The following is a 54,592-nucleotide window of genomic DNA, read 5'->3' on the forward strand; positions in this document are numbered from 1 at the left end:
CCGCGTCGGCGAACCAGCCGTCGAACTGGGTGTGCCAGTCGGCGGCCAGGTCAGCCTCGGTCAGGCCCAGGTCCGCGGCGTACTCGTTACGCATCGCGGCCGGGGCGGGTGTGTCGCCCGTCACGTCCCCACTCCTTCTCGGGGGCCCCGCCAGCACCCTCCAGCGCTGACCAGCCCGCCCTGCCCAGTCTCACCGAGCCGGACGGAGAATGCGCGTCCGGGGATGTCGCGTGCAGCACAGTCGCAGCGGGTCGCGTATCCCTTACTCAGCAGGCAGTATGTTGCGAACACATCCCTGAGGGTCGCCTAAGGCGCTCGGCCGATCCGGGCCGGATGAGCGATCGGGCGCACCGACCAGATCCAGGAGAGCGACATGGCCGATTTCAAACCCGGGCTGGAGGGCGTCGTCGCCTTCGAGACCGAGATCGCCGAACCTGACCGTGAGGGCGGCGCGCTGCGCTATCGCGGAGTCGACATCGAGGATCTGATCGGCCAGGTGTCGTTCGGCAACGTGTGGGCACTGCTCGTCGACGGCCGGTTCGGGCCGGGCCTGCCGCCGGCGGAGCCGTTCCCGGTGCCGGTGCACTCCGGTGACATCCGCGTCGACGTGCAGTCCGCGGTCGCCATGCTGGCCCCGTACTGGGGTCTCAACCAACTGCTGGACATCTCCGACGAGCAGGCCCGTGAGGATCTCGCCCGGGTCTCGGTGACCGCGCTCTCCTTCGTCGCCCAGTCCGCCCGCGGCCTCGGCCTGCCGGCGGTGCCGCAGAAGGAGATCGACAAGGCGCAGACCATCGTCGAGCGGTTCATGAAGCGCTGGCGCGGCGAGCCGGACCCGCGGCACGTCAAGGCAGTCGACGCGTACTTCATCTCGGCCGCCGAGCACGGCCTCAACGCGTCCACCTTCACCGCTCGCATCGTCGCCTCCACCGGGGCGGACGCGGCTGCCTGCATCTCGTCGGGCATCGGCGCCCTGTCCGGCCCGTTGCACGGCGGCGCCCCGTCGCGGGTGCTCAGCATGCTGGAGGCGGTGGAGCGCAGCGGCGACGCGGAGGGCTACGTCAAGGGCGTCCTCGACCGCGGTGAGCGGTTGATGGGCTTCGGCCACCGCGTCTACCGCGCCGAGGACCCGCGCGCCCGAGTGCTCCGGCGTACGGCCAAGGAGTTGGGCGCCCCGCGCTTCGAGATCGCCGAGGCGCTGGAGAAGGCCGCCCTCGCCGAGCTTCAGGCCCGCCGCCCGGACCGGGTGCTGGCCACCAATGTCGAGTTCTGGTCGGCTGTGGTGCTGGACTTCGCCGAGGTGCCGGCGCACATGTTCACCTCGATGTTCACCTGCGCCCGGATGGGCGGCTGGAGCGCGCACATCCTGGAGCAGAAGCGCCTGCAGCGGCTGGTCCGCCCGTCCGCCCGCTACATGGGCCCGGAGACCCGCAAGCCGTCCGACGTCGAGGGCTGGGCGGCCATCCCGCACGGCGTCTGAGCTGGTCGACAAGGGCCCTTTCTCGACGCGCGGTGTCGAGGAAGGGCCCTTGTCCATGCGGTGGGTCGCGCAATGGTCGTTGTCGTCGGTCACCGGCGCCGACTGTGGCGAAGGACTCAGACCGACCGCCGGGACCCCGCCCATCGTCGTCCGGTCCGGGTGCGAGGATGAGGGCCGGCAGTGTCGCCGGGCCCGCCCTCGCCCTTGCGGAAGGATCTTCAAGACCGTGGCTGACGCACCGATCATCCGGATTCCCGATGACATCAAGCCCGCCGACGGACGCTTCGGCTGCGGCCCGTCCAAGGTCCGCCCGGAGGCGGTGTCCGCCCTCGCCGAGGTCGCGACCACCTATCTCGGCACCTCGCACCGGCAGAAGACGGTCCGCGACCAGGTCGCCCGGTTGCGCTCCGGCATCGCCGAGTTCTTCTCGCTGCCCGAGGGCTACGAGGTGATCATCGGCAACGGCGGCACCACCGCGTTCTGGGAGGTCGCCACCTTCGGCCTGATTCGCGACCGGGCCCAGTTCGCCAGCTTCGGCGAGTTCGGCGCCAAGTTCGCCAAGTCGGTCAAGGACGCCCCGTTCCTGGGTGAGCCGACCGTCCGCAAGTCCGACGCGGGCACCGCGCCGACCCTGGTCGCCGAGTCCGGCGTGGATGCGTACGCGACGCCGCAGAACGAGACCTCGACCGGTGTGGCCGTCCCGATCAGCCGGGTGGCCGGTGCCGACGAGGGCTCGCTGCTGCTTGTCGACGCGACCTCCGGCGCGGGTGGCCTGGAGGTCAACGTCGGTGAGACCGACGTCTACTACTTCGCCCCGCAGAAGTGCTTCGGCTCCGACGGCGGTCTGTGGCTGGCCCTGATGTCCCCGGCCGCACTGGAGCGGGCCGCCGAGATCAAGGGGTCCGGGCGCTACATCCCCGCCTTCCTCGACCTGGTCACCGCCATCGACAACTCGCGGCTGGAGCAGACCTACAACACCCCGGCGCTGGCCACCATCTTCCTGGCCGCCGAGCAGACCGACTGGATGAACGCGCAGGGCGGCCTGTCCTGGGCGGCGAAGCGCACCGCCGAGAGCGCCGCAGCGGTCTACGGCTGGGCCGAGCGGTCCAGCGTGGCCACCCCGTTCGTCACCGACCCGGCGCTGCGCTCCAACGTGGTCGCCACCATCGACTTCGCCGACGGGGTGGATGCCACGGCGATCGCCAAGGCGCTGCGCGCCAACGGCATCGTGGACACGGAGCCCTACCGCAAGCTCGGTCGCAACCAGCTGCGGGTGGCGCTGTTCCCGGCCGTCGAGCCGGCCGATGTCGAGGCGCTCACCGCGTCCATCGACTACGTGGTCGAGCGACTCTGACGTTCGTCACGGTCGGTGTCCGTTGGGGCCTCCACGGACACCGACCGTGATCATCGCCGCAGCTCAGTCACGACATGCGGGGTGTCGCTTCCCCCACCCCGAGACAGATGCGCGTACGGTGGTCCGAGACGCCTGGGTGGCCGACTCGTGGTGTGCGGCCAGCGAAGCGGGACGGAGGCAACGTTATGCGCCCAGTACGCTTCGTCGCCCTCTCCGAGGACGGCCAGGCTCTGGTGCTCGCCGACGAGGTCGGGCGCCTTCTCGCCCTGCCCATCGACGAACGCATCGCCGGCGTGATGCACCCCGAGCCGGGTGCCCCGCCGCTCGCGGTGGCACCGAGCACCGTCGACCCGGTTCCCTCACTGTCCCCTCGGGACATCCAGGCCCGCATCCGTTCGGGTGAGTCCGCGGAGGACGTCGCCCGGATCGCCGGTGTGCCGGTCGACCGGGTGCTGCGCTATGCCGGCCCGGTGTTGCAGGAGCGGGCGATGCTCGCCCAGCACGCCCGGCGCACCCGCCTCAAGGGCGCGGAGAAGCCCACCCCGCTCGCCGAGGTGGTCAACGGCCGGCTGAGCCAGCACGGCATCGACACCGAGAAGATCTCCTGGGACGCGTACCGGCGCGACGACGGCACCTGGCGGATCATCGCCACCTGGCCGTCGGGCAAGGCCACCGCGCAGGCCATCTGGGACATGGACAAGGCCCGGCAGGTGGTCACGCCGCACGACGACATGGCGCAGTACCTGTGCGCCGAGCGGCCCACGCCGATCCTCGGTCAGGAGCCGGCACCGGAGCGCGGCGGGCACGCCCTGCCGGGCCCGTCGCGCGGTGAGCCGAGTCGTGGCGGGCACGGTCTGCCGGCGGCGTCCGAGCACCCGCGCCCTGGCCGTGATCCGATCCGGGCCGGCCGTGACGCCCTGCTGGCCTCCCTGGACCGCCCGCTCGGCGGTTCGTCGGGTCGCGGGCTGGAGCCGCGTACCCCGGCTGCCCTGGCCGGGTCGGACGCGCCCCGGCAGCGGCCGGTCGGTGGCGGCGCTGCCGCGCTGCTCGGCGGTGGCCAGGGCTCGGCCTTCGACGACGATTCGGACGCGCCCAAGGAGGTGCCGGCCGTGCCGTCGCTGGCGGTGCTGCGGCCCCGCCGCACGGGCGCCGCGGCGGCCACCGGCGGCGAGTCCACCGACGCCAACGGCAAGCCACGCAAGCGGCTGCCGAGCTGGGACGACGTGCTCTTCGGCAGCGGCCCGGCCGCCCGCGAATCTTCCTGACGCCTCGTGTTGACGGGTGACCTTGCGTCACCCGTCAACACGCGCGTTCGAACCTCAGCCCCCGAGCGACACGCTCGCGCCCCGCGATCTTGCACTTTCTGTCGGGACTCATCGGGCAATCCGCCTATCTCGGCCACCGGAACTGCAAGATCGGCGCGGGGTAGCGCCCGGCTACGCACCCTCGTTGAGGGTCCTTCGTGCGGTTCGGCTGAGGGCGGCGACTCCGCGTACCGCTTCGGCGACGGCGCGGAAGTCCTTCTTGAGGATCGCACCGTGGTTGCTGGCGACCTTCGCTCCGATCGTGATGTGCGGGTTGCGGGCGGTCACCGCGTCGAGGCTGGCGCGGATCTGCTCCTGCTCGTCCCCGCGACTGCCGAGGGACGTTCCCGAGGCGACGACGTACCGCACCGGGACGCTGATGGCGTCCAGCACCGGGCCCAGTTCGCGCTCCCGGGAGAGTTCGCCCAGTTCGATGTTGCTGTCCGCCATCTGGTTCGCGTTCATCCGTGGGGTCAGGCCGGTCGGGCGGAGCAGCGGCATGAACAGGTTCATCCGTCGGAACATCCTGCGGATCCGTTGCGCCATGGCCTCGTCGAGCCAGTCGTGCGGGAACGCACCGTCGACCAGGACCGCGCCCAGGGCACGCTCCGGGTTCCGGTTGGCCCAGTGCGCCCCGACCACCGCTCCGTAGGACCAGCCAACCAGCACCGCCTGGGCCACCCCCCGGGCGGCGAGCACGGCGTCGACGTCCCGGACGGCAGCTTCGAACGAGTAGTCGGTTGAGCGCTCCGACTTCCTGCCGCGGGCCCGCTCGTCGTAGGTGATGTGCCGGAACTCGGCGCCCAGTTCGGCGATGACCCGCCGCCAGTAGCCCTGGGTGGCGCACTGACCGTTGAGGTAGACCACCGGGAGGCCGGGGCCACCGCTGTCGGTGACGGCCAGGGCCGTGTCGTCGACCGACACCATTCCGGTCCACGGGGAGCTGGTAGCTGGGTTCATGTCGTACTCCTGTCGGGTGGTCGTGGTGGGGTTCAGAGGCTTCGGGCGGTGATGTCGCCCTGGGAGGTGGTGGCGCGGATGTCGAGCGTCGTGGCGCCGTGGTTCTTGAGGGCGTTGCTGACCCGACCGTGGCCGGTGCCGGCGTCGAGTACGGCGGAGACGCCGGCGGCGGCAGCGACCGAGATGTCGCCGGACTGGGTGCTGAGCACGACCGCGCCGCTCACGGCCTCGGCGATCCGGATGTCGCCCCGAGCGGTGCTGATCTCCGCGGGGCCGTTGAGCCGGCCGATCTCGACGTCGCCGTCGATCGCGGTGAGCCGCAGGCTCGCGACCTCGTCGATCTTGATCTGGCGGTACGCCCCGTCGAAGGCGATGTCGCCGAGACGCCCGACGCCGCGAAGTTCGGCACTGGCGGTCCTGGCCTTGATCGTGGAGCCGGCGGGGAGCTGAACGGTCACCTCGAGCGACCCGGCCGGGCCGACGAGCGGGTTGCCGGAGGCTGGGGCCGTGATCCGCAGGACGCCGTCGGTGTAGGCGACAGTGGTCTGCTCGGCGGCCCTGGTGTCGCGCCTCTTCGAGGCGTCGGTGGGCAGAACCTCGACGACGGTGTCGGCGCGGTCTGCGGCGATCAACTGGATCCGTCCGGCGGGGATGTCGAGGACGGCCGAGATGGGGGCGGGGGTGTCGAACGTCTGCATCGTGTTCTCCTGCGTTCGCAGCTCTTTCTGACACAGGAAACGCTACGTTGCTTTCCGAAGACTGGCAACTAAGCCGTTGCTATGGGATTACATAACAGCAGTTCACAGCACATAAACTGTTGCAACGATGCTAGATTTAACGCAACAACGAAGCCGCACCCGTTGCAACAGCCGGAGGGTGAACGCTATGGTGGGGCAGTCAGCGGACGCGCCGAGGAATCACCGGGGAGATCGTGATGCCGGGAGGCAGACTCAGTCAGCAGGAGCGCCAGCAGATCGCGCTGGGGCTGATCGACAGCCTCCCCTACGCGGAGATCGCCCGGCGCCTCGACCGTCCCACGTCCACAGTCACCCGCGAGGTGATGCGCAACGGCGGCCCCACCGCCTACCGCGCCGAGCTGGCCCACCGCGCCACCGAACGTCGCGCCCAGCGGCGCAGGGCAGTCACCTCACCGGGGGCCACCGCGCTACCTCAGGAGCATGGACGTGACGCCCGGGCCCTGGCGGAGTACGGGGAGACGTTCACCACGGTCCTCATGGCTTCCGGCCTGCCCAAGATGGCGGCTCGGGTCCTGACCCACCTGTTCATCACCGACTCGGCCAGCCTCACCGCATCACAGCTCGCCCAACGCCTCCAGGTCAGCCCGGCGTCCATCTCCAAGGCGATCACCTTCCTGGAGGGTCAGAGCCTCGTCCGCCGCGAACGCGACGAACGCCGCCGGGACCGCTACGTGGTCGACGACGAGCTGTTCTATCAGGCGACGATCGCCAGCGCCCGGGCCAACGACCAGCTCGTCGCAACTGCGCGCCAGGGCGTCGCCATCCTCGGCCCGCAGACCCCCGCCGCCGCCCGACTGGAGAACATCGCCCGTTTCCTCGACTTCATCAGTGAGAGCGTCGTCCGCGCCGCCGAGCAGGGCCGCGCGGTGCTGCACACCGGATCCCAACCCGCTGCCCAGGCCACCGGGACGTGACCGACGGGCGGGCGGGTCAGCGGTGCCGCTGCCGCTGCCCGCAGCGGGCCGCCGGAAGAGCCAGACCGGCAGCGTGCAGCACGCCCTCCACCCGGACCCGCTCGATCTCCTGGTCGACGCCCTCCAGCTCGGCGAGGTGCTCGGCGATGCCGAGGGCGCGGCAGGCGAGACGAAGCCGGTCGTCGTACGCCCGGAGCAGCGCGCTGTCCCAGACCATCGAGCGACCGCTGCCGCCGACCCGTTGACCGCCGAGACGACGCAGGTCGGCGGCGATCTGCTCAAGTGGCCGGCGGTCGACGCTGTCGAACTCGCTGAGGTCGATGTCGCGGGTCAGCGCGTCGGCCTCGATGGCGCGGTCGAGGGTGGCGATCGTGCGCCTCTCCCGGCGACGGTCACGCCACTCGGACCAGCCGCAGACCACCCGGTCGAGGATCTCGTCGTAGCAGAAGATCAGGGCGAACGCCGCCGGCAGCGTGGCCACGGCGAGGAACGCCAGGGCCAGCATCAGCGCGTGTCCGATCCCCACGCATCGACGCTAAGCCCCACCGTGCCACCCCGCCAGCGGTTTGGCCGCATCCACGTCATCCGCGCAACCGGACGCGGCCGGAGCCGGTGGTAAACCTCAGCAGTCGGTGGAGGTGACGTAGAAGCGGGGCATCGGCAGCACCCGGAAACGCAGCCGGGCACCGGAGTGGCGCAGCTGCCAGGTGAGGGCGATCACCGCGGCGGCCAGCGAGATGAGCCCACCCATCCAGATGCTGGCACCGGCACCGTAGTGCTCCGCGACCCAGCCGATCAGCGGCGCGCCGACCGGGTTGGTGCCCAGGAACACCAGCACCCACAGCGCCATCACCCGACCCCGGAAGGCCGCGTCCACGCCCAACTGGACCCGCTGGTTGGCCGCCTGGGCGAAGAAGACCATGAAGAAACCGGTCGGCACCAGCAGGGCCACGACCAGCCAGTACGTCGAGGCGAGGCCGACCAGGGTGCCGAAGCTGGCGCAGGCGATCGCCGCGCCGAGCACCAGCCAGACGGACGGCCGGCTGCGCCGACCGGTGCCGCTGAGCGCGCCGCCGAGCGCGCCCACGGCCAGCGCCGTGCTGAACAGGCCGAAGGAGGCGGCACCGGTGTGGAAGACCGTCTTCGCCAGCGCGGCGAGGGTGAGCTGGAAGTTGAACAGCGACATGCCGATCACCGACATGACAGCCATCGGCAGCAGCAGGTCGGGGCGACGGAACACGTACCGCAGCCCATCGACGACCCGTGCGGACGCCCGCTCGTCGCGCGGCAGCAGGGCCTCGCGATGCAGGTCGGCCGTCCGCATCCGGACCACGTTGACCAGGGGCGCGACCGAACTGAGGGCGGTGAACAGGAAGACCGGGCCCACGTCGAACGCGGCGATCGCCAGGCCGGCGACGGCCGGGCCGACGATCCGCGCGGAGTTGAACACGGCGGCGTTCAGCGACAGCGCGTTGGGCAGCAGCGGCGTGCCGACGAGTTCGGAGACGAACGCCTGCCGGACCGGGGTCTCCACGGCGTTGGCCGTGCCGAGCAGCGCGGCGAAGGCGAAGACGTGCCAGAGCTGCACCAGGTCGGTGAGGACCAGCACCGCCATGCCGAGCGCCAGCACACTCCAGAACGCGTTGGCGACGAAGAGCAGCACCCGCTTGTCGTACCGGTCGGCGAGCCGGCCGGAGAACAGGGTGAGCAGGAGCACCGGGGTGAACTGGCAGGCGGTGACAACGCCGAGCGCGGTCGCCGAGTTGTCGGAGAGGTCGAGGACGAGCCAGTCCTGGGCGATGAACATCATCCAGACACCGATCAGTTTGATCAGTTGCCCGGATGCGAAGAGCCGGTAGTTGCGGACCTGTAGGGACTGGAACATCGTGCTCAGCTTCGCCTGCACTCTTGGTGCGCCTCCTCGGACGTACGCGTCATCGACAGGTGACGGCACGGACCCGGTGGCGCGGGCGCGGCTCAGGCGCGAGCGAGCTGCTGAAGAATCTGGGCGGCCCTCTGCAGGGTCTCCCGTTCGTCCTCGTCGAGCGCGGCCAGCCGGTGGGCCAGCCATTCGTCGCGGGCCCGCTCGAACTGGTCGAGCACGGCCTGCGCTCCTTCGGTCGCCGCGAGGATGACCTGCCGCCCGTCGGTCGGATGGGGTGTCCGCCGCACCAGGCCGCGGTCCTCCAGCTTCCCGACGATCTTGGTCATCGTCGGCGGCTGCACCCGTTCCACGTCGGCCAGCTCACGGGGTGTCATCGCGCCCGCCAGCCGCAGGCTGGTGAGCGCGGAGACCTGGGTGACCGTGAGGTCGCCGACCGGTCGGGCCTGTCGGACCCGCCGGTTGAGTCGGGTGATCGCATCACGCAGCTGGGGAGCCAGCTGCGCCGGTGGCACGCGTTCCGCCGTCACCGTCCGCTCCGTCACAGTAGTTAGCTTAACTAATGAGCATGGCTAACGACATCCGTTATGACCAGGCTCACGAGGGGGATTCGAATGGTACGGGCGGGGAATCCCGATCGACTCCCCGCCCGAACGTGCCTCAGAGCACCAGGGACTCGATCGGCCCACGCAGGAAGTACAGCACGAAGAGCGCGGCCACCCCGTACAGCAACGGGTGCACCTCCCGGGCCTTGCCCCGCGCCAGCTTGACCACCACGAAGGTGATCAGACCAGCGCCGATCCCGTTGGAGATCGAGTAGGTGAACGGCATCAACACGATGGTGAGGAAGGCCGGAATGGCGATCTCGTAGTCGGACCAGTCGATCGTCCGCACCGCGGTCATCATCAGGAACCCGACCACCACCAGGGCCGTCGACGCCGCCTCGAACGGCACGATCACCACCAGCGGCGCCAGGAACATCGCGAGCAGGAAGAGCGCGCCGGTGACCAGGTTGGCCACACCGGTCCGGGCACCCTCCGCGACACCGGCGGCGCTCTCGATGTACGACGTGTTGCTGGAGGTGCTGGCCGCACCGCCGGCCGCCGCCGCGATCGAGTCGACCAGCAGGATCTCCTTGGCCTTCGGCGGGGTGCCCTGCTCGTCGAGCAGGCCACCCTCCTGGCCGACCGCGACCATCGTGCCCATGGTGTCGAAGAAGTCCGTGATCAACAGCGTGAAGATGAACATCAGTACGACCAGCCAGCCGGCCCGGCCCCACGAGTCCAACACGTTGAACTTGCCGAGCAGCGACAGATCCGGCAGGTCGACCACCGACTTCGGCAACTCCGGCACGTTCAGCGACCAGCCCTTCGGGTTGGGCTGACCGTTGACGAACGACGGGCCGATGTTGCCGATCGCCTCCACGATCACCGCCAGCACCGTCGAGGCGAGGATGCCGATCAGGATCGCGCCCTTCACCCGACGGACCACCAGCACCAGCGTGATCAGCAGGCCCACCACGAAGACCAGCATCGGCCAGCTCACCAGCTTGCCGCCGATGCCCAGGCCGACCGGAACGGTGGTGTTGGCATCGTCCGGGATGCGTCGGACGAAGCCGGCGTCCACCAGGCCGATGATGGTCAGGAACAGACCGATGCCGACCCCGATCGCACTCTTCATCTGGGTCGGCACCGAGCGGAAGACAGCGGTGCGCAGACCGGTCAGCACCAGCACCGCGATGATCAGACCCTCGATCACCACCAGGCCCATCGCGTCGGCCCAGGTCATCTCGGGGGCGATCTCGTACGCCACCAGGGCGTTGACGCCCAGACCGGCGGCGAGCGCCAGCGGGAACCGGCCGACCACACCCATCAGGATGGTCATCAGACCGGCGACGAGCGCGGTCGCGGCAGCCAGCGCGGGAATCGGGAGGCTCTTGTTGTCACCGTCGACCGCACCGCCGAGGATCAGCGGGTTGAGCACCACGATGTACGCCATCGTGAAGAAGGTCGCCAGGCCACCGCGTACCTCACGGCTCAACGTCGAGCCACGGGCAGAGATCTCGAAGAACCGGTCGAAACCGTTACGCGGGTGAGCGGGGTTGGGAGGTGTGCCGTTCTCGGGCGGCGCTACTGCCATCGGGTCCTCGCAGGTGATCTTCCAGTTGTCGCGCGCATCGTCCCAGATCGTCGATGGGCAGGGGAAGTAGATCCCGTACGCTTGCCGAATGCCGAACGAGCAGCCACCGCGGCCCGCACCACTGGATCCGCCGATGGTGCCGTTCGCCCTCGCCGGGTTGATCGCGTGGGCGGTGGCCGGGCTGGTCCTGCTGATCTTCTTCCGGGGCTGGCTGACCGACCACGGTCACCAGAACTGGCTCTGGACCTGCCTCGCCGGTTTCCTGTGGGGTTTCCCGGGCCTCGCCGTGATGATGCGGCACGACGCCAACCGACGACGTCGCCGCGCGAGGTGAGCCGGCCGCCGCGCCGGAGCACTCCGGCGCGGACGATCAGGAGTGCCCGTACGGCTCCGCCGGCTCAGCGGTCTCCACCGAGCCCGGCGCCCGGCTGACCGACATGGCCTCCACCGCGCTGTCGTCGTAGACAGTGGGCAGCTCGTCGACAGCGGTCTCGGCCGCCTCGATCAGCGTCTCGGAGTGGGCGCCGCAACCGTGGTCGGCGCTCACCACCCGGCCGTCGTCGGGGGCGTAGAAGTTGCCGCACGCCCCGAACGCCTGCCGCATCGCACCGGCCAGCGGCAGGTAGAAACCGCAGGTGCCGCAGCGGGCGGCGGCCGGTGCGGCGGACGAGATGGCGGCGGCGGGGCCGTGGTCACCGTCGTACCAGCGCTGCGCCGTGTCGATGCGACCCTCCCGGGAGAGCACGCGGGCGCGCCCGAGGCCCAACTCCCAAGCCGTCTCCTCGACCGCCGGGTCGTCCGAGAGCAGGTAACCGGGGACCAGTCGATCGTCGTCGGGCGAGGTCGGGAGCAGGTCACCCGGACCCAGGTCGCCCGGCTTGAGCCGCTCCTGCCAGGGCAGCCAGCCGGGCGCGAGCAGCGCGTCCGGGCCGGGCAGCAGAACCGTCTCGCAGATGGTCACCGTCTTGCTGCGCGGCACCCGGGTGACGGTGACCGCCCAGCGCCAGCCGTTGTAGCCGGCGAGGCGACATTCGAAGTAGTGGGTGACCAGCCGATCACCCTCGGCAACGACCTGCAGGTGGTCGCCGACATCGTCGGAGCCCACCTCGGTGATGCCGGCGCGGGCCACCTCGACGGCGGCGGCGCAGACCTGGTCGAGACGGGCGGCACGGGTGGAGGCGGGCCTGGTCACCCGACCATTGTTCCCCATGCGCCCCGCAGGGGTGACAGGGACTCCCGGGGAACCTTTCCCAGCGGTGGTGCGGCGTACCCGGATCAGATGGGCGAGGATGGTGCACATGCCGTCGTACTCCCGCTCCGGGCGATCCGTCCTCGGCCGGACCGTCGGCACGGGCATTCGCGCTGTTCGTCTGTTGTTGCGGGGTTCGATGGGTAGCGGCCGCTGGGTGACCCGCCGGGCCGGTCGGGCCCGCGCCCGGGGCGCCGGCGGCGAGGTCGGCATGGTTCGCCTGTTCGACCTGCACGCGCTCTCCTGCGCCGGTGACACCCTGATCGCCATCGGTCTGGCCGGCACGATCTTCTTCAACGTGCCACTCGGCGAGGCTCGTAGCAAGGTCGCGCTCTACCTGCTGGTGACCATGGTGCCGTTCGCGATGCTCGCTCCGGTGGTGGGCCCGCTGCTGGATCACTTCCGGCACGGCCGGCGGTACGCCCTGGCGGCGACGATGCTCGGCCGCGCCTTCCTGGCCTGGTTGATCTCCGACTACATCCACGGCTTCGGGCTCTATCCGGCCGCGTTCGGGGTGCTCGCGCTCTCCCGGGCGTACGGCGTGGCTCGATCCGCGGCGGTGCCCCGGTTGCTGCCGGAGGGCCTGGGTCTGTCCCAGGTGGGTGCCCGGGCCAGCGTCTACGGCACTGTCGCGGGTGCGCTGGTGGCGCCGATCGGGTTGGCCGCGTTCTGGTTCGGGCCGCAGTGGCCGCTGCGGGTCGCTTCGGTGATCTTCCTGGTCGGCATGGTGATCTCCCTGCGGCTGCCGCCGAAGGCGGACTCGGAGCCACCGGAGCGGGTCCCCCGACCACTGCGCGCGCTGGGCCGCCGCCGTGGTGACCGGCCGCTGGGGCGGGGCCGACCGTCCGGCCGGCTGGTGATCGCCACCCTGATCGGCGCGGCGACGCTACGCGCGCTCTACGGCTTCCTGCTGCTCTTCCTCGCCTTCGCGATCAAGAAGGGCGACCTGACCACGGTGGTGTTCGGCCGGGATCTGGGCGCCGAATGGGCGTTGGGCGTGGTCGGCGGCGCGCTCGCGGTCGGCACCTTCCTGGCCACCGCCATCGGCACCCGACTGCGCATCCACCGACCGACCGCCATCCAGTCCAGCAGCATGATCATCGTGGCCGGGGTGGCGGTGCTCGCCGTCATCCAGTTCTCGCTGCTGATGGTCGCCCTGCTCTGCCTTGTCGCCGCGCTGGCCAGCGGGATAGCGAAGCTGGCGGTGGACGCCTCGATCCAGGAGCGCATCCCGGAACGGTTGCGGGCCAGCTCCTTCGCCCACTCCGAGACGGTGCTGATGCTCGCCTTCGTCGCCGGCGGCGGGCTCGGGCTGGTGCCGTTCGACGGCCGGATGGGCATCGCCGTGGCCGCCGGGGTCGGCGTACTGGCCGCGATCCGGGGTGTGCTGACCGCCGCCCGGCTGCGCGGTGAAAAGCTGGCCGGCCGACCGCTCGGTGACGACGAGCTGACCGACGACGAGCCGGCGGACGAGCCCGGGGACCCCACGCCGACCTCACCGGCACCGGCCCGGACCAGCTCACCGGAGTACGACGACCCGAGCCTCGCCCCGCCGGGCTACCACATCTACCGCCCGTCGTCGGCCGTTGGCGGCCCGGGTGGCGGGGCCGACGACGAGACCCGCCGCGAGTCTCCCGGCTCACTCTCGTGACCGGCCTGCTGGTGGTGACGGCGGTTCCCGCCGAGGCGGACGCGATCCGCGCCGGGCTGACCGACCCCGGCGTGACCGTCACCCCGATCGGTGTGGGCCCGGCCCTCGCCGGTGCCGCCACCGCACGGCTGCTGGCGCTGGAAGAGGCCACCGGCCGCCCGTACCGTGCGGTGGTCAGCGCCGGCGTGGCCGGCGGCTTCACCGGGCGGGCCGAGGTCGGCGACACGGTGCTCGGCACCGCCAGCATCGCCGCCGACCTGGGTGCCGAGTCGCCCGACGGCTTCATCCCGGTCGACGAGCTGGGTATGCCGCCCGCGCTGCTGGGTGCGGGCAGCAGGGTGTCGGCGGACCCGGGCCTGCTGGCGGCGTTGCGAGCCGCCCTCCCGACGGCCACGGCCGGCCCGGTGCTCACGGTCAGCACCGTCACCGGCACCACGTCCGGCACCGACGAGCTGCGCCGCAGGCATCCGGAAGCGGTCGCGGAAGCCATGGAGGGGTACGGCGTGGCGGTCGCGGCGGCGCAGGCCGGGGTGCCCTTCGCCGAACTGCGCACGATCTCCAACCCGATCGGCCCCCGCGACCGGGACGCCTGGCGGCTGCGCGAAGCCCTGGCCGCCCTGACCGCAGCAGCCCCAGCACTGCGCTGACCCGGCACTGCGCTGACCCGGCCGACGGTCACCAGAAGCGGCGCTTGCCCGGCTGACCCAGGCGCAGTGCGGCGGTGCGGCGTGCCTCGATCTCGAAGCCGCACGCCAGCAGCAGGTCGGTGCCAGCTTGGTCGGCGACAGCGACCGCGTCGTCGATGCCCGCCTCGCGCATCCCGGTCACCAGCGCGGTGACCAGCCGTCGCCCGACCCCCAACCGCCGATACCGGGGGTCGACAAGCACGCCGTCGAGCGCCATCTCCCGCTCCGGCATGTCCGGATGCCACTCGCCGAATTGGAGGAACGGGCTGCGCTCATGGGCCCGCAGCTCACCAATGAGCTTGCCGTCGGGAAGCTCGGCGACGTAGCGCCAGCAGGTGGCCGGCAGGTCGCTGGCCAGCACCCGACGCACCTGCGTAGTCCTTCGGACCTCGGCACCCCACCGTCGGTTGTCGCGATAACGACGGTTCAGCTCGTACGCGGCCGGCGGCAGCGGGAGCGGATACCGCTCGGGCGGCAACCGGTACCACTCCGCCCACCAGGCGCCGGGCCAGTCCCGAGGCTCGTGGACCGGCCAGACGTCCAGGTGAGCCGGGTATCGACGGCCCGCCTCGTCCCGCATGTCGTCGTGCGGAACCGGCGTGGGTTCGGCGACGCCGGAGACGGCGGGTGGGACGCCGACGGCCAGCCTCCCGCCGGCCGCCCGGACGAGGCGTTCCACGGTCCGGAATCGGGGGTTGAGCGCCCGCCCCGACTCGATGCGGGCCAGCGTCGGCTGCGGCACCCCGGATCTCTCGGCCAACTGCCGCTGACTCAGATCGGCCCGCCGACGCAGAGCGCGGAGCGCCGGACCGAGATCGGCCCCGCTGCTCCCGTCCGTGTGGTCACTCGCCTCGGTCACAGACCGATGTTCCCCGCTGGTCAGCGCACTATCAACACCCCAGCCAGAGCTGTGGATAAAGCTGTGGACAACCGCTCGGGTCGGTGGATGACCTACTCCGCAAACCCCCTATGGAGCTGAATCGTCTGCGACATCATCACGGCCTACGCCAACCAACAGCGTTCGGCAGGCGCGGGCTCGCATCACAGCTCCGCACCACCGCGACCCGCACGACCCCGCACCACCGCGACCCGCACCACCGCGACCCGCACCACGACCTCGCATCGCTGCGGCCCCTGAGCCCAGCGCGATTCGTTTGCGGCATCAGCTCCAAAGGGAGTCCGAGGCAGGTGTCCGACCCCGGCGCTGAGGGGGCCGGCACCCACGCTGCCGCCGGGGACCGGCCACCGGCCACGCCGATACCGCCAGCCACGCCGATGCCGCCAGCCACGCCGATGCCGCCAGCCACGCCGATGCCGCCAGCCACGCCGATGCCGCCGGCCACGCCATTAGCCGCGGGCCGGTCGTCGCGGATCTCCGACGCGGATCACAACGGCGGGGTGGGCGCGGGCCGCACGGCAGGCGCGGGTCTACCGTGAGGGTGTGGCGCTCTCCCTGGCGATCTCGCCCTGCCCCAACGACACGTTCGTCTTCCACGCGCTGGTACACGGGCGGGTGCCCGGCGCACCGCCGGTCGAGGTGACGTACGCCGACGTGGACGTCACCAACACGGCGGCCGAGCGGGGCGCGTTCGACCTGGTGAAGGTGAGCTTCGCGGCGCTGCCCTGGCTGCTCGACGACTACCACCTGCTGCCCTGCGGCGGCGCCCTCGGCCGCGGTTGTGGTCCGCTGGTGCTCACCCGGGGCGACCGCGACGGCGGCCCGGACCGCACCGACCTGACCGGCGCCACTGTGGCGGTGCCGGGAGACCGGACCACCGCGTACCTGCTGTTCCGGCTCTGGTCGGCCGGGCGGCCACCGGCCCGGATCGAGGTGGTGCCGTTCCACGAGATCATGCCGGGCGTGGCGGCTGGACGCTACGACGCCGGGCTGGTCATCCACGAAGCCCGGTTCACCTACCACCGGCACGGCCTGAGCGCCCTCGTCGACCTCGGCGAATGGTGGGAGGCCGACACCGGCCTACCCATCCCCCTCGGCGCGATCCTGGCCCGACGCGGGGCGGTCGACCCGCAGGCCGCGGCCGGCTGGGTCCGCGAGTCGGTCCGACAGGCCTGGGCGGACCCGGCGGCCAGCCGGGAGTACGTGCTGGCGCACGCCCAGGAGATGGAGCTCGACGTGGTCGACCGGCACATCGGCCTCTACGTCAACGAGTTCACCGCCGACCTGGGCGAGGCCGGATTCGCCGCGGTGGCGGCACTGCTCGACCGGGCCGCCACCGCCGGCCTGGTGCCTCAGACCTCCAGCTCGCGGGCCACCGCGTGGACCAGCTGAGCGATCTTCTGCGCGGCCTTCCTGTCCGGGTACCGACCTCGGCGCAGGTCCGGCTGGACCTTCGCCTCCAGCACCTTGATCATGTCTTCGACCAGGCCGTGCAGTTCCTCAGCCGGCCGACGGCGCAGCTCCGACATCGACGGCGGCGCGTCCAGCAGCTTGACCCCCATGGCCTGCGAGCCCCGGCGGCTGTCCACCACGCTGAAGTCGACCCGCTGGCCACCCTTGAGGTCGGTGACACCCGCCGGCAGCGCCCCCTTGGGCAGGAACACGTCGCCGCCCTCGTCACTCGTGACGAAGCCGTATCCCTTGGCCGTGTCGTACCACTTCACTCGACCCGTAGGCACCTGAAAACCCCTGCTTCACTTGAGCCGCTACTGCTCCAAGGCTAGCTGGATCATCCCGTCGAGCGCCGCTGGGAATTCGGTGAGCTCGTCCAGCACCACTTCCGCCCCGGCCGCCCGTAGCTCATCGGAGGAGCACGGGCCGGTCGCCACGCCGATGCCGGGCACCCCGGCCGCCGCCGCCGCCACCATGTCCGCGACATGGTCACCGACGTAGTGGGTAGCGCCGTGCTCCCGCAGAGCTGTCGCCTTCTGCTCGGCGAACAGGTCGCCGGCCAGCTCGTCGACAGTGAGACCGAGGTGGTCCAGGTGCAACCGGGCCAGCCGGCCGATCTTGGACGTGACGACCAGCACCCGGCCACCGCGCGCACGGATCGCCTCGATGGCCTCCCGCGCGCCGGGCAGCAGGAGCGTCGGGGTGATCGCGTACGCCGGGTACAGCTCGCGATACACCCGCACGGCCGACTCGACCTGATCCGGCGGGAACCAGTGCGCGAGCTCGGTACGCAGCGGCGGCCCGAGCCGGGACACCGCCAGCTCGGCGTCGACCGGCACCCCGGTCCTCGCGGTCAGCGCCCGGTACGCCGCGGCGATGCCGGGGCGGGAGTCCACCAGGGTCATGTCGAGGTCGAATCCGACGGTCAGTGCGGGCATGTCGAGAAACGTACCGGCTACTCCCGGTCGACCGGACGTCCGAGGGGCGCGGAAGCCCGGTGCCGGGCTAGCGTGGAAAGACGATGACCACCTCACTCGCCGACCACCTGCGGTCGCTGCCCGACGAGTCACTGGCCGCACTCCTCCAACTGCGGCCCGACCTCGTCGTGCCCGTGCCGGCCGACGTCTCCGCCCTGGCCATCCGGGCCCAGTCCCGGGTCTCCGTGGCCCGCGCGCTGGACGGTCTGGACCAGTTCACCCTCCAGATCCTCGACGCCGCCCGCCTCACCCGGAACCCGGACGACGCCACCACGGCCACCGACACCGTGCTGGCGATGGCGACCGCCGGGCCGCACCCGCCGGCTCCGACGGCCGTCCGGGCCGCCGTGGGCCGACTGCGTGCGCTCTTCCTGCTGTACGGCCCGGAGCACGCGCTCCAGGTGTTGCCCGCCGTCGACGAGGTCTCCCCGTACCCCGCTGGGCTCGGCCGGCCGGCCGCGGAGCTGGACCCGCGCGCGGCCGCGCTCTGCGCGGACCCGGCGAAGCTGCGACGGACCGTGCTCGCCGCCCCGCCCTCGGCCCGGGCGATCCTGGACCGGTTGGCCGCCGGCCCGCCGGTGGGCAGCGTGCCGCCGGGGGCGTTGCAGGCGCCGCCGCTCGGCGCGGCGGACCCGGTCCTCACCGACCCGACGAACGGTGGCGCGCCGACCGGTTCCCCGGTGCGGTGGCTCGTCGACAACCGACTGCTGGTCCCGGCGACGACCGGTTCGTCCACGGCCGGCGCAACGGTGGAGCTACCCCGCGAGGTCGGCCTGTTGCTGCGCCGCGACAGCGGTCCCCTCGGGCCGCTGCGTACCAGCCCACCGCCGGTGGCCGCCGCGCCACGGGAGCCGAAAGCGGTCGACTCGGCCGGAGCCGGGCAGACCATGGAGGTGGTCCGGCACACCGAAGGGCTGCTGGAGCAGCTCGCCGACGAGCCCGCGCCGGTGCTGCGTTCGGGTGGCATCGGTGTCCGGGACCTGCGCCGGTTGGCGCGTACCGCCGGGCTGGACGAACCGACCACCGCGCTGCTGCTGGAGGTGGCGTACGCGGCGGGGCTCCTCGGTGAGCTGGAGATGCCCGGTGCGGCCACCGGCCGGTACGGGGCGGATCAGCAGGTGCTACCGACCGGCGGGTACGAGGTGTGGCGGGCCGCCTCACTGGCCCAACGGTGGGAGCAGCTCGCCCGAGCGTGGCTGACCATGACCCGACAGGTGGGGCTGGTGGGCCGCCGTGACGATCGGGACCGGCCGATCACCGCGCTCTCCGCCGAGGCCGAGCGGGCCAGCGCGCCGGCCACCCGACGGGCGGTGCTCGGCGTACTCGCCGATCTGGAGCCGGCGACGGCGCCCACCCCGGATGAGGTGCAGGAGCTGCTGGACTGGCGGGCTCCCCGTCGCAGCCGGGGCCGGGACGCCGCACACCGGGAGGTGCTGGCCGAGGCCGCACAGCTGGGCGTGACGGGGCTGGGGGCGCTCACCTCGTACGGTCGGCTGCTGCTGGGGGACCTGACGTCGACCGACGAGCGGGGTGACGACCCGCTGGGCGTGCACGCCGACGTCGAGAGCGGCGACCCGTCCGGTACCGCGCGGGCGCTGGACGCCCTGCTGCCCGCACCGGTCGACCACTTCCTGGTGCAGGCCGATTTGACAGTTGTGGTGCCCGGCCCGCCCGAGCCGGCGCTCGCCGTCGAGTTGGAGGCGATGACCGAGCTGGAGTCGGCCGGCGGGGCCAGCGTGCACCGGGTCACCACGGCGAGCGTGCGGCGGGCCCTGGATTCCGGCTACACGGCCGACGACCTGCACGACGTGTTCCGGCGTCGGTCACGTACCCCGGTGCCGCAGGGGCTCACCTACCTGATCGACGACGTGGCCCGTAAGCACGGCGGGCTGCGGGTCGGCCTGGCCGGGGCGTACCTGCGCAGCGACGACGAGACGCTGGTCAGTGAGGTGTTGGCCGACCGGCGGCTGGAGTCGTTGGCGCTGCGCCGGCTCGCGCCCACGGTGCTGTGTACGCAGTACCAGGTCGGTCGGCTGCTGGGTGCGCTGCGCGACGCGGGGTACGCCCCGGTGCAGGAGGACGGCACCGGCAGCACGGTGCTGGCCCGGCCGCGAATCCGTCGGGCCCCGCCCCGGGTGTCGGTGACCACCCGGACGATCGATCCGCTGGCCGCCCCGAAGCTGCCCATGCCCCGGCTGCTCGGTGTGGTGGAGCACATCCGGCGCGGCGACGCGGCGGCACGGGCCGCCCGACGGGCGCCTGCCGTGGTGCGCGGCGGTGCGCCCGGGCTGGGCGGCGGCCCGGTGCCGGCGCACACCCACAGCGAGGCACTGGCGGTGCTCCAGCAGGCGGTCCGGGACAAGGCGCTGGTCTGGGTGGGCTACGTCGACGCGCACGGGGCGACGGCGTCACGCCTGCTCAAGCCGGTCTCCATCGGTGCCGGTTACCTGCGGGCCGAGGACGAACGGACCGAAATGCTGCACACGTTCGCGCTGCACCGGATCACCGCGGCGGTGGTGGCGGACTGACCGACGGCGCCACCGCGCGGACGCCGTCCGGTCAGCGGCGGCTGCGGCGTACGGTGCCGACCACCGAGATGATCAGCAGCAGTGCGAAGCCGGCACCGGCGGACTCGCCGACCGAGTCGACGAAGCCCTGCTCGAGCACCAGCCAGCCGAAGAGGAACCACCCGAGCAGGAGTGTCGCCGCAACGGCGTACGCGATCACCGTCGCCCGGGACACCTCGTCGGGTGGTGCGTGTTCGTGCTCCGCGATCACGTCACGGTCGACCGTCATACCCAGCCTCCCCGCCCGGTCCGGCCCTGGACTCCAAGGGTGACACTCGTTGGTCCGGTCGGACAGGGGGTTACCGCCGCGATTCGCTCCGTGTCACTCAGGTGCCGGGGCGGCGGCCGATCAGCACCACCCGGGTGCCGACCTTGCCCAGCTCCCACATCCGGACGGCGTCGGCGTGCAGCAGGTTGACGCAGCCGTGCGAGCCGATCGACTTGTCGTGCAGGTAGGTGGTGGTTTCGTGGAAGCCCATCCCCTGCGTGAAGTGCTGCCAGTACGGCAGCCACACCTCGTACGGGTTGGACCATTCCTTGGGGTTGCGGTAGTTGACGGCGTACGTGCCGGCCGGGGTGCGGTAGCCGGACATGCCGGTGCGGGTCACCGTCGGCTCCATGATCACCTTGCCGCTGCGGAGCGCCCAGACGGTCTGCCGGGTGAGGTCCACGCAGAACGTGGTGCCGGCGCCGGCCTTGCAGCGGGTCGTGTCGGTGGTGGCGAGGCGCTGGGCCACGTCGAGGGTGGTGGGTCCGGCGCGACCCTCGACGGGGCGAATGCCGTACCTCTTCTGGAACTTCTTGATCGCCGCGCAGTCGGCGGCGGACTGCCGGCCGTCGACTGTCACCGCCCCGAACCCGCCCAACCGGGCCAGGTGGGTCTCCACCGCCCGCTGGTGCTGCCCCTGGGGGCAGCCGGCGACTGTCGGCGTACCGGTGCCGGGGGTGGTGGTGGGTGCCGTACGGGTCGGCTTCGGCGTGGGTTTCCGGGAGGGTTTGGTGGTGGGCGCGGCCGGGGTGGGCCGGCCGTGCTGGTCGGGCCCGGACGTGTCGCCCGCCCCCGTTGCCTGTTCCGCCGCACCGGCCGGGGCGGCTCCCCCGCCACCACTCCCGCCGGACTGCGGATCGAACGCGCACGCTCCCGCGCCGACCAGCACGACCACCACGAGGGCAACCAGCCGGGAGGCGATCCGGAACTGCTCCATGGGCCCTCCCCAGACAGTCGTCCCTTTACTAGACGTTCGTAAGTGCCGTCACGGTTGCGCGCGGTGAGCATCTTTCTTCCACCGTCCCGCATCGTGCAACACTGGATGGTCGGCCAGCAGCGGGTATGCGACCCGTTCCGGCCGGTCGGCCAACCGAGGAGAGGACGCTGGCGTGAGCGGTGGACCACTGATCGTGCAGTCGGACAAGACCCTGCTGCTGGAGATCGACCACCCCGACGCGCAGGCCTGCCGGATGGCGATCGCGCCGTTCGCGGAGCTGGAACGCTCGCCGGAGCACGTGCACACCTACCGGCTGACCCCGCTGGGTCTGTGGAACGCCCGCGCGGCGGGGCACGACGCCGAGGGGGTGGTGGATTCGCTGCTCAAGTACTCCCGCTATCCGGTGCCGCACGCGCTGCTGGTGGACGTGGCCGAGACGATGGACCGGTACGGCCGCCTCCAGCTCGCCAACGACCCGGCGTACGGGTTGGTGCTGCGCGCACTGGACCGGCTGGTGCTGATCGAGGTGGCCAAGAGCAAGAAGCTCGCCGGGATGCTCGGCGACAAGATCGACGACGACACCATCCGGGTGCACCCGTCCGAGCGTGGCCGGCTCAAGCAGGCGTTGCTCAAGCTGGGCTGGCCGGCGGAGGACCTGGCCGGTTACGTCGACGGTGAGGCGCACCCGATCGAGCTGGCCGAGGCCGGCAAGGACGGGCGCAAGCCGTGGACGCTGCGCTCGTACCAGCGGGAGGCCGTGGAGGCGTTCTGGGCCGGCGGGTCGGGGGTGGTGGTGCTGCCCTGCGGTGCCGGCAAGACCCTGGTCGGCGCGGCGGCGATGGCCGAGGCGAAGGCGACCACCCTGATCCTGGTCACCAACACGGTCGCCGGCCGGCAGTGGAAGCGGGAGCTGATCGCCCGCACCTCGCTGACCGAGGAGGAGATCGGCGAGTACTCGGGCGAGCGCAAGGAGATCCGTCCGGTCACCATCGCCACGTACCAGGTGCTCACCTCGCGGCGCGGCGGCGCGTTCACCCACCTGGACCTCTTCGGGGCCCGCGACTGGGGCCTGGTGGTCTACGACGAGGTGCACCTGCTGCCCGCGCCGATCTTCCGGTTCACGGCGGACCTCCAGGCCCGCCGCCGGTTGGGCCTCACCGCGACCCTGGTACGCGAGGACGGCCGCGAGGGCGACGTGTTCAGCCTGATCGGGCCGAAGCGGTACGACGCGCCGTGGAAGGACATCGAGTCGCAGGGCTGGATCGCTCCGGCCGAGTGCACCGAGGTCCGGGTGACCCTCACCGACGCGGAGCGGATGTCGTACGCGACGGCGGAGGCCGAGGAGCGGTACCGGATGGCGGCGACCGCCCGTACCAAGCTGCCGGTGGTCAAGGCGCTGGTCGACCGGCACCCGGACGACCAGGTGCTGGTGATCGGCGCGTACATCGACCAGCTGCACGAGCTCGGCGAGTACCTCGACGCGCCGATCATCCAGGGCTCGACCACGAACAAGGAACGGGAGCGGCTGTTCGACGCGTTCCGGTCCGGCGCGCTGCGAACCCTGGTCATCTCGAAGGTCGGCAACTTCTCCATCGACCTGCCCGAGGCGGCGGTGGCGATCCAGGTGTCCGGGACGTTCGGCTCACGCCAGGAGGAGGCGCAGCGGCTCGGGCGGGTGCTGCGGCCGAAGGCCGACGGCCGGCAGGCGCACTTCTACACGGTGGTGTCCCGGGACACGATCGACACCGAGTACGCGGCACACCGGCAGCGCTTCCTCGCCGAGCAGGGGTACGCGTACACGATCGTCGACGCCGACGACGTCCTCGGCCCGAAGCTGCCCACCGTCGACTGACCCGCGCGGCCTCGATCGACTCGCTTTCCAGGAAGTCGCGATGTCCGGAGCGCGGTGACGCCTCGGTTTCCTGAAAGCCGAGTCGATCAGCACGGTGGGCGCGGTGCACGGCGCGGTGGGCGCGGGCAGCGCGGCGAGTGCGGGCAGCGCGGGCAGCGCGGGCAGCGCGCAGCGCGGCGAGCGCGGGGCACGCCACGGCAGCGGGATGTCTCTCGCGCTCGCTGTGGAGCTGATGTCGCAAACGAATCAGTCGCCCGCGTGGGGCCGCCAGCAGCACGCGGTAACTGTCGTCCGCGCCACCCTGATCCGTGCCGCTGGTCCCGTCACTCCAGATCTTGGACAGTTTCCGTCACGTCGGGACGGAAACTGTCCAAGATCTCGACGACCTCGCGCTCCGACCTGTTCCAGCAGGCAACGAGCGTCAGCGCTTGCGGGACTCCGCGACGAAGACCCCACGCCCCGGACGGCCAACGACCCCGTCAGCCTTGACCTGCATCGCTCAGCGGGAGAAGCGGCCCACCAGCACCGAGAGCCGGCGGTCGTGGTCGGCGCGGCGGAGCCGGCCGCTGCGCATCAGCGTGACCAGCCCGTGCAGGCCGCTCCAGAAGGTCTCGGTGACCGCCTCCAGGTCGTCGTCGCCGACGAACGGGCGCACCGTCTCGGCCAGCTCGGCGAAGCCTCGGGCCAGGTCGGTCGGGACGTCCTGGCTGGCGAACGGCAGGTCCACGGCGAGGGTGAACATCGCGTCGTAGATCGCGGGCCGCTGCTCGGCGAAAGCGGCGTACGCCGCCGCGACGTCGGCGACCGCCTGCCGGGGGTCGGCGGCCGACGCTCGGGCCGAGACGAGGGTGGCGGCCAGTTCGGCGAAGCCCTCGACGGCCACCGCCGCCATGATGGCGTCCTTGCCCTTGAAGTGGCTGTAGAGGACGGGCTGGCTGTACTCGATCTCGGCCGCCAGCCGCCGGGTGGTCACCGCGTCCCAGCCCTCCGCCAGGGCCAGGCCGCGGGCCGCGGTGATGATGGCCCGCTCCCGTTCCGCCCGTTCCCGCTCCCGGCGTCCCTGCGTCGACATGACCACAACCCTAGCACCGCTAGCAGTTCTGCCGATGCTCTGCTAGCGTTGCTCTTACATCTAGCAGCGCTAGGAATAGGAGCCGAACTCATGCTGTCCTTCATCGCCTACGGGCTCGCCGTCGTACTCAGCCTCTTCGTCGTCTTCATCGGTGCGCGGTTCCTGCTGGTACCGCAGGCCGCCGCTGCCGGATACGGCGTGCCGGCCCGCCCGGACGGCGACCCCGCCTACCTGGCGGTCAAGGGGCTGAAGGACCTCACGTTCGGGCTGCTCGGCCTCGCCCTGATCGCCTTCACGACCGCCGAGGCGGTCGCGTGGTACATGCTGGTCGTCGCGCTCGTCCCGCTGGGCGACACCGTCATCGTGCTACGGAACGGCGGAACGAAGGCTGTGGCATTCGGCATCCACTTCGCCACCGCCCTCGTCGTCCTCCTGAACGCCGCCCTGCTGTTCGCCCTCTGACCGCGCTTCCTGGTGACATGTCCAGCGGTAGGAGCGCTCGGGTCGACCTTCGCGTTCAGCAAGTGGAAGCATGGTCGCCGTCAGGCGGCGCGGAGCTTGCGCAAGACGTACTGGTTGAGGCTCATCCCGTCTTCGGCAGCCTGAATTGCGAGTTCGCGGTGCAGGCTCTCCCCGACGCGGAGGTTGAACTTGCCCGAGTAGTTCCGCTCGGCCAACGGCTGCGGCACCTGCTCTCCCTCATCCTCCATGTCGGCCACAGTTTCTCTTAGCAAGTCCTGCAAGCCCTCCAGGGCATCGATCTGCGAAGGCGCCAGCCAGGAGAGGGATGGGAACTCGGCGCAGGTAGCGACAAATTCGCGATCCTCGACGGACCAGGTGACGCGGTAGGTGTAGTGGGACACCTCAGGACGGGATTCGGTCTCCATCACGAGGCCTCCTTCTTGTCGATCACCTTGATCACTTGCCGTACCTGGTATGCCTTGGCCTTGCCCTTATCGTTCTGGATGTTGACACGCGGGTCACCCGCCCAGGGCATCTTGAAGACCGCGTGGGAGCTGCCAGCTTGCCGAGGCTTGCCGAAGTAGTGCTCACACACCCCGTAGAGATCGTTGTAGGCGACGTTCTGCTGGTTCCTTCGCATCGCCTCGACGAGCTTGTCTATGGAGGGCACCTGTACATGGTACTACTGGCGGTACCACAGTAGCGACACCTCGCTTGATCGACTCACTGCCGAATATCGCGGGGTCCGGCAGCACCCGGATGCCCCGGTCTCGCGGGAACCGGGCGATCAAGGCGGAACGCGTGCGCCGGACGCGCTACGACGTGGGGGGTGGGCACCGGTCGGGGAGGGTGACCTCGCCGGGGCGGTGGTGGAAGGTGTCCATGGTGAACCATTCGTCCAGCTCCGGGTCGAAGAGGTTCTGCAGGCCGAACTGCAACACCTGCCACCACCGGCTCGGGTCGTGCCGGTCGACGTAGATGTCGCCGAGCGCGATCGGGAACCGGAAGAACTCCCCTGGCACCGCGGAGCCGCCGACCACCCCGACCCGCCAGTGGTCGACATGCCGGTCTGTCGGGCCCTGCAGGATCTCCGGCCCCACGTAACGAGCGGTCTTCAGCTTGTCGTTGAAGATCTGCCGGTTGAAGAACCCCGGCACCTTGCTGCACGCGCGGGGCGGGAACAGCGGGATGTTCGGCCACTTGTAGGTGAGCGTGTAGAGCGTGTTCTCGTAGATCAGGTTCGTGAACCAGATCGGGTGGTCCGGGCCGCCGGCGATCATCTGACTGTTGCCGTTCCGGCCCTGCCAGGAGAACGGCACGTCGATGCCGAGGTCCCGCACGACGTACCGGCCGGTGCCCTGGAAGTCGGCGGGGAGCAGCGGCGGGCGCGGCTCACGCGGGTCGGGGCCCGTGGGCCCGTCGGCCTGGGCCGCGCGGGGCAGCGGTGCCGCCGCCGGGCCGGGCGCGACCACCCCCAGGGCGAAGAGTCCGCCGGCCACCGCCGCGACCACAACCCGAGGTGTACGCCTCGAAGCCATCGACCCTCCGCCGGTGTGCACAGTGGCCGCGCCCGGACCCTCGGCGCGTGCCTTCGGCGAAGCGTATGAGCAGGAGAAATGTGAGAGCTGACGGAAGGCAGCGGCTCCACCGGTCGGGTGACCCGGGACAGCCTCAGAGGACGCGGGTGACGCGTTCCGCGGTGACGATCGCGTCCCGTCGCGCCGGGTCGAGGTTGGCGCTGATCACCACTGACGCGCCGGCCGAGAGCGGTGCCAGCAACCACTTCAGCGGCTGCTCGGTTTCGGCGGCGTCGACCAGCAGGCGGTCGCCGGGGCGCAGGTCCAGCATCGTGGCGAACTCCTGGGCGAGCGCACCCCACTGACCGTAGGTGGTGCCGTCGGCGGTGGCCGGGTCCGACGGGTGGATGGCGGTGTGGTCGGGCGTGCCGTCGCCGTGCCGGAGCACCTCGGCGGACCAGTCCAACCAGCCCAACGGCACGTCGTCCAGCCGTCCCGGACCGGTGCCGACGAGGTAGCGGTGCGGCGCGTCCGGCACGTCCTCCAGCCAGTCGTCCTGCCGCTCCGGCGTCACGAAGACCGCATCGAACGGCCGGTCGCCGCCCGGTTCGAGCACCGCCAGGCCCGCCGTGGCGCGCGGCCGGAACGACACCGCCAGGCCCGAGGCCCAAGCCCCCAACAACACGGCGGCGGTACGCCAGTGCGGTGGCAGCAGGACCGCTACGCGGCTGCCGGGGCCGAGGCCGCAACCGTCCCGCAGCAGGCCGGCGCTCCGGGCCGCCCACTGGCCGACCTGCTGGGCGGTCAGGTCGACGCGCTCGCCGGTCGCCTCGTCGCGGTAGCTGAGCAGCGGGCGCTCGGCCTCGACGGGCCGGGCCGCCAGGTCGGCCGTGTCGGTCGGCTGCATCTCCACGCTCCCCGGGTCGACGTCGGCACCACCCTACTCACCGACTTTGGTCGCGCCGGTCGTCAGCCGATGGCCGTATCGGGTGGCCGGGCGGTTCCTACCGTCGGTGCCCGTCAGCGGGTGGGCAGTTCCGGGCCGCCGTCGAGCAGGGGGCCGAGCAGGTCGTCGTACTCCTCGACCCGGGCCAGGACCTCGGCGGCGGTGAACTGGCGGACGGCCGGCTTCCGGCCGCGCGCGCCGGCCTCCACCTCGTCCCAGGTCAGCGGCGTCGACACCGACGGCACGGACTGGGCCCGCAGCGAGTACGGCGCCACTGTGGTCTTCGCCGCGTTGTTCTGGCTCCAGTCGATGAAGACCTTGCCCGGTCGAAGGTTCTTCGCCATCTTCGACACGATCAGCTTCGGGTGGGCCGTCTCCAACTCCTGCGCGATCCGCCGGGCGTAGTCGGAGACGAGGTCGGACGACTGGGTGCCGGCGATCGGGCAGCAGAGCTGCATGCCCTTCTTACCGGACGTCTTCGGGTACGACTCGATGCCGTCCTCGGCGAGGCGGTCGCGCATCAGCACCGCCACCGGGCAACACTCGGCGAGCCCGGCCGGCGGGCCCGGGTCGAGGTCGACGACCATCATGTCCGGGTGCTCGCCCACCTTCCACTGCGGTGTGTGCAGCTCCAGGGCGGCCAGGTTGGCCAGCCAGACCAGGGTGGGCAGGTCGTCGGCGACCACGTAGTCGATGGTCTCCCGGCCCTTCGTCGACCCGGGCGCCGGCAGGTTCTCCACCCGCACCCAGTCCGGGGTCGCGGCCGGCGTGTTCTTCTCGAAGAACGACTTGTCGTCCACCCCGTTGGGGAAGCGGATCCGGGTGACCGGTCGGTCCCGCAGGTGCGGCAGCAGCACCGGCGAGATCCGGGTGTAGTAGTCGATCACCTCGCCCTTGGTGAACCCGGCCGCCGGGTAGAGCACCTTGTCCAGGTTGGACAGCTCCAGCGCGCGACCCTCGACGTCCACCCGTAGCCGGTCAGCCGGCATCGTCGACCTCCTCCGGAGGCTTGTCCGGGCGCAACCGCAGCACCCGGGGGAAGCGCAGCCGGCCGTCGGGGGTGCGCTGGCCGTACTTCACCTCCACCACCACCTGGGGTGTTACCCAGATGGCGCCCCGCGCATCCTCGCGCGGCACCCCCGGCGCGAACGGTGACACGCCGGAGCGCAGCGGCTCCAGCTCGGCGAGGAGCTGCCGCTCGATCGCCGCGCCGATGCCGCCGCCGACCCGACCCCGGTAGATCAGTTGGCCGTCCGGGCCGGGGACCCCGACCAGCAGCCCGCCGATCCGGCGCGCGCCCGGTCGCCAACCGCCGACGACGAAGTCGCCGGTCACCTCCAGCTTGACCTTCACCCAGTCCGGCGAGCGCACCCCCGGGCGGTAGACGGCCCCGGAGCGCTTGGCCATCACACCCTCCAGGCCGTGCTCCCCGGCCGCCTCGTAGGTCGCCGGCCCGTCGGTGAACGTCGGTGGCACCGCCCACCGGAGGCCACCGAGCGCCAGCGCGTCCAACGCCTCGCGGCGACGCTCGTACGGCCAGCCGGTCAGGTCGTCGCCGTTCAGCCGGAGCAGGTCGAAGATCATGTACGTCACCGGCATGACCGCTGCCAACCGGGCCGCCTTGACCCGGTCCCGGACGTGCATCCGCTCGGCCAGCGCGGTGAACGACGGCTGCCCGTTCTGGCCGAGCAGCACCACCTCACCGTCGAGCAGCGCGTCGTCGACCTGTTCGGGCAGGGTCGCCAACTCCGGGTACGCGGCGGTGATCTCGACGCCGGAACGGGCATACAGGTGTTGACCGCCGCCGGAGATGTCGGCCAGGGCGCGGACGCCGTCCCACTTGAACTCGTACGCCCAGCCGTCGCCGGCCGGCAGCGGCCCGGTCATCGCGAGCATCGGCTTGAGCGGCGCTCCGGGCACGACCCGAATTGTAGTAGCGGCCCGAACACCTCGCGTCCGGTTCCAACGGATGCGAGCATGGTCGATACCGGGGAAGGGAGCGCAGGATGCGTGCAATCTGGAAGGGAGCCGTGTCGTTCGGGCTCGTCTCGATCGGGGTGAGGCTCTACTCCGCGACCGAGGAGAAGGACATTCGGTTCCACCAGGTGCACCGTGAGGACGGCGGCCGGATCCGCTACAAGCGCACCTGCTCGGTCTGCGGCGAAGAGGTCACCTACGACGACATCGCCAAGGGCTACGACATCGGCGGCGGCGAGATGGTGATCCTCACCGACGAGGACTTCGCCGACCTGCCGCTGACCAGCTCCCGCGCCATCGACGTGCTGGAGTTCGTGCCGGCCGAGCAGGTCGACCCGATCCTCTACAACAAGGCGTACTTCCTCGAACCCGAGGGCGCCGCGACCAAGCCGTACGTGCTGCTGCGCGACGCGCTCATCGACTCGGAGCGGGTGGCCATCGTCAAGGTGGCGCTGCGCCAGCGGGAGCAACTGGCCACGCTGCGGGTCCGCGAGGGTGTGCTGCTGCTCAACACCATGCTCTGGCCGGACGAGATCCGTACCCCGGACTTCGGTTTCCTCGACGAGGACCTCAAGGTGCGCCCCCCGGAGCTGGCCATGGCCAGCTCGCTGATCGACTCGATGACCGGCGAGTTCGAGCCGGACGTCTTCACCGACGACTACCGGGCCGCGTTGCAGGAGGTCATCGACGCCAAGGTGGAGGGTCGGGAGGTCGTCCAGCCGGAAGAGGTCGAGGAGGCCCCGGCCGCGGCGGTGGACCTGATGGCGGCGTTGAAGGCCTCGGTGGAGCGGGCCAAGGCGGCTCGCGGCGAGCAGCCCGCCGGCGGGGGTGGTGGCGCGGGTGAGCCGACGCCCATCTCGTCGGCCCGGTCGGCGCAGAAGGCAGCCGAGAAGAAGGCGGCCAAGGCGCCCGCGAAGAAGACCGCGGCGAAGAAGACGGCCGAGAAGAAAGCGGCGGAGCCGGCGAAGAAGACCGCCACCAAGAAGACCGCCGCGAAGAAGGCGGAGCCGGCGAAGAAGACCGCCGCACGCAAGACCGCACCCCGCAAGAGCGCCTGACCGTACGGCAGCGGCGACGGTGTCCGCCTCGCCGGGTACGCTCCGCCGGCCGCTGGCGACCGGAGGAGCCCCCATGCCGTACACCCCTGATCTGGACCGGTTACTGACGCCCGGCGCCCGCTTCACCGACCAGCACGGCGGGTACCTGATCGAGGTGCACCCGGTGGGCGACATCGTGTTGCCGACCGGCCGCGTGGTCGGGTGTGACCCGCTGGTGTGCCCGGAGGCGGAGCCGTTCACCGTGACAGTGCCGCCGGGACGGCATCCCGCGCGTGCCTGGGTGGCGGTGGTGCTCCGGGAGGACGCCGAAGTGGACCGGCGGGTCGCCGCGCTGGAGCTGGTCGTCTCAGCCGAGCCGACGATCCGCTGGGAGCCGGCCGTCGCGGGTGACCAGGACGTCGCCACGCTCGGCGCGGACGACTACTTCGGCTACGGGGTGGACGCCGGTGTCGGCACCCTCGCCGACCCGACCGCGCTCGCCGTCCTGGAGGGCTGGGACGAGCACCGGGTCGAGGAGGTCTTCATCCCGGCCGAGCTGCCCTCTTCCCCGGTGCCAGGGCTCATCACCGCCGTGTTGGACGAGGCCAGTGGGGCGAACGTCGTCATCGTGACGAGCGGTTGGGGTGACGGCTGCTACGGCACCTGGATCGGCCGCGCCGCCGACGGGCGGGTCACCTCGTTCGTGACCGACTTCATGGTCGTCCCGGAATAACCGCCCGGGAAGGACCCGGAACTGTCGCGCTGGGCGATCCGAGGCGTCCGCGGCGGGCACGGTGGGCCGCTGTGCGGGTACCGTGTGCGTCGGCTTTCCCCCCGGCACCGGGTGCCGGCCACACTTCGCAGCAGGGAGTCGACGACGTGAGCGAGCGGACGCAGCAGACGGGCCCGGACCAGAGCCCGGCAACCAAGTCGGGGCGCCGCCTGGCCGCCCAGTTGGCTGAGAAGAAGGCCGCCGACCGGAGGCGGAAGATCAACGCCGGGCTCAGTAGCCTCGCCGCCCTCGCCGTGGCCGCGACGCTGATCGGCGTCTTCGTGTGGATCGGCGGCGGCGGCGACGACAAGCCCAAGAACCAGGCCGACGCCACTCCGTCCGCCTCCGCCCCGGCTCCCGACGAGGCCGGCGCGCCCCCCGCTCCGCAGCTGCCCGAGGGCGCCGACCCGGCGCTGGGCACCAAGCCGACGGTGACGCCGGGCACGGGTGACCTCAAGAAGCTCGCGGTCACCCCGCTGATCAAGGGCACCGGCCCGGCCGTGCAGAAGGGCCAGAACATCACCACCAACTACGTGGGGGTGTTCTTCAAGGACGGCAAGGAGTTCGACTCCTCCTGGGAGCGCGGGCAGCCGGCCACCTTCCCGATCGGCGTCGGCCAGGTCATCCCCGGCTGGGACCAGGGTCTGGTTGGCGTGACCGTGGGCAGCCGGGTGCAGCTCGACATCCCGGGCGAGCTGGCGTACGGCAACGACGACGCCGCCGCCGGTGGCCGTCCGACCGGTCCGCTGCGCTTCGTGGTGGACGTGCTCGCCGCCCAGTGACCTGTCCGGATCGTCCCGGTTGTCGCCGGGACGGGATGGAGTTGTTCACATGGGGCTTCCGGCCCGTCACCCAGCGGCAGTAGGTTCGGCGTCACCCCGGGCGGTTCGCCGCCCGGGGTGGCCATCCGGAACCGCGACGCGGAGGTGCGTGTGACTGCGCTGGACGAGCCTGGGCGGACCGCCCGGTCGATGTGGGCGTACTTCGAGCCGGTTCACGCTGTCACCTACCTCCACCCCCGGGCGCGTGCCGCGTACGAGGCGGTCGGGTTGCGCGGCTACTGGCGCGGTTACTTCGCCGGCCGCGCCGCGCCGCTGGGAGCCGCCGAGGCGGCCCCGGTGATCGCCGCCTTCTTCAACTTCGCGCCACCGATGGTGACCCGCGCACTGCCCGCGGTGTGGCGGTTGGCCACTCCCCAGGAGGCGCTGCGTGCCCGCCTGACCGGTGCGGTGCAGGCGCTCGCCGAGCTGACCTACGAGCTGCCCGAGTCGCACCTGGTGGAGGCCGCCGACCTGTTGGAACGGGCCGCATCGGCGGCGCAGACCGCCGGCCGGGTGCTCGGCGCGGCGAACGCGGCCCTCCCGGCCGGTGAGTACCCGTTGGCGCGGCTCTGGCAGGCCGCCACCACGCTGCGCGAGCACCGGGGGGACGGGCACGTGGCGGCGCTGGTGGCCGCCGGCCTGGACCCGGTGGAGACGCTGACCGCGCGGGTCGCGCTGGACGGTTCGCCACAGCAGTACCTGCTGGGCCGGGGCTGGTCCGAGGAGCAGTGGAAGTCCGCCCGCGAGCGGCTCACCGAGCGGGGTTGGCTGACCGGTGACGGCGTGGCCACCGACCACGCCCGCGCCGAGTTCCAGGCCATTGAGGACGCCACCGACCTGGCCGCCGCGCACCCGTGGCAGGCGCTCGGCGTCGACGACACGGACCGGCTCCGGGAGCTGCTGGAGCCGATCGCCCGGTCCGGCCACACCCTGCTCCCCGAGGGCAGTCCGCTCGGTCTGCCCGCGTTGCCCGGCTGACCGGGCACCCACCGGTCGGGCAGGATGGGGCCGTGACTGATGCGGTGGTCTTCGACCTGGACGGCGTGATCGTGGATTCCGAGCCGGTGTGGGAGGAGGTCCGCCGGGCGTACGTGGCTGCGCACGGCGGGACGTGGCAGCCCGACACGCAACGCCGACTGATGGGGATGAGCACCGGCGAGTGGGCGCACTACCTCAGCGCAGAGCTGGGCGTCGACCGCACCGCCGAGCAGGTCGCCGTCGAGGTGGTCGAGGAGATGGCCCGACGCTACCGGGACCACGTACCCCTGATCGACGGCGCCGACCAGGTCGTTCGCGGGCTGGCCGCGCGGTGGCCGCTCGGGTTGGCCAGTTCGTCGCCGACCCGGCTGATCGAGGCGGCGCTGGCGGCGACCGACCTGACCGACGCGTTCGGCGCGACCCTCTCCACCGAGCGGACGGAGCGGGGCAAGCCCGCACCGGACGTGTACCTGAGCGTGGCGCAGCACCTCGGCGTCGACCCGACCCGGTGTGTGGCGGTGGAGGACTCGTCCAACGGTGTGCGTTCCGCCGCGGCGGCGGGCATGCGGGTGGTGGCGGTGCCGCACGGCTCGTACCCCCTCGATCCGGACGCCGCCGCGCTGGCCGTGGTGAAGCTGGACGCGATCGGTGAGCTGACCCCGGAGCTGGTGGACGAGCTGGGTTGACCCGGGTCGAGCCGGGTAGAGACCACGGATGAAGGCCATCGTGTACGAGCGCAACGGCGACCCTTCGGTGCTCCACCTGGTCGACCGCCCGGTGCCCGAGCCGGGCGCGGGCGAGGTCCTGGTGCGGATGGCGGTCTCCGGGGTGAACCCGACCGACTGGAAGTCCCGCCGCAACGGCCCGCCGAACGGGTGGCAGATCCCCGGGCAGGACGGTGCGGGGTTGGTCGAGGCGGTCGGCGACGGGGTCGACCCCGACCTGATCGGCGAGCGGGTGTGGGTCTGGGAGGCCGCCTGGCAGCGCCAGTGGGGCACGACGGCGGAGTACACGCTGGTGCCGGTCCGGCAGGCGGTACGCCTCGGTGCCGCTCCGTTCGAGCTGGGCGCGGCCCTCGGCATTCCGTTCCTCACCGCGCACCGCTGTCTGACCGCTGGCGAGTTCATGCCGGACACGCTGCGGGCGGGTGCGTTGGCGGATCACACGGTGCTGGTGCAGGGCGGCGCGGGGGCGGTCGGTAACGCCGCGATCCAGCTCGCCCGGTGGGCCGACGCGACTGTGATCGCCACTGTGAGCAGCGCGGAGAAGGCTCAGCTCGCCGCCGCAGCCGGCGCAAGCTTCGTGATCAACTATCGGGAGCAGGACGTGGTCGAGGAGGTCCACAAGATCGCTCCCGACGGGGTCCACACGATCGTGGAGGTCGCCCCCGCCCGCAACGCCTCGGTCGACGCACAGGTGTTGCGGCACGGCGGCGCGGTCTGCATGTACGCCGACAACGGCGGGGACGAGGTGAGCATCCCGATCCGGGCGATGATGGCGCCGAACGCCCGCTGGCAGTTCGTCCTGGTCTACACCGAGCCGAAGGCGGCCAAGGCGCAGGGCGTGAAGGACGTGGCGGCGGCGGCCAGCCAGGGTGGCATCCGGGTCGGCGCGGACGCCGGCCTGCCGTTGCACTACTACCCGTTGGCGGAGGCGGCCGCCGCGCACCAGGCGGTGGAGGACGCGACGGTGGGCAAGGTGCTCATCACCACCAGCGACGCCTGATCGGGTCGCCGACCACCCGATTTTTCCGTCAGCAGGACAGAAGCGAATAAGTTTCGCAACAATGACGGTGCGGGTAACCCCGCGTGGAGCGGGCGGCCCCGGCGCGGTGCGAACGCCGGGGCCGCCCCTGGGGAGGGTTCAGGAGTACTCCCGCCCCAACAGGCGACAGTGCCGGGGAAAACGTTACGGGGCTGTCAGCTCCCGGACAGTCAGCTCACCCTCGGCGTACCGCGAACGGACGACCTTCTTGTCGAACTTGCCGACGCTGGTCTTCGGCACCGTGTCGATGAACGCCCAGCGCTCGGGCAACTGCCAGCGCGCCACCGACCCGGCCAGGAAGTCCCGCAACTCCTCGGCGGTCACCGAAGCGCCCTCCCGGAGCACGACGGTGGCCAGCGGACGTTCGTCCCACCGCTCGTCCGGCACCCCCACCACGCACGCCTCCAGCACCGCCGGGTGGGCCATCAGCGCGTTCTCCAACTCCACCGACGAGATCCACTCGCCACCGGACTTGATCACGTCCTTGGCGCGGTCGGTCAGGTTGATATACCCGTCCGGCGAGAGGGTGCCCACGTCGCCGGTCCGCAGCCAGCCGTCGCGGAACTTCTCCTCGTCCGGGGCGTCGTCACCGACGTACCGGGCGGTCACCCACGGCCCTCGGACCTCCAGCTCGCCCACGGCCGTGCCGTCGGCGGGCATCGGGTCGCCCGACGGGCCGACGATGCGCGCCTGCACGCCCGCCGGCACCCGCCCCTGCGTGTAGCGGTAGCGCCAGGCATCGTCACCGGTCGCACCGGCGGGCGGACGCGAGACCGACCCCAGCGGGGACATCTCGGTCATCCCCCAGGCGTGGATGACGTCGATACCGTGCCGTTCGTCGAACGCGTGCATCAGCGCCGGTGGGCACGCCGAGCCGCCGACGATCACCTCACCGAGCGAGGAGGTGTCCACGTCGTGAGTGTCCAGGTAGGCCAGCAGGTCGGTCCAGATGGTCGGCACCGCGCCGGCCAGGGTGGGCCGCTCGGCGGCGATCATCTCGGCGATCGGCGCGGCCTGGAGGAACCGGTCCGGCATGATCAACGATGCGCCGGAGAGGAAGGCCGCGTAGGGCAGGCCCCACGACATGGCGTGGAACATCGGCACGATGGCCAACTCGCGGTCGGTCGGCCCGAGGCCGAAACCCTCCGGCATGCAGACCTGCAACGAGTGCAGGTAGATCGACCGGTGCGAGTAGGCCACACCCTTGGGGTTGCCGGTGGTTCCGGAGGTGTAGCAGAGCGCGGCGGCGTCGCGCTCGTCCACCTCGGGCCAGTCGTACACGTCGGGCCGGTCGGCGAGCAACGCGTCCCAGTGGTGCACCGTGATCCGGTCGCCGGCCGCCTCCACCAGTGGCGCCGGGTCGCCACCGCCGACCACCACGACGTGCCGCACGGTGGTCAGCTCACCGATCACCCGGGCCAGCAGCGGGATGAGCGTGCTGTCGACGAGGACCACCCGGTCCTCGGCGTGGTTGGCGATGTAGACGACCTGGTCGGGGAAGAGCCGGATGTTGAGCGTGTGCAGCACCGCACCCATGCTCGGCACCGCGAAGTAGGCAACCAGGTGCTCGTTGTTGTTCCACATGAAGGTCGCGACCCGCTCGTCGCCGGTCACCCCACACTCGTCGCGCAGCGCGTGTGCCAGCCGGGCGGCGGCCCGGCCCACCTCGGCGTACGTCATCCGGCGGGGCTCGGCGCCCGTCCAGGTGACCACCTCGGCCGTGCCGTGCACCCCTGCGCCGTGGTCGAGGATCCGGGAGATCTGCAGAGGGGCGTCCATCATCGTGCTACGCATGGGTAACAAGCTAGTGTCGGCGGTCACACGTTGGGAACCCCCGGTAAGTTGTCGCAGGTGAGCATCTCGTGGGCCGACTCGTACGTGGGGCAGTTGCGGGCGATCGCCGGCGACCGGACGCTGATGTTCGTCGGCGCCCGTGCCGTGGTCAACGACGACGCCGGCCGCGTTCTGCTGATCAAACGCTCGGACAACGGCCAGTGGGCCATGCCGGCCGGCGCGATGGAGCTGGGCGAGTCGATCGCCGACTGCGCGGTACGCGAGGTCCGTGAGGAGACCGGCCTGCGCGCGCTGCGGGTCTGCGCGTTCGCCCTCTACACCGGCCCGGACCGAACGAGCACCAACATGTACGGGCACACGTACCAGGTGTTCACCACCGCGTTCAAGGTGGAGGAGTGGGACGGGCAGTTGGCCCGGGTCACCGACGAGACCACCGACGCCGGCTTCTTCGCCCGCGACCGGTTTCCCGCCCCCCTCTCCACCTCGGTCATCGAAACCCTTGCCGACCTGGACGTCTTCGAGCAGACGAACCGGCTCATCCTCAAGTAGGTCGGCCGGGCCGCGTTACTGCGGGTAGCGCATCCCGGCGAAGAATCCCTCCTGGATCCAGTTCGGGTACGCGACCGGCAGCTTGGTGGCCTCGTCCAGCTCGGCGAGGTCCTGCTCGGTCAGCGTGAGATCCGACGCGGCGATGTTGTCGACCAACTGCTCGTGCTTGCGGGCACCGACGATCACGCTGGTCACGGCCGGGCGGGACAGCAGCCAGGCGACCGCCACCCGGGCCGGGCTCACCTCGTGCCGCTCGGCGACACCCTTGAGCACGTCGACCACTGCGAAGGCGTGCTCGGGGTCGAACGGGGTGAAGCTGGCGTAGCCCGGCTGGGCGCTCCGCGCGCCACTGTCGGCGACGGCACCGTCCCGGCTGACCTTGCCGGAGAGGAAACCGCCGGCGAGCGGGCTCCAGACGGTCAGCCCGACACCCTCGTTGAGCGCCATCGGCACCACGTCCCGCTCCACGTCCCGGCCCAGCAGCGAGTAGTACTCCTGCACCGAGACGAACCCTGCCAACCTCTCCCGGGCGGAGATGCCCAGCGCCTTGGAGATCTGCCAGGCGGCGAAGTTGGCGGCGCCGATGTAGCGCACCTTGCCCTGCCGGACCGCGTCGTCGAGCGCGCGCAGCATCTCCTCCATGGGAGTGATCTGGTCGAAGTTGTGGATCTGGTACAGATCGATGTGATCGGTGCCCAGTCGGCGCAGGCTGTCCTCCAGGTTCTGCATGATGTGCAGCCGGGAGGTGCCGACGTCGTTCGGGCCGGGGCCCGTCCGCGAGTGCACCTTCGTCGCCAGTACGACGTCGCGACGTCGCTTGCCGAGGGCCTTGCCGAGCAGTTCCTCGCTCTCGCCGTCGCTGTAGCCGTCGGCGGTGTCGACGAAGTTGACGCCCGCGTCCAGGGCGGTGTCCACCATGCGCTGGGCCTCGGGCAGCGCCAGCCCGCCCAGGGTGCTGTAGATCGGGTGCCCGCTGCCGCCGAAGGTCATCGCGCCGAGCGAGATCTCCGAGACGTACACCCCAGTGGTGCCCAGCAGTCGGTACTTCACGTGTGTCGCTCCTCGTGGTGGGTCGGAGGCCGAGGTCAGGCACTCCGTGGTCACTATGTCGGACACTGTGTCCGGCAAGGAGCGTACGTCGCCCACCCGGCCCCCGGCCACCTAGGATTCCGGCTATGCCCTCGATCACCCGCCGCCGCCCGCGCAACCCCGACGGACGCGCGGCCGTCGAAGCGCGGGTGCTCGCGGCCACCGAACGACTCCTGAAGGAGGGGATCCGCTTCACCGACCTCGGCGTGCAGCGGATCGCCGCCGAGGCCGGCGTGGCGCGGTCGACCTTCTACATCCACTTCCGCGACAAGACCGAACTGCTCATGCGCCTCGCCGGCACCATGCGGGAAAGCTCGTTCGACCGCACCGGCGAATGGGACCCGGCCGGCTCCGGCGACCCGCTCGCACGGCTCACCGAGGCCTTCGCCGACGTGATCCGGATATACCGGACGTACGCCCCGGTGCTGGCCGCGGTCAGCGAGGTCGCCGCGTACGACGAGGTGGTCCGGGAGTACTGGGCGGCCGGGCTGGAGCAGTTCGTGGCCCGCACCGTTGACGCGCTCCAGATCGAGCAACAGGCCGGGCGTACCCCCGCCGACCTGGACGTGACGACGGCCAGCCGGCTGATCGTGCTCGGCGGCGACCGCTTCCTCGCCGACCACGTCAGCACCACCTCGGCCGACCCCGAGACCGACGCGGCAGCCGCCCGGGAGTTGGCCGCGACCTGGTGGTACGGCGCGTACCGCCGCCCCGCCTGATCCATCACCGACGCCCCGGCGGATGCCGGCCGCCCAGGAGCGATCCGGGGCGGCCGGTGTCGCGACGATCAGATCATCGTCTGGGACTTGGCCTCCATGTCGGCGGCGGCCTCCTCCTTCGACTCGCGGGTCAACGGCTTGCCGCCCGGTGCCGGGGCCTCCCCGCCGAGCGGGTCCGCGCCACCGGTGGCACCCTGCGGGCCGGCACCCCGTAGTTGGGTGTTGGGCAGCATCAGGGTGACCAGCACCGCCACGATCGCGATCAGGCCGGCGGTCAGGAAGACCATGTCCAGCGCGTCGACGAAGGCGCCCTGGATTGCCGCGCGTACCGGCCCCGGCAGGGCCAGGATGGTGGCCGGGTCGTTGATCGAGATGTTGGCACCGCCGCTCGCCGCGACCGCGGCCTGCTCCTGCGGCGGGAGCTGGGCGATCGCGCCGGGCAACCGGTCGGCGAGCCCACCGGTCAGCCGGGACGAGAGCACAGTGCCGAGGATCGCCACCCCGAACGAACCACCCAGCGACCGGAAGAAGGTCGCCGAGGAGGTGCCGGCGCCCAGGTCGCGTACCGACACCGCGTTCTGCACCGCCAGGATCAGCGACTGCATGCACAGGCCCAGCCCGACGCCGATCACCACCATGAAGCCGAACGCCACCCAGAGCGAGGTGGCCACCTCCAACTGGGTGAAGAGGAACATACCGGCCAGGAGGGTCACCGAACCGGCCACCGGGAACCACTTGTACCGGCCGATCCGGGTCATCGCGCGGCCGGTCAGGATCGAGGTGATGATGATGCCGGCCATCATCGGCAGCATCAGCAGACCGCTCTGGGTCGGCGAGGCGCCCTTCACGATCTGCAGGTACAGCGGAATGAAGATGATCGAACCGAACATCACCAGACCGATGATGAGCAGCGCCGAGTTGGCCAACGCGAAGGTGGCGCTCCGGAACAGCCGCAGCGGCAGGATCGGCTCGGCCACCCGGGCCTCCTGGAGGACGAAGAGCACCCCCAGCACCGCACCGACCACGAAGAGCGTGATGATCACACCGGAGCCCCAGGCGTACTCGTTGCCGCCCCAGCTCAGCGCGAGCAGCAGGGAACTCACCCCGGCCACCAGCAGGCCGGCACCGAGCCAGTCGATCGAGTGGTCCCGACGTTCGAACGGGATCAGCCGCATCACGTGGTAGCAGACGACGATCGCCAGGATCGCCAGCGGCACGTTGATGTAGAAGATCCACCGCCAGTCGGTCTCCGCGAAGTAACCGCCCACCAGCGGCCCGGCGACCGACGAGATCCCGAAGACCGCGCCGAACAGGCCCTGGTACTTACCACGTTCCCGGGGTGACACCACGTCCGAGATGATGGTGAACGCGAGCGTCAGCAGACCACCGGCACCGAGACCCTGGATACCCCGGGTGACGATCAGTTGGGTCATGTTCTGCGACAGCCCGGCCAGCAACGACCCGACCAGGAACGTGCCGATCGAGAAGAGGAAGACCGGCCGACGCCCGTACAGGTCGGCCATCTTGCCGTAGAGCGGCGTCGACGCGGTCGAGGCGAGCAGGTACGCGGTGACCACCCAGGAGTAGTGGTTGATCCCGCCCAACTCGCCCACGATGGTCGGCAGCGCCGTACCGACGATGGTCTGGTCGAGGGCGGCCAGCAACATGCCGGTCATCAGGCCCAGCATGAGCAGCCGGATCTGCTGACGGTTCAGCACCGGCGCATCCGAGGCTTCGGTGGTCATGTGGCCGTCTATCCCGCAACCAACAAACCATGCGCCAACCCACCAAAAAACCACCCCCACCCCCACCCCACCCCCACCCCCGCCCCGCCCCGCCCCCGCCCCGCCCCCGCCCCGCCCCGCCAGCGTTGATCATGAAGTTATTGCCACGACACGCCGCGCGAGGTGGCAATAACTTCATGGTCAACAGGGGTTGGGGAGGGGACCTAGGGGGTTGTGAAGGTTTTGGTGATCGTTGCGCAGAAGGCGGGGAGGTCGTGGGGTTTGCGGCTGCTGGTCAGGTTGCCGTCGGTGACGCACTCCTCGTCCACCCAGGTGGCTCCCGCGTTGGTCAGGTCGGTACGCAGGGTGGGCCAGGAGGTGATCCGGCGGCCCCGCACCACGTCCGCCTCGATCAGCGTCCACGGGCCGTGACAGATCACCCCGACGGGCTTGCCCGCGTCGAAGAACGCCTTCACGAACCGCACCGCGTCCGGGTCGCCCCGCAGGAAGTCCGGGTTCGCCACGCCTCCGGGCAGCACCAACGCGTCGTACCCGGCGGGGTCGGCCTTGTCGACGGTCACGTCCACGTCGTACGTCTCGGAGTGGTCCAGGTGGTTGAAGGACTGGATGGAACCAGCCTTCAGCGAGACCAACTCGGCCTTAGCGCCGGCGGCCTCGACCGCCTCGCGTGGCTGGACGTACTCGACCTCCTCGACGCCGTCGGCGGCCAGGAAGGCGACCCGCTTGCCCTGCAATGTCGCTGCCATCTCGGTACATCTCCTTTCCGGGGGTACCTCAATCCCCTTCCCGCCCGCGAACGCCCGAAACAGGTCGCACCGGTGTCGGACCGGCTCGGACCGGTCAGGAACCGCCGAAGACCCCTGACCAGCGGCGGGGACCGGTCGGCGCGCAGGTTTGTCCGCCAGGCCGCTGGGGACCCGGGGAGGCATGGCAGGAGCAGCAGCGGAGCAGCGCCGGCTCGCCACCGTCGTGGAGAGCTGGCTCGGACGCCCAGTCCTGATCGTCGGTGACGCCATGTTGGACGAATGGCGGTTCGCCGACTCCGACCGGCTCTGCCGGGAGGCGCCCGCCCCGGTCCTCACCCTGCGTCGGCGGATCTCCGCCGCCGGTGGGGCCGCGAACACCGCCGTCAACGTCGCCGCTCTCGGCGGCCGGGCGGTGCTGGTGGCGCCGGTCGGTGCCGACGTCGCCGGGGACGAACTGCACGACTGCCTGGACCGCGCGAGCGTCTGGGACCGCACCGTCAACCAACCCGGGCGGCCCACCCCGGTCAAGCGGCGGATGTTGGCCGGCAACCAGATCCTGCTGCGTGAGGACTCCGGCGACCCGGAGGACGCGCTGGACCACGACGGGGTGAGCCGGCTGCTCACCGCCCTGAGCTGCGCCACCGAGGAGTTGCGCGCCGCCGCCGGTGGGGAGGCCCCGACCCTGGTGGTCTGCGACTACGGCCTGGGCGCGCTGCCCGCGCCGGTCCGCGCGTGGCTGGTCGAGAACCGCCAGCGGTACGCCACAGTCGCGCTGGACGCCCACGACCTGGCCGACTGGCGGGGTCTCGCGCCGACAGTGGTCACGCCCAGCTTCGCCGAGGCCACCCGACTGTTGGCCCGCGCGGGCGGTACGACCCGACCGACCGGCGGGACCGAACTGCACCTGGCACACCCGGACGCCGACCCCGCCGACGGGCCCTCCGAAATGACCGTCGGCGCGGCCCCCGGGGCGGTACGCGTCGACGACACCGACGCCGAAGTGATCCGGGCCGACCGCCCGGGGCCGGTCGGCGAGCCCACCCCGGGCGAGGGACGGGTCGCCCTGACCGGCGACGGGCTCAGCGTCACCGGTACCGGCGTCACAGTGAACACCCGGGCCGGCGAGGGCGTCGACCGGGCCGTCCTGGCCAAGTCGCGGCTGGCCGAACTGCGTGCGCACACCGGTGCCGACGTGGTCGCGGTGACCCTGGACACCGAGGGCGCGGTGGTCGGCGGCGCCGACGGGGAGCCACGCCGCAGCCACAGCACTCCGGTGCCGGCAAGCCACGCCGTGGGCGCCGGCGACGCGTACCTGGCGGCGATGACGTTGGCCCTGGCCGCCGACGCGCCCCTGCCCACCGCCGCCCAACTCGCCCAACTCGCGGCCACCATCACCGTCTCGGACACCGGCACCTGTGTGTGCCGACGCGACGACCTGCTGGCCACCCTGGAGCAGCCGACCGACACCGCGGGCCACCCCGCGCTGGTCAGCGGCGACGAGTTGGACACGATCGTCGCCGGGTACCGCGAGGCGGGACGGTCGGTGGTCTTCACCAACGGCTGCTTCGACGTGCTGCATCGCGGGCATGTGCGCTACCTGGAGCAGGCCCGCGCGTTGGGCGACCTGCTCATCGTGGCGGTCAACTCGGACGGCAGCGTTCGTCGGCTGAAGGGCCCGGACCGGCCGGTCAACCCGGTCGAGGACCGGGGTGCCCTGCTGGCCGCGCTGGCCTGCGTGGACCACGTGGTGGTTTTCGAGGAGGACTCACCGACGGCGCTGATCGAGGCGGTCCGACCGGACGTGTACGTCAAGGGCGGCGACTATCCGCCGGAGCTGGTGCCGGAGGCACCGCTGGTGCGCCGCCTCGGCGGCCAGGTGCGCACCCTGGGGTACGTGCCGGACCGGTCCACCTCCGCGATCATCGAGCGGATCCGGTCGCACAGCCAGGACCCGTCGCCACGCCTCGACGACCGAAAGCCCGACCCGTCGCTGCGCACCCGCACCCAGGCGTCGTGAACCGGCCCCTCGACGTCGGCACCCCGGAGGAGTTCCGCGCCGACCGGCTGGTCGACGTGCTGATTCCGACCCGCAACCGGCCCGCCGAACTGGCCGTCACCCTGGGCGGGCTCGCGGCCCAGGACGGGGTGCCCGGTTTCGGCGTGGTCGTCAGCGATCAGTCCGACGGGGATCCGGCGTACGCGCATCCCGCCGCGGCCACAATGGTCCGGGCGCTGCGCCACCGGGGTCACCCGGTGCTGCTGACCCGCCGGCTGCCCCGACGGGGGTTGGCCGAACACCGGGCCTACCTGCTGGCCGCCTCGGCCGCCCGGTACGTCCTCAGCCTCGACGACGACATCTGGCTGGAACCGGGTGCGCTGCACCGACTGGTCGCCGCGATCGGTGAGCTGGGCTGCGGTTTCGTCGGCAACGGCGTACACGGGCTCTCCTACACTGACGACGTGCGGCCGGAATCGCACGGCCACTACGAGGAGTGGGTCGGGCCGCCCACACCGGAGCGCATCCGGCCCGACACCCCGCAGTGGAACCGGGCCCGGATCCACTCGGCTGCGAACCTGCTGCACATCACCGAGCAGTTGGCGCTGCCGCCGGGCGCGTGGCGGGCGTACAAGGTCTCCTGGATCGGCGGGTGCGTGCTCTACGACCGGGCCAAGCTCGTCGACGCCGGCGGCTTCGACTTCTGGCGTCGGGTGCAGGAGAAGCACCAGGGCGAGGACGTGGCGGCGCAGCTCGCCGTGATGTCCCGCTACGGCGGCGCGGGTATCTTGCCCAGCGGCGCGTACCACCTGGAGTCCCCCACCACCGTCACCGACCGGGACGTGGAGGCGTGGGAGGTCGTCCTCGCCGAGGAGGACACCCCACAGCCGGCCTGAAACTACCGGGTGAGCAACTCCCGGGCGGCTTCCAGCACCTCGATCACCGGTACGTCGGTCACGAACGAGTCCCGATGCGGGCAGTCACCGTCGCCGGGTCGGTGCGGATAGATGCCCGGCGTGCAGTCGACCCCGCAGACCGGGCAGTGCACCGTCCACGAGCTGATCGGGCGGTGCCGGCCCCGCAGCGGGCTGGCCCCGTTGATCAGGTTGCCGACCCAGAAGATGCCCACCGTTGGCGTGCCCACCGCGGCGGCCAGGTGCAGCGGGCCGGTGTCGTTCGAGACGACCAACGCGCAGTCGGCGTAGCAGCCCACCAGCCCACCCAGGCTGAGCGTGCCCACCTGTGGGCGCACCGGCACCTGCGCCGCGGCGACGACCCGGTCCACCACCTCCTGTTCGGAGGGCGTGCCGGTGACCAGCACCTCGTAGCCGTCCTCGTGCAGCGCACCGGCCACCTCGGCGAAGCGCTCGGCGGGCCAGCGGCGGCGGGTGTCGGTGGCACCCGGATGCAACGCCACCCGGGGACGGCTCGCCGGGCCGAGCACCTGGGCGGCCTCGGCCCGGTCGGCGTCGGTCACCGCCAGCGTCGGCGTGATGGTGGTGGCCGCCGCTCCCGCCAGCGCCACCACCTCCAGGTAGCGGATCACCTCGTGCTGGTAGTAGACGTAGCGCAGCCACCGGTCCAGCGGCGGCGCGTCGTCGGCGCGCAGGCCGACGGTCAACCGGGCACCGAGCCGGCTGATCAGCGGGTTGGAGTTGGCACCCCCGCCGTGGATCTGCACCGCCAGGTCGAATTCCATCGCGGCGGCAGCGGCCACGAAGTCGTCCCCCGACGACTCCGGCTCGCCCGGCTCCGGTGTACGGATGCCGGGTGCCGGCGGCACCACCAGCACCCGGTCCACCGGGCCGGGCCGGTCACGCCAGAGCTTCGCGTGCCACGGCGCCCCGAGCAGCACGATCTCCGCCGAGGGGTACGCGCCGCGCAAGGCGTCCAGCGCCGGCAGGGCGAAGATGAAGTCACCGAGCGCGTTGGCGCGCAGCACGGCGATCCGCCGTACCTCGGGAAGGCGCTCGGCGGTCGGGCCGAGCACGGACGGGGTTGCCACCCGACCCGCTACGGCCGGTCGATCTCGCCGGCGGTGTCCGGGCGGTGCAGCTCCCGGTCCGCGGCGGGATCGGCTGGCATCGGCGTACCCGTGGAGAGGCCGCCGGAGCGCGGCCCGGTGCGGCCGACGGTGATGGTGCGCGGCGCGGGCCGCGTCGCCCGTGGCAGCCGCACCCGGAGCAGGCCGTGGTCCATCACCGCGTCGATGGTGTCCGGGTCGACCCGCGCCGGCAGGTTGACCCGGTATTCGAAGCCGCGCGTCTCGAAGCCGCCCGGGATGCCATGGTCGGCGTTGACCTCCGCCTCCGAGCGGGCCCGCACGCACAACTCGCGGTCGTCCAACTCGACGGCCACCTCCTCCGGCGCCACCCCGGGCAACCGGACGACGACCTCCCAGCCGTCCGAGGTCTCGGTCAACTCGACGTCGGACGCCCCGCCGCGACCACCGACCAGGCGACTCAACTCGGAGCGCAGCGACTGCAACTCCCCCATCGGGTCCCAGCCCTGCTGCCGGTTGCCCCGCCACCCCCGGCCGAAGCCGCCGAACTGCTGCTCGCTCATCACACCTCTCCGATCCGCTGGGCGGCCGTCGGCGGCCGTAGTGAGCTGGGCGCGTCCAAGCCGGCGTCACTGTCGACGCCCACACCGAGCCGGTCGACCAGCTCGCCACCGAGCCAGGCGCTGATGCCGAGAATCGCCAACGCGACCAGCTCGATGGCGATCAGCGCCCCGCCGGCGGCCCGGGAGTCCGCGTTGAGCCGCACCGCCCACACGGCGGCGAAGAGCAGGATCACCGCGACGTTGGCGCCGGCGTGCAGCAGACCCACCCGCTTGGCGCGGGTGCCGCTCGGTATCGCCAGCAGATCGAACGAGCCGGCCGCCGCGGCGAGCAGGCCGCCGATCAGGCCGACGGTGATGTTCCAGTACGCGACCTCGCCGAGGAAGTCGGGACCGCCGACGGTGTCCACCAGGTCGAACAGCACCGCCGTGGCCAGCAGCGCGACCGGGAACATCACCAGCATCGGATGGACTGGGTGCCCCAGCACCTTGAGTCGGCTCTCCATCTCCCGGCCTCCACTGGTCGGCGTCCTGCGGAACGGTCCACGTCGGCGGGCGCGTCGGGTGAGGCCGTACCCCCGGCAACCCGGCACAAACCTCGCGCTGGTCACGGCGGCCTAGGCTGACGACGGTGGTGCCCACCACCGGGTCAACGGCTGAGGGAGGATCAACGTGACGGTGGAGATCACCTCGCACGAGGAGTTGCGCGAGTTGCTCGGTGAGCCGAGCGCGCGGGCCGCCAACAAGGACCGCGCCCGCCTGCACGAACGGGACCGCGATTGGCTCGGGGCCTCGCCGTTCTGTCTGATGGCCACGGCCGGCGCGGACGGCAGCTGCGACGTCTCGCCCAAGGGCGACCCGGCCGGGTTCGCCCTGGTCCTGGACGAGACGACGATCGCGCTGCCCGAGCGACCCGGCAACAAGCGGGCCGACGGCTACCGCAACATCCTCGACAACCCGCACATCGGGTTGCTCTTCCTGATCCCCGGGCGGACCGACACGCTGCGCATCAACGGGCGGGCCCGATTGGTCAGCGACGCGCCCTGGTTCGACGACATGGTGGTCAAGGGGCACCGGCCGGTGCTCGCCGTGGTGGTGGAGATCGAGCAGATCTTCTACCACTGCGCGAAGGCGTTCCTGCGGTCCGCGCTGTGGCGGCCGGAGACCTGGGAACCCGAGGCACTGCCGTCGCGGGCACGCCTGATCAAGGAGGTCGAGGCCCCGACGGAGAGCCTCGAAGATCTGGAACGGCACTACGGCCCGGAGTACGCCACGAAGATCTACGTCTGATCCCGCAGCACGACCCGGCCTCCGATCAGGCCGACCAGCCGGCCGGGTTGCCGAACGACTCCCGGGAGATCCCCGAGCCGGTCTCCGGCCATGAACCGAACCGGTCGTTGTGCAGGTGCGCGAAGAGGTAACACATGCCTTCACAGTCGGCGTCCAGCAGCGCCATCGCGGGGTCGGCACGCACGGCTTCGTAGTAGGCCCGACCCAGGGCCACTATGAAACCTCGGGCGTAGAGGAAGCCGTCGTCCGACCCGTCGGTCACCTCGTGGATCTCCTCCCGGTCGATGTCGTGCAGCTTGCGCTCCACCACCCGGTCGAGATCCGTCAACTCCTGCCCGGTCAGCTCGACGGTCAACTGCCCGAGCCGGTCCAGGAAGGCATCGAGCCAGGCGTCGATCGCGTAGGACGGGCCATCATCGTCGTCGCCGTCGTCATCAGCGGGGTCGCGCTCGACGATGGCCCGGCGCAGCGCCAGTGGCTCCTCGCCCAGCCCGGCCCAGGCGACCTCGATGAGTGCCCACAGCCGGGCCTCGTCGGCAGGGGTGGGCAGCGTTCCAGGGGCATCCGTGGTCACGGTCACCGCAAGACCGTAACCACCACCACCGACGCTTTCAGGATTCCGCGACGGAGACCATCCACAAGTGACCGTCCGGGTCGGCGAAGACGCCCGCGTACCCCCAGGGGTAGTCGGACGTCTCGCTGATGACCTCGGCGCCGGCAGCGCGGGCCCGCTCGACGACCGCGTCCGCGTCGACAAGCGAGTCGACGGTGAGGCTCAGCAGACACTCGCTCTGGCCTCTCGGGGCGACCTCGTGCCGGCCGATCACCCAACCGAAGCCGCCGGTCGGGACGAGCATCAGGCGCAGCCCGTCATTGACCACGAACTGCAACGGTTCCGGGAGGCCGTCGTCGGCCAACTCGCCCACGGCTTCGAGGCCGAGGCCGTCGCGGTAGAACCGGTAGGAGGTGGGACGGTCGGCGATGGGCAGACTCACGATCACGGGTGCGGGAGTCATGGGTGGACGCCTCCAAGGTGCCGGTCATGTCGCTGGACTAACGTTGGCGTCGTGACGGTGGACGGCTGGCTGTCTGATACTCGCACCTCCTACGACACGGTGGCAGTCAGCTACGCACGCCTGGTGCGTGACCTCCTCGCGGGGGCACCGCACGAACGAGCCGCTCTGGCCTCGTTCGCGCAGCTGGTGCTGGCCGCCGGCGGTGGGCCGGTCGCGGACGTGGGCTGCGGGACGGGGCGCATCACCGCCCACCTGCACACGCTCGGCGTGGACGCCTTCGGGATCGACCTCTCGCCCGGAATGATCGACGTGGCCCGCCGTGACCACAGTGAGCTGAGGTTCGAGGTCGGTTCGATGACCGACCTGGACCTGGCCGACGGCTCGGTCGCCGGCCTGGTCGCCTGGTACTCCCTCATCCACATCCCCGACGACCAGATCGACGTCGTGTTCGCCCACTTCCGGCGGGTGATACGCCCCGGCGGCCCGCTGCTGCTCGGCTTCCACGTGGGCGACGAAACGACCCTCAAGACCGAGGGGTACGGCGGGCACCCGATGAGCGTGCGTGTCCATCGTCGGCAGCCGGCCCAGGTGGCGGCCTGGCTACGCCAGAGCGGCTTCACGATCGACTCGCAGACCACCGTCACCTCGGCGGAGAGCCGGCTCGGCGGCATCATCGTCGGACGACGGGAGCCCTGATCGGCACCAGCTCCGTGGCCGGGACCCGGAAGCAGCGCCGACCGTGATCTACCTTGGGAAACGGCAGAAGCCCAGGCCGATGACCTGGGCTTCCGTACCGAGCCGCCTGACGGAATCGAACCGTCGACCTACGCATTACGAGTGCGTCGCTCTAGCCGACTGAGCTAAGGCGGCAACGATCAGCAAGTGTACGGCACCCCGCCGCCACCGACCGAACGGGATACCCCCGTCGCGCCGGTCAGCACCAACCGGACATCGGCTGCCATCTGGACGATTACCAGACAGCGGATGATCGGGTCCGGGACTACGCTGCGGCGGGTGAGCGACGAACGCGACGATTTTCCCCAGCCCGAGCGTCCTGACCCACCGCCGGCCGGTGAACGCGTCGCGCACCGGCCGCGTAGCACCGACCCGCTGGAGTTGGGCTTCACGCCGCGCAAGCCGGTGCCGTGGCTGGCGCCGTTCCTGTTAATCAGCACCGGCCTCCGGACGCTGCTGGCGGTGCTCTTCGGGGCGTACCTCGACAAGCGCGAGTTGCAGAACGCGTTCGGCGACGACATCTTCCGCCAGGTCGGGCCGGACGGCGGGCTGTGGCTCGACTACGTGGCCGACCTCGGCGACGGCTTCAACGCTACGTATTCGGTGGCGTACCTGCTGGCGCAACCCGAGCTGACCGTCGACGGGCACCGCCTGCCCCGGGCGCAGACGCTGGTGATGGGCGGCGACCAGGTGTACCCGTCGGCGGCCTACGCCGCGTACGAGGACCGGTGCAAGGGCCCCTACCAGGCAGCCCTTCCGGTGGCACCGGCAGAGAAGCCGACGCTCTTCGCGGTGCCGGGCAACCATGACTGGTACGACGGCCTCACCGCGTTCCTGCGGTTGTTCGTCCGCTCCCGGGACCGCAACTTCGCGGGCTGGGGCACCGGGCAGTCCCGGTCGTACTTCGCCGTGGAGTTGCCGGCCGACTGGTGGTTGCTCGGCGTGGACGACCAGTCCGGCTCGTACCTGGACGACCCGCAGCTGGCCTACTTCGACGAGGTGGCCCGCCGGCTCGGGCCGGAGTCCAAGGTGATCATCGCAGCGCCGGCACCGACCTGGGTCAAGGCCGCCGACGACCCCACCGCGTACGACTCGATCGACTACTTCATCCGCACGATCATCGACCCGACCGGGGCGCGGGTACGGCTGTTGCTCTCGGGCGACCTGCACCACTACGCCCGCTACTCGGGCGCCGACCGGCAGCTGATCACCTGCGGTGGGGGCGGCGCGTACCTCTACCCCACGCACAAACTGCCGGAACGCATCGAGGTGCCGCCGCGGGACACCCTCGCCCGCAAGGCCAGCACCGCCCAGCCGTACGACCTGGTGGCCCGTTACCCGGACGCCGCGCGGTCGCGCCGCTACGGCTGGGGCATCTTCCCCCGGTTGCCGTTCCGTAATCCCGGCTTCACCACGTTGCTCGGCACCCTGCACACCCTGCTGATGCTGGCCATGGCCGGTGCGACGGCGAACTGGGCCGACAGCACCGACCAGCGGCTGTTCAGCGTCCCGCTGGTGGTGATGGTGCTGGTGACGGTGATCGCGGCGGCCCTGTTCGCGAAGCCGCCGAGCGCGAGCGGCAAACGCCACGCGCGGCACTGGATCCTCGGCGTCGGCCACGGCGTGGCGCAGGTAGCCCTGGCGGCGGGCGGCACCTGGGTGTGGTTGGCGCTGCCGTTCTACGGCTGGCCGTGGCCGCTGCCGGCGGTCGCCGCGGCGGTGCTCTACGGCCCGGTGATCGGTCTGGTGGCCAGCCAACTGGTGGCGGCGTACCTGCTGGTGGCGGGCTCGTTCGGAGTGAACGTCAACGAACTCTTCGCCGGCCAGGGCATCGAGGACTCGAAGTCGTTCCTGCGACTGCGCATCGACCCGGACGGCACGTTGACCATCTACCCGCTCGGCGTGGACCGGGTCTCCCGCGACTGGAAGGTGAACCCCGACCAGTCCCCCACCCAAAGCTGGCTGACCCCCAAGTCCCCCCTGACCCCCCGCCTGACCGAACCCCCCACAGTCCTGCGCTGACCAACCCACCCCAACCCCACACCGCCCCACCCGCGTTGATCATGAAGTTATTGCCCCGACACGCCGCGCCAGGTGGCGATAACTTCATGATCAACGGGGCGGAAAGGCGGCGGTGCGCGGGTGGGGGTGGGGGTGGGGGTGGGGGGGTTAGGGGGTGGGGGTTAGGGGGTGTATTGCTGGTTGTGGGCTTGGCGGGAGCCGCAGACGTCGGCGCGGGAGCACATGGAGCGCGAGCCGTCGGCGTCCAGGCGTACGGTCACCGCGTCACGGGGGACGCTGTGACCGACGACCCGACCGTCACCCTCGGGGGTGGAGACCCGACTGCCGACCGCCGGGGCGGTCTCCTGAAAGCGCTGGTACAGCGGGTGCTCGTACTTGAGGCAGCACATCAGCCGCCCGCACGCGCCGGAGATGCGCAGCGGGTTGAGCGGCAGGTCCTGGTCCTTCGCCATCCGGATGGTCACCGGCTCGAAGTCGGTGAGGAACGTGGCGCAGCACAGGTCCCGACCGCAGGAGCCGATGCCACCCTGCACCCGCGCGGAGTCGCGGGCGGAGAGCTGGCGCAGCTCCACCCGACAGTGCAGGGTCGCCCCCAGGTCGCGGACGAGGGACCGGAAGTCCACCCGGTGCGGGGCGGTGAAGTAGACGGTGCTGCGCTCACCGCTCTCGGCGGAGCCGAGCACATGGTCGACCGCCACCACCTTCATCGGCAGGCCGTGCGAGCGGATCAGCCGTTTCGCGGCCACCTTGGCCTCGGCCTTGCGCCGACGCAACGCCTCGTCCCGGCGGAGGTCGTCGTCGCCGGCCAACCCGACCAGGCGGGGGAAACCGTCGGTCTCCTCGGTCACCCACTGCGCGGCCCACACGCACTCCGCCACCTCGGGCCCGTCATCGGTGGGCACCAGCACCCGGTCGCCCACCTGCGGGCGCAACTCGCCCGGGTCGAGGTAGTAGAGCCGCCCGTACCGGTTGAAGCTGACCGCGCAGAGCATGCCCATCCCCCCACCCTACGACGGGTCACGGCGCAAGGCGCACCGGCCGGCTACGCCCCGCTGCCATTCATGACCGTCGACTCGACCTATTGCCTGGCGTCCCGTCGTGCCGTTGCTGCTCGCCCGGACGGTTGAATCCGGGGCCGGGCAGGAGACAAGACGTGCCTCGGCGGCGTTGAGTGGAGGCAGACCTGCGGGGGGTGCAGGGGGAAGACCACGGCGTCGCCGTGAGCGCCGGCTTCAGGCAGGTGCCCGCGAGCGACGCCGTGGCCTGTCCGAGGCAGAACGGCCACGACTGGAGACCGAAAGGCGGGGCGACGCAGCCACGACCGGAAGGCCGAAATGCGGGGCGACTCGACCACGGTCGGAGGGTCGGGCTCGGCTACCAGCCGACCCGGGTGGGCTGGTCGTAGTGGGGACGCCCGTCCGTTGGCGGACGCCACGCGGTCTCGGCCAGGCTCGGCCCCCACTGACGCAGCAGCGTCTCCGCCCCGTCGTACGCGACGCAAAGCACCGCCAGCACCCGTGCGGCGATCTCGGCGGCGTCGGCCACGCCGGGCCCGACCGGCCCGGGACGGGTCGACGCACCGGTGGCGGTGGCGGCGACCACGGCGACCGCTTCGGCCGAGCGGAGCACGTCGGCCAACGTGCGGGCCAGCGCGAGTCGGCTGCCCTCCACCCAGTCGGCGAGGGCGTCGGCGTAACCGGCGGTGGATTCGAGTCGCCCGACCAGGCTGTCCGGCCCCTCGTCGAGGTGGCGCAGCAGCGCCGCCCGCTGTTGCCCGTACGCCGTGGCGGCCGGACCGGACCAGAGCACCGGGTCGGTGAGCGCGGCGGAGACGTCGTCGTACCCCCGGACGAGCCGGCGCACGGCGTGGCCGGCGCTGGCGAGCGGCACGGGGTGCAGGTCGAGGAAGCCGCGGACCGCGTCGCCCGGCAGCACCTGCATGCGGCGCAGCAGCGGCCAGACCCGGTGCCCCTCGGGGACACCGGCCGCGATCAGCCTGTCCACCCGGCGGAGCAGGTCGAGGCCGGGCTCGGCGAGCCGGTCCAGCGCGTCCATCACGGTTCCCCGGTGAGCCGGCGGCGGGCCGCCCGGTCGACCTCGGCGTAGCGGTCGGCGGCCTCCCGCACGGCAGCCGCGGCGGCGGCCAGTCGACCGGCCGCGGTGCGGGCCTCCCGGGCCCGGTCGTCGGTGGCGGTGGTCCACTGCCGGTGCAGCGCCCGACCGATCTCGCCCGGACGGCCCGGCGCGTCGGCGCCGAACGCGGCCTGGGCCGGATCGCTGGCGGTGACGGTGTGCGAGACGACGGTGAGCGTGGCGCTCGCCTCGTCCAGTCGGGCGGAGAGCGCGCGCAGTGTGTCCATCTCAGGCCCCCGCGAGCGGTCGGTAGGCAGCGAACGTCTCGTTGTGCAGCTTTTCCCGGGCCCATTCGGCGGCGTCGGCCGCCGCGGTGACCGCGGCCTGCACGGAACCGGCGACGTCGCGCGGGCTGCGGCTGTGCAGCGGCCCGAGGAAACGGACGTCGGTGATCCGTCCACCGGCGGTGACCACCACCTCGACCAGGCCGTCCGGCGAGCGGACGGTCACTTCGACGGTCGACACCGCCTGGTCGAACTCGGCCTGGAGGGACTCGATCCGGCGGTAGCGCCGCACCGCCTCCTCGATCCAGGCCTCGTCGATCTCCCCCCGCGGCATCGGCCGACTCCTCCCGGGTGATTCATCACTCAGTGTGGTGCCACCGTCACCACGGCACAGGGACCGTACCGCACCGGAATCGGGCCTGTCGATGCCTGTGGACAACGGCCGGGAAGTGCGGGTCAGCCCTTCCAGAGGGCGAGCATCATCGCCTCGACCGCGATCCGCGGCTTGACGTTCGCCTCGATCGCCGCGCGGCAGGCGAGCACGGCCTCCAACCGGCGCAGCGCGCCCTCGGCGTCCCACTTCTGCGCGCCGGCACCGGCGAGCGCGGCAGTGTCGGTGTGCACCGGGGCGACGGGTGCGCGCAGCGCCATGGTGAGCGCGTCCCGGTAGAAGCCCGCGAGGTCGACGAGCGCCCGGTCCAGTGCGTCCCGCTGGGCCCGGGTGGCCCGGGACTTCTGCCGCTTCTCCAGCTCCTTGAGCTGCCCGGCGGCGCCTCGCAGGGCCCCGGCCGCGCCCCGGCCGGTGCCGCCCGCGCCGAGCGCGGTCTCCAGCGCCGCGCGCTCGGTCGTGTCGGCCTCGGTGACCGACGCCTCGGCCTCCGCTTCGGCCGCCTCGATCAGTGCGGACGCCGCGTCGAACGCCGCGCCGACACCGGTCAACCGGCGGGGCACCGCGAGCACCGCCTCGCGTCGTTTGCGGGCTTCCGGGTCGCGGGCCAGCCGGCGGGCCCGACCCACGTGACCCTGCGCGGCCGCCGCCGCCCACTGCGCCACGTCGGGCGCGATGCCGTCCCGACGCACCAGCACCTCGGCCACCGCGGCGGCCGGCGGCTGCCGCAGGGGTACGACCCGGCAGCGCGACCGGATGGTCACCGAGATGTCATCCGGGTGGGTGGACGGGGCGCAGAGCAGGAAGACCGTCCGCGGCGGTGGTTCCTCGATCGCCTTGAGCAGCGCGTTGCCGGCGGCCTCGGTGAGCCGGTCGGCGTCCTCGATGACCACCACCTGCCAGCGCCCGC

At 71.6% G+C, this 54,592-nt stretch carries 58 protein-coding genes and 1 tRNA gene (2 of these 59 only partly in view); 24 read left to right on the plus strand and 35 right to left on the minus strand.

The features are described 5' to 3' along the window. Window positions 1-94: the 5' end (the start) of a pyridoxamine 5'-phosphate oxidase gene (pdxH, locus tag AB0877_RS01585; protein ID WP_366606163.1), read on the minus strand. It extends 536 nt beyond the left edge of the window; 94 of the gene's 630 nt are visible here — the first part of the coding sequence; its start codon is at window positions 92-94; the stop codon falls past the left edge of the window. Window positions 95-373: 279 nt separating this feature from the next. Between pdxH and AB0877_RS01590 the strand changes: the two genes are divergently transcribed. From AB0877_RS01590 to sepH, 3 genes are all read left to right on the plus strand, one after another. Beyond that, window positions 374-1,480, plus strand: a complete 1,107-nt coding sequence (locus AB0877_RS01590) for a citrate synthase 2 (RefSeq protein ID WP_091395245.1) — start codon at window positions 374-376, stop codon at window positions 1,478-1,480. A 226-nt stretch (window positions 1,481-1,706) separates the two neighbouring features. Further along, window positions 1,707-2,834, plus strand: a complete 1,128-nt coding sequence (gene serC, locus AB0877_RS01595; protein ID WP_366605665.1) for a phosphoserine transaminase — start codon at window positions 1,707-1,709, stop codon at window positions 2,832-2,834. A gap of 185 nt (window positions 2,835-3,019) precedes the next feature. Beyond that, window positions 3,020-4,099, plus strand: coding sequence for a septation protein SepH (gene sepH / locus AB0877_RS01600; protein ID WP_366605667.1), 1,080 nt, complete (start codon window positions 3,020-3,022; stop codon window positions 4,097-4,099). A gap of 171 nt (window positions 4,100-4,270) precedes the next feature. Here sepH and AB0877_RS01605 read toward each other — a convergent pair whose 3' ends face one another. Then, entirely contained in the window at window positions 4,271-5,098 is an 828-nt protein-coding gene (locus AB0877_RS01605; RefSeq protein ID WP_366605668.1) for an alpha/beta hydrolase, read from the minus strand. Window positions 5,099-5,130: 32 nt separating this feature from the next. Beyond that, complete coding sequence (locus AB0877_RS01610) at window positions 5,131-5,796, minus strand: DUF4097 family beta strand repeat-containing protein (RefSeq protein ID WP_366605670.1); 666 nt, start codon at window positions 5,794-5,796, stop codon at window positions 5,131-5,133. Between the two features lie 236 nt (window positions 5,797-6,032). On the opposite strand from AB0877_RS01610, the gene AB0877_RS01615 reads away from it, so the two are divergent. After that, complete coding sequence (locus AB0877_RS01615; RefSeq protein ID WP_366605672.1) at window positions 6,033-6,770, plus strand: helix-turn-helix domain-containing protein; 738 nt, start codon at window positions 6,033-6,035, stop codon at window positions 6,768-6,770. A 16-nt stretch (window positions 6,771-6,786) separates the two neighbouring features. On the opposite strand, the gene AB0877_RS01620 is transcribed toward AB0877_RS01615, so the two are convergent. The 4 genes from AB0877_RS01620 to AB0877_RS01635 form a co-directional block, all read right to left on the minus strand. Next, window positions 6,787-7,296, minus strand: coding sequence for a hypothetical protein (locus tag AB0877_RS01620; RefSeq protein ID WP_366605674.1), 510 nt, complete (start codon window positions 7,294-7,296; stop codon window positions 6,787-6,789). A gap of 96 nt (window positions 7,297-7,392) precedes the next feature. Next, on the minus strand, window positions 7,393-8,676 hold the full coding sequence (locus AB0877_RS01625; protein WP_366605675.1) for an MFS transporter: 1,284 nt from the start codon (window positions 8,674-8,676) through the stop codon (window positions 7,393-7,395). A gap of 71 nt (window positions 8,677-8,747) precedes the next feature. After that, on the minus strand, window positions 8,748-9,197 hold the full coding sequence (locus AB0877_RS01630) for a MarR family transcriptional regulator (protein WP_366605676.1): 450 nt from the start codon (window positions 9,195-9,197) through the stop codon (window positions 8,748-8,750). Between the two features lie 115 nt (window positions 9,198-9,312). Further along, a complete protein-coding gene (locus tag AB0877_RS01635; protein WP_366605678.1) occupies window positions 9,313-10,791 on the minus strand; it encodes an NCS2 family permease in 1,479 nt (492 codons plus the stop codon). An 88-nt stretch (window positions 10,792-10,879) separates the two neighbouring features. Here AB0877_RS01635 and AB0877_RS01640 point away from each other — a divergent pair, with 88 nt between their 5' ends. Next, window positions 10,880-11,125, plus strand: a complete 246-nt coding sequence (locus AB0877_RS01640; RefSeq protein WP_091395273.1) for a DUF2530 domain-containing protein — start codon at window positions 10,880-10,882, stop codon at window positions 11,123-11,125. Window positions 11,126-11,161: 36 nt separating this feature from the next. Here the strand turns inward: AB0877_RS01640 and AB0877_RS01645 are convergent, their stop codons facing one another. After that, the gene (locus tag AB0877_RS01645) at window positions 11,162-12,001 is read right to left on the minus strand and encodes a DUF3027 domain-containing protein (protein WP_366605680.1); all 840 of its coding nucleotides are present in this window, start codon (window positions 11,999-12,001) and stop codon (window positions 11,162-11,164) included. A gap of 88 nt (window positions 12,002-12,089) precedes the next feature. Here AB0877_RS01645 and AB0877_RS01650 point away from each other — a divergent pair, with 88 nt between their 5' ends. Both AB0877_RS01650 and AB0877_RS01655 read left to right on the plus strand, forming a co-directional pair. Further along, window positions 12,090-13,691 (plus strand): MFS transporter, encoded by a 1,602-nt coding sequence (locus tag AB0877_RS01650; protein WP_366605682.1) that lies wholly within the window; start codon window positions 12,090-12,092, stop codon window positions 13,689-13,691. After that, the gene (locus AB0877_RS01655; protein ID WP_366605684.1) at window positions 13,688-14,338 is read left to right on the plus strand and encodes a futalosine hydrolase; all 651 of its coding nucleotides are present in this window, start codon (window positions 13,688-13,690) and stop codon (window positions 14,336-14,338) included. Before AB0877_RS01650 ends, AB0877_RS01655 begins: the two co-directional genes overlap by 4 nt. Window positions 14,339-14,366: 28 nt before the next feature. Here AB0877_RS01655 and AB0877_RS01660 read toward each other — a convergent pair whose 3' ends face one another. After that, window positions 14,367-15,236, minus strand: coding sequence for a GNAT family N-acetyltransferase (locus tag AB0877_RS01660; RefSeq protein ID WP_366605686.1), 870 nt, complete (start codon window positions 15,234-15,236; stop codon window positions 14,367-14,369). A gap of 582 nt (window positions 15,237-15,818) precedes the next feature. Between AB0877_RS01660 and AB0877_RS01665 the strand changes: the two genes are divergently transcribed. Next, window positions 15,819-16,667: a 1,4-dihydroxy-6-naphthoate synthase gene (locus tag AB0877_RS01665; protein WP_357221085.1), complete on the plus strand. Its 849-nt coding sequence runs from the start codon at window positions 15,819-15,821 to the stop codon at window positions 16,665-16,667. On the opposite strand, the gene AB0877_RS01670 is transcribed toward AB0877_RS01665, so the two are convergent. Continuing rightward, complete coding sequence (locus tag AB0877_RS01670; RefSeq protein ID WP_366605688.1) at window positions 16,628-17,014, minus strand: cold shock domain-containing protein; 387 nt, start codon at window positions 17,012-17,014, stop codon at window positions 16,628-16,630. The genes AB0877_RS01665 and AB0877_RS01670 overlap by 40 nt on opposite strands. A 27-nt stretch (window positions 17,015-17,041) precedes the next feature. Then, on the minus strand, window positions 17,042-17,665 hold the full coding sequence (locus AB0877_RS01675; RefSeq protein ID WP_366605690.1) for an HAD hydrolase-like protein: 624 nt from the start codon (window positions 17,663-17,665) through the stop codon (window positions 17,042-17,044). 83 nt (window positions 17,666-17,748) lie between these two features. On the opposite strand from AB0877_RS01675, the gene AB0877_RS01680 reads away from it, so the two are divergent. Beyond that, on the plus strand, window positions 17,749-20,232 hold the full coding sequence (locus AB0877_RS01680) for a helicase-associated domain-containing protein (RefSeq protein ID WP_366605692.1): 2,484 nt from the start codon (window positions 17,749-17,751) through the stop codon (window positions 20,230-20,232). A gap of 31 nt (window positions 20,233-20,263) precedes the next feature. Here the strand turns inward: AB0877_RS01680 and AB0877_RS01685 are convergent, their stop codons facing one another. Both AB0877_RS01685 and AB0877_RS01690 read right to left on the minus strand, forming a co-directional pair. Beyond that, window positions 20,264-20,500, minus strand: coding sequence for a hypothetical protein (locus AB0877_RS01685; protein WP_366605693.1), 237 nt, complete (start codon window positions 20,498-20,500; stop codon window positions 20,264-20,266). A gap of 97 nt (window positions 20,501-20,597) precedes the next feature. Then, entirely contained in the window at window positions 20,598-21,476 is an 879-nt protein-coding gene (locus tag AB0877_RS01690; RefSeq protein ID WP_366605695.1) for a L,D-transpeptidase family protein, read from the minus strand. A 172-nt stretch (window positions 21,477-21,648) separates the two neighbouring features. On the opposite strand from AB0877_RS01690, the gene AB0877_RS01695 reads away from it, so the two are divergent. Beyond that, window positions 21,649-23,328, plus strand: coding sequence for a DNA repair helicase XPB (locus AB0877_RS01695; protein WP_366605697.1), 1,680 nt, complete (start codon window positions 21,649-21,651; stop codon window positions 23,326-23,328). Window positions 23,329-23,827: 499 nt separating this feature from the next. On the opposite strand, the gene AB0877_RS01700 is transcribed toward AB0877_RS01695, so the two are convergent. Next, complete coding sequence (locus AB0877_RS01700) at window positions 23,828-24,400, minus strand: TetR/AcrR family transcriptional regulator (protein WP_366605699.1); 573 nt, start codon at window positions 24,398-24,400, stop codon at window positions 23,828-23,830. A gap of 90 nt (window positions 24,401-24,490) precedes the next feature. Between AB0877_RS01700 and AB0877_RS01705 the strand changes: the two genes are divergently transcribed. Further along, window positions 24,491-24,862, plus strand: coding sequence for a DUF4267 domain-containing protein (locus AB0877_RS01705; protein WP_366605701.1), 372 nt, complete (start codon window positions 24,491-24,493; stop codon window positions 24,860-24,862). 80 nt (window positions 24,863-24,942) lie between these two features. Here AB0877_RS01705 and AB0877_RS01710 read toward each other — a convergent pair whose 3' ends face one another. The 6 genes from AB0877_RS01710 to ligD (AB0877_RS01735) all read right to left on the minus strand — a co-directional run bounded on the left by AB0877_RS01710 (window position 24,943) and on the right by ligD (AB0877_RS01735) (window position 29,245). After that, entirely contained in the window at window positions 24,943-25,287 is a 345-nt protein-coding gene (locus AB0877_RS01710) for a toxin-antitoxin system HicB family antitoxin (RefSeq protein WP_366605703.1), read from the minus strand. Next, window positions 25,287-25,532, minus strand: a complete 246-nt coding sequence (locus AB0877_RS01715; RefSeq protein WP_366605705.1) for a toxin HicA — start codon at window positions 25,530-25,532, stop codon at window positions 25,287-25,289. The genes AB0877_RS01710 and AB0877_RS01715 overlap by 1 nt, the downstream gene beginning before the upstream one ends. Before the next feature lie 145 nt (window positions 25,533-25,677). Next, a complete protein-coding gene (locus AB0877_RS01720; RefSeq protein ID WP_366605707.1) occupies window positions 25,678-26,400 on the minus strand; it encodes a hypothetical protein in 723 nt (240 codons plus the stop codon). 133 nt (window positions 26,401-26,533) lie between these two features. Then, a complete protein-coding gene (locus AB0877_RS01725) occupies window positions 26,534-27,286 on the minus strand; it encodes a TIGR03089 family protein (protein ID WP_366605709.1) in 753 nt (250 codons plus the stop codon). Window positions 27,287-27,399: 113 nt separating this feature from the next. Then, window positions 27,400-28,314, minus strand: a complete 915-nt coding sequence (ligD, locus tag AB0877_RS01730) for a non-homologous end-joining DNA ligase (RefSeq protein WP_366605711.1) — start codon at window positions 28,312-28,314, stop codon at window positions 27,400-27,402. Next, complete coding sequence (gene ligD, locus AB0877_RS01735) at window positions 28,304-29,245, minus strand: non-homologous end-joining DNA ligase (protein ID WP_366605713.1); 942 nt, start codon at window positions 29,243-29,245, stop codon at window positions 28,304-28,306. Before ligD (AB0877_RS01735) ends, ligD (AB0877_RS01730) begins: the two co-directional genes overlap by 11 nt. 86 nt (window positions 29,246-29,331) lie before the next feature. Between ligD (AB0877_RS01735) and AB0877_RS01740 the strand changes: the two genes are divergently transcribed. From AB0877_RS01740 to AB0877_RS01765, 6 genes are all read left to right on the plus strand, one after another. After that, window positions 29,332-30,360: a Ku protein gene (locus AB0877_RS01740; protein WP_366605715.1), complete on the plus strand. Its 1,029-nt coding sequence runs from the start codon at window positions 29,332-29,334 to the stop codon at window positions 30,358-30,360. 73 nt (window positions 30,361-30,433) lie between these two features. After that, window positions 30,434-31,072 (plus strand): DUF4241 domain-containing protein, encoded by a 639-nt coding sequence (locus AB0877_RS01745; RefSeq protein WP_366605717.1) that lies wholly within the window; start codon window positions 30,434-30,436, stop codon window positions 31,070-31,072. 146 nt (window positions 31,073-31,218) lie between these two features. Beyond that, entirely contained in the window at window positions 31,219-31,893 is a 675-nt protein-coding gene (locus tag AB0877_RS01750) for an FKBP-type peptidyl-prolyl cis-trans isomerase (RefSeq protein WP_366605718.1), read from the plus strand. A 189-nt stretch (window positions 31,894-32,082) separates the two neighbouring features. Next, window positions 32,083-32,910: a hypothetical protein gene (locus AB0877_RS01755; protein ID WP_366606165.1), complete on the plus strand. Its 828-nt coding sequence runs from the start codon at window positions 32,083-32,085 to the stop codon at window positions 32,908-32,910. Between the two features lie 32 nt (window positions 32,911-32,942). Further along, on the plus strand, window positions 32,943-33,596 hold the full coding sequence (locus AB0877_RS01760; protein WP_366605720.1) for an HAD family phosphatase: 654 nt from the start codon (window positions 32,943-32,945) through the stop codon (window positions 33,594-33,596). 28 nt (window positions 33,597-33,624) lie between these two features. Then, complete coding sequence (locus AB0877_RS01765; protein ID WP_366605721.1) at window positions 33,625-34,635, plus strand: NADPH:quinone reductase; 1,011 nt, start codon at window positions 33,625-33,627, stop codon at window positions 34,633-34,635. Window positions 34,636-34,818: 183 nt separating this feature from the next. Here the strand turns inward: AB0877_RS01765 and AB0877_RS01770 are convergent, their stop codons facing one another. Next, complete coding sequence (locus AB0877_RS01770; RefSeq protein WP_366605723.1) at window positions 34,819-36,468, minus strand: fatty acid--CoA ligase; 1,650 nt, start codon at window positions 36,466-36,468, stop codon at window positions 34,819-34,821. A 57-nt stretch (window positions 36,469-36,525) separates the two neighbouring features. On the opposite strand from AB0877_RS01770, the gene AB0877_RS01775 reads away from it, so the two are divergent. Beyond that, window positions 36,526-37,017, plus strand: a complete 492-nt coding sequence (locus AB0877_RS01775; RefSeq protein WP_366605725.1) for an NUDIX domain-containing protein — start codon at window positions 36,526-36,528, stop codon at window positions 37,015-37,017. Between the two features lie 15 nt (window positions 37,018-37,032). Here AB0877_RS01775 and AB0877_RS01780 read toward each other — a convergent pair whose 3' ends face one another. Continuing rightward, complete coding sequence (locus AB0877_RS01780; protein WP_366605727.1) at window positions 37,033-38,067, minus strand: aldo/keto reductase; 1,035 nt, start codon at window positions 38,065-38,067, stop codon at window positions 37,033-37,035. A 125-nt stretch (window positions 38,068-38,192) separates the two neighbouring features. Between AB0877_RS01780 and AB0877_RS01785 the strand changes: the two genes are divergently transcribed. Continuing rightward, window positions 38,193-38,825, plus strand: coding sequence for a TetR/AcrR family transcriptional regulator (locus tag AB0877_RS01785; protein ID WP_366605729.1), 633 nt, complete (start codon window positions 38,193-38,195; stop codon window positions 38,823-38,825). Window positions 38,826-38,893: 68 nt separating this feature from the next. On the opposite strand, the gene AB0877_RS01790 is transcribed toward AB0877_RS01785, so the two are convergent. Together AB0877_RS01790 and AB0877_RS01795 are read right to left on the minus strand one after the other, a co-directional pair. Beyond that, window positions 38,894-40,570, minus strand: coding sequence for an MDR family MFS transporter (locus tag AB0877_RS01790; RefSeq protein ID WP_366605731.1), 1,677 nt, complete (start codon window positions 40,568-40,570; stop codon window positions 38,894-38,896). Window positions 40,571-40,773: 203 nt separating this feature from the next. Beyond that, a complete protein-coding gene (locus AB0877_RS01795) occupies window positions 40,774-41,316 on the minus strand; it encodes a type 1 glutamine amidotransferase domain-containing protein (protein WP_366605733.1) in 543 nt (180 codons plus the stop codon). 181 nt (window positions 41,317-41,497) lie between these two features. On the opposite strand from AB0877_RS01795, the gene rfaE2 reads away from it, so the two are divergent. Both rfaE2 and AB0877_RS01805 read left to right on the plus strand, forming a co-directional pair. Further along, window positions 41,498-43,333, plus strand: a complete 1,836-nt coding sequence (gene rfaE2, locus AB0877_RS01800) for a D-glycero-beta-D-manno-heptose 1-phosphate adenylyltransferase (RefSeq protein WP_366605734.1) — start codon at window positions 41,498-41,500, stop codon at window positions 43,331-43,333. After that, on the plus strand, window positions 43,330-44,208 hold the full coding sequence (locus AB0877_RS01805; protein ID WP_366605736.1) for a glycosyltransferase family A protein: 879 nt from the start codon (window positions 43,330-43,332) through the stop codon (window positions 44,206-44,208). The genes rfaE2 and AB0877_RS01805 overlap by 4 nt, the downstream gene beginning before the upstream one ends. Window positions 44,209-44,210: 2 nt before the next feature. Here the strand turns inward: AB0877_RS01805 and AB0877_RS01810 are convergent, their stop codons facing one another. Genes AB0877_RS01810 through AB0877_RS01820 form a run of 3 tightly spaced genes read right to left on the minus strand, consistent with a single transcriptional unit; the run spans window position 44,211 to window position 46,380 of the window. Continuing rightward, window positions 44,211-45,317, minus strand: a complete 1,107-nt coding sequence (locus AB0877_RS01810; RefSeq protein WP_366605738.1) for a glycosyltransferase family 9 protein — start codon at window positions 45,315-45,317, stop codon at window positions 44,211-44,213. Window positions 45,318-45,325: 8 nt separating this feature from the next. Then, the gene (locus tag AB0877_RS01815; RefSeq protein ID WP_366605740.1) at window positions 45,326-45,877 is read right to left on the minus strand and encodes an Hsp20/alpha crystallin family protein; all 552 of its coding nucleotides are present in this window, start codon (window positions 45,875-45,877) and stop codon (window positions 45,326-45,328) included. Further along, window positions 45,877-46,380 carry a DUF2231 domain-containing protein gene (locus tag AB0877_RS01820; protein WP_366605741.1) on the minus strand — a complete coding sequence of 168 codons (504 nt, stop codon included), beginning with the start codon at window positions 46,378-46,380 and terminating at the stop codon, window positions 45,877-45,879. The genes AB0877_RS01815 and AB0877_RS01820 overlap by 1 nt, the downstream gene beginning before the upstream one ends. Window positions 46,381-46,546: 166 nt before the next feature. On the opposite strand from AB0877_RS01820, the gene AB0877_RS01825 reads away from it, so the two are divergent. Then, window positions 46,547-47,164 carry a pyridoxamine 5'-phosphate oxidase family protein gene (locus tag AB0877_RS01825; RefSeq protein ID WP_366605742.1) on the plus strand — a complete coding sequence of 206 codons (618 nt, stop codon included), beginning with the start codon at window positions 46,547-46,549 and terminating at the stop codon, window positions 47,162-47,164. Between the two features lie 25 nt (window positions 47,165-47,189). Here the strand turns inward: AB0877_RS01825 and AB0877_RS01830 are convergent, their stop codons facing one another. Together AB0877_RS01830 and AB0877_RS01835 are read right to left on the minus strand one after the other, a co-directional pair. Then, entirely contained in the window at window positions 47,190-47,744 is a 555-nt protein-coding gene (locus AB0877_RS01830) for a DUF4240 domain-containing protein (protein ID WP_366605743.1), read from the minus strand. 31 nt (window positions 47,745-47,775) lie between these two features. Then, the gene (locus AB0877_RS01835) at window positions 47,776-48,180 is read right to left on the minus strand and encodes a VOC family protein (protein WP_366605745.1); all 405 of its coding nucleotides are present in this window, start codon (window positions 48,178-48,180) and stop codon (window positions 47,776-47,778) included. A gap of 51 nt (window positions 48,181-48,231) precedes the next feature. On the opposite strand from AB0877_RS01835, the gene AB0877_RS01840 reads away from it, so the two are divergent. Further along, complete coding sequence (locus AB0877_RS01840) at window positions 48,232-48,876, plus strand: class I SAM-dependent methyltransferase (RefSeq protein WP_366605747.1); 645 nt, start codon at window positions 48,232-48,234, stop codon at window positions 48,874-48,876. Between the two features lie 100 nt (window positions 48,877-48,976). Here AB0877_RS01840 and AB0877_RS01845 read toward each other — a convergent pair. After that, window positions 48,977-49,050 (minus strand) — tRNA-Thr (locus AB0877_RS01845). A 114-nt stretch (window positions 49,051-49,164) separates the two neighbouring features. On the opposite strand from AB0877_RS01845, the gene AB0877_RS01850 reads away from it, so the two are divergent. Then, window positions 49,165-50,937: a metallophosphoesterase gene (locus AB0877_RS01850; protein WP_366605748.1), complete on the plus strand. Its 1,773-nt coding sequence runs from the start codon at window positions 49,165-49,167 to the stop codon at window positions 50,935-50,937. A gap of 161 nt (window positions 50,938-51,098) precedes the next feature. On the opposite strand, the gene ricT is transcribed toward AB0877_RS01850, so the two are convergent. The 5 genes from ricT to AB0877_RS01875 form a co-directional block, all read right to left on the minus strand. Next, the gene (gene ricT / locus AB0877_RS01855) at window positions 51,099-51,935 is read right to left on the minus strand and encodes a regulatory iron-sulfur-containing complex subunit RicT (RefSeq protein ID WP_366605750.1); all 837 of its coding nucleotides are present in this window, start codon (window positions 51,933-51,935) and stop codon (window positions 51,099-51,101) included. 376 nt (window positions 51,936-52,311) lie between these two features. Continuing rightward, the gene (locus tag AB0877_RS01860) at window positions 52,312-52,992 is read right to left on the minus strand and encodes a hypothetical protein (protein ID WP_357235045.1); all 681 of its coding nucleotides are present in this window, start codon (window positions 52,990-52,992) and stop codon (window positions 52,312-52,314) included. Next, window positions 52,992-53,297 carry a hypothetical protein gene (locus AB0877_RS01865; RefSeq protein WP_366605753.1) on the minus strand — a complete coding sequence of 102 codons (306 nt, stop codon included), beginning with the start codon at window positions 53,295-53,297 and terminating at the stop codon, window positions 52,992-52,994. The genes AB0877_RS01860 and AB0877_RS01865 overlap by 1 nt, the downstream gene beginning before the upstream one ends. A 1-nt stretch (window position 53,298) precedes the next feature. Then, window positions 53,299-53,628: a YbaB/EbfC family nucleoid-associated protein gene (locus AB0877_RS01870; protein WP_053659404.1), complete on the minus strand. Its 330-nt coding sequence runs from the start codon at window positions 53,626-53,628 to the stop codon at window positions 53,299-53,301. A gap of 122 nt (window positions 53,629-53,750) precedes the next feature. Further along, window positions 53,751-54,592: the 3' portion of a DNA polymerase III subunit delta' gene (locus AB0877_RS01875; RefSeq protein ID WP_366605755.1), read on the minus strand. It continues 418 nt past the right edge of the window; only the last 842 of its 1,260 coding nucleotides appear in the window; its start codon lies beyond the right edge, outside the window; it ends in the stop codon at window positions 53,751-53,753.

This window comes from Micromonospora sp. NPDC047644 (genome assembly GCF_040704315.1).
Taxonomy (GTDB): domain Bacteria; phylum Actinomycetota; class Actinomycetes; order Mycobacteriales; family Micromonosporaceae; genus Micromonospora.

What these genes read in the sequence shown, in the direction of transcription:
- AB0877_RS01690 (WP_366605695.1), bottom strand. Translation starts at nt 21,476, where the DNA reads ATGGAGCAGTTCCGGATCGCCTCCCGGCTGGTTGCCCTCGTGGTGGTC.
- AB0877_RS01710 (WP_366605703.1), bottom strand. Translation starts at nt 25,287, where the DNA reads ATGGAGACCGAATCCCGTCCTGAGGTGTCCCACTACACCTACCGCGTC.
- AB0877_RS01745 (WP_366605717.1), top strand. Translation starts at nt 30,434, where the DNA reads ATGCCGTACACCCCTGATCTGGACCGGTTACTGACGCCCGGCGCCCGC.
- AB0877_RS01850 (WP_366605748.1), top strand. Translation starts at nt 49,165, where the DNA reads ATGATCGGGTCCGGGACTACGCTGCGGCGGGTGAGCGACGAACGCGAC.
- AB0877_RS01645 (WP_366605680.1), bottom strand. Translation starts at nt 12,001, where the DNA reads ATGGGGAACAATGGTCGGGTGACCAGGCCCGCCTCCACCCGTGCCGCC.
- AB0877_RS01640 (WP_091395273.1), top strand. Translation starts at nt 10,880, where the DNA reads ATGCCGAACGAGCAGCCACCGCGGCCCGCACCACTGGATCCGCCGATG.
- AB0877_RS01610 (WP_366605670.1), bottom strand. Translation starts at nt 5,796, where the DNA reads ATGCAGACGTTCGACACCCCCGCCCCCATCTCGGCCGTCCTCGACATC.
- AB0877_RS01650 (WP_366605682.1), top strand. Translation starts at nt 12,090, where the DNA reads ATGCCGTCGTACTCCCGCTCCGGGCGATCCGTCCTCGGCCGGACCGTC.
- AB0877_RS01705 (WP_366605701.1), top strand. Translation starts at nt 24,491, where the DNA reads ATGCTGTCCTTCATCGCCTACGGGCTCGCCGTCGTACTCAGCCTCTTC.
- AB0877_RS01755 (WP_366606165.1), top strand. Translation starts at nt 32,083, where the DNA reads ATGTGGGCGTACTTCGAGCCGGTTCACGCTGTCACCTACCTCCACCCC.
- AB0877_RS01680 (WP_366605692.1), top strand. Translation starts at nt 17,749, where the DNA reads ATGACCACCTCACTCGCCGACCACCTGCGGTCGCTGCCCGACGAGTCA.
- AB0877_RS01720 (WP_366605707.1), bottom strand. Translation starts at nt 26,400, where the DNA reads ATGGCTTCGAGGCGTACACCTCGGGTTGTGGTCGCGGCGGTGGCCGGC.
- AB0877_RS01870 (WP_053659404.1), bottom strand. Translation starts at nt 53,628, where the DNA reads ATGCCGCGGGGGGAGATCGACGAGGCCTGGATCGAGGAGGCGGTGCGG.
- AB0877_RS01770 (WP_366605723.1), bottom strand. Translation starts at nt 36,468, where the DNA reads ATGCGTAGCACGATGATGGACGCCCCTCTGCAGATCTCCCGGATCCTC.
- AB0877_RS01605 (WP_366605668.1), bottom strand. Translation starts at nt 5,098, where the DNA reads ATGAACCCAGCTACCAGCTCCCCGTGGACCGGAATGGTGTCGGTCGAC.
- AB0877_RS01675 (WP_366605690.1), bottom strand. Translation starts at nt 17,665, where the DNA reads ATGCCCGCACTGACCGTCGGATTCGACCTCGACATGACCCTGGTGGAC.
- ricT (WP_366605750.1), bottom strand. Translation starts at nt 51,935, where the DNA reads ATGGGCATGCTCTGCGCGGTCAGCTTCAACCGGTACGGGCGGCTCTAC.
- sepH (WP_366605667.1), top strand. Translation starts at nt 3,020, where the DNA reads ATGCGCCCAGTACGCTTCGTCGCCCTCTCCGAGGACGGCCAGGCTCTG.
- AB0877_RS01590 (WP_091395245.1), top strand. Translation starts at nt 374, where the DNA reads ATGGCCGATTTCAAACCCGGGCTGGAGGGCGTCGTCGCCTTCGAGACC.
- AB0877_RS01785 (WP_366605729.1), top strand. Translation starts at nt 38,193, where the DNA reads ATGCCCTCGATCACCCGCCGCCGCCCGCGCAACCCCGACGGACGCGCG.
- AB0877_RS01815 (WP_366605740.1), bottom strand. Translation starts at nt 45,877, where the DNA reads ATGAGCGAGCAGCAGTTCGGCGGCTTCGGCCGGGGGTGGCGGGGCAAC.
- AB0877_RS01795 (WP_366605733.1), bottom strand. Translation starts at nt 41,316, where the DNA reads ATGGCAGCGACATTGCAGGGCAAGCGGGTCGCCTTCCTGGCCGCCGAC.
- AB0877_RS01790 (WP_366605731.1), bottom strand. Translation starts at nt 40,570, where the DNA reads ATGACCACCGAAGCCTCGGATGCGCCGGTGCTGAACCGTCAGCAGATC.
- AB0877_RS01700 (WP_366605699.1), bottom strand. Translation starts at nt 24,400, where the DNA reads ATGTCGACGCAGGGACGCCGGGAGCGGGAACGGGCGGAACGGGAGCGG.
- rfaE2 (WP_366605734.1), top strand. Translation starts at nt 41,498, where the DNA reads ATGGCAGGAGCAGCAGCGGAGCAGCGCCGGCTCGCCACCGTCGTGGAG.
- AB0877_RS01740 (WP_366605715.1), top strand. Translation starts at nt 29,332, where the DNA reads ATGCGTGCAATCTGGAAGGGAGCCGTGTCGTTCGGGCTCGTCTCGATC.
- AB0877_RS01765 (WP_366605721.1), top strand. Translation starts at nt 33,625, where the DNA reads ATGAAGGCCATCGTGTACGAGCGCAACGGCGACCCTTCGGTGCTCCAC.
- AB0877_RS01865 (WP_366605753.1), bottom strand. Translation starts at nt 53,297, where the DNA reads ATGGACACACTGCGCGCGCTCTCCGCCCGACTGGACGAGGCGAGCGCC.
- AB0877_RS01725 (WP_366605709.1), bottom strand. Translation starts at nt 27,286, where the DNA reads ATGCAGCCGACCGACACGGCCGACCTGGCGGCCCGGCCCGTCGAGGCC.
- AB0877_RS01835 (WP_366605745.1), bottom strand. Translation starts at nt 48,180, where the DNA reads ATGACTCCCGCACCCGTGATCGTGAGTCTGCCCATCGCCGACCGTCCC.
- AB0877_RS01685 (WP_366605693.1), bottom strand. Translation starts at nt 20,500, where the DNA reads ATGACGGTCGACCGTGACGTGATCGCGGAGCACGAACACGCACCACCC.
- AB0877_RS01615 (WP_366605672.1), top strand. Translation starts at nt 6,033, where the DNA reads ATGCCGGGAGGCAGACTCAGTCAGCAGGAGCGCCAGCAGATCGCGCTG.
- ligD (WP_366605711.1), bottom strand. Translation starts at nt 28,314, where the DNA reads ATGCCGGCTGACCGGCTACGGGTGGACGTCGAGGGTCGCGCGCTGGAG.
- AB0877_RS01820 (WP_366605741.1), bottom strand. Translation starts at nt 46,380, where the DNA reads ATGGAGAGCCGACTCAAGGTGCTGGGGCACCCAGTCCATCCGATGCTG.
- AB0877_RS01635 (WP_366605678.1), bottom strand. Translation starts at nt 10,791, where the DNA reads ATGGCAGTAGCGCCGCCCGAGAACGGCACACCTCCCAACCCCGCTCAC.
- AB0877_RS01860 (WP_357235045.1), bottom strand. Translation starts at nt 52,992, where the DNA reads ATGGACGCGCTGGACCGGCTCGCCGAGCCCGGCCTCGACCTGCTCCGC.